This is a genomic window from Nocardioides sp. AE5, from assembly GCF_031844485.1.
In the GTDB taxonomy this organism is placed as follows: domain Bacteria; phylum Actinomycetota; class Actinomycetes; order Propionibacteriales; family Nocardioidaceae; genus Nocardioides.
This window is the reverse complement of sequence record NZ_JAUZVI010000003.1, coordinates 55,781-111,619: the sequence shown is the minus strand read 5'-3', so window position 1 is coordinate 111,619 and position 55,839 is coordinate 55,781. Positions and strand designations below refer to the sequence as shown.

At 69.4% G+C, this 55,839-nt stretch carries 54 protein-coding genes, 3 rRNA genes and 1 riboswitch (2 of these 58 only partly in view); of the genes, 5 read left to right on the top strand and 52 right to left on the bottom strand.

Annotated features, from left to right (window positions below):
• The 16 genes from Q9R27_RS06325 to Q9R27_RS06250 form a co-directional block, all read right to left on the bottom strand.
• A protein-coding gene (locus tag Q9R27_RS06325; protein WP_311251500.1) for a pseudouridine synthase crosses the window boundary here: on the bottom strand, positions 1 to 723 show its 5' portion. 36 nt of this gene lie to the left of the window's left edge; 723 of the gene's 759 nt are visible here — the first part of the coding sequence; it begins with the start codon at positions 721 to 723; its stop codon lies off the left edge, out of view.
• Entirely contained in the window at positions 720 to 1,355 is a 636-nt protein-coding gene (gene scpB, locus Q9R27_RS06320) for an SMC-Scp complex subunit ScpB (protein ID WP_311251499.1), read from the bottom strand. Before scpB ends, Q9R27_RS06325 begins: the two co-directional genes overlap by 4 nt.
• Complete coding sequence (locus tag Q9R27_RS06315) at positions 1,348 to 2,250, bottom strand: segregation and condensation protein A (protein ID WP_397219652.1); 903 nt, start codon at positions 2,248 to 2,250, stop codon at positions 1,348 to 1,350. Before Q9R27_RS06315 ends, scpB begins: the two co-directional genes overlap by 8 nt.
• Positions 2,247 to 2,615: a hypothetical protein gene (locus Q9R27_RS06310; RefSeq protein ID WP_311251498.1), complete on the bottom strand. Its 369-nt coding sequence runs from the start codon at positions 2,613 to 2,615 to the stop codon at positions 2,247 to 2,249. The genes Q9R27_RS06315 and Q9R27_RS06310 overlap by 4 nt, the downstream gene beginning before the upstream one ends.
• Positions 2,584 to 3,414, bottom strand: a complete 831-nt coding sequence (locus Q9R27_RS06305) for a ParA family protein (protein WP_311251741.1) — start codon at positions 3,412 to 3,414, stop codon at positions 2,584 to 2,586. The genes Q9R27_RS06310 and Q9R27_RS06305 overlap by 32 nt, the downstream gene beginning before the upstream one ends.
• 409 nt (positions 3,415 to 3,823) lie before the next feature.
• Entirely contained in the window at positions 3,824 to 6,403 is a 2,580-nt protein-coding gene (locus Q9R27_RS06300) for a DUF3516 domain-containing protein (RefSeq protein WP_311251497.1), read from the bottom strand.
• Complete coding sequence (gene xerD, locus Q9R27_RS06295) at positions 6,400 to 7,302, bottom strand: site-specific tyrosine recombinase XerD (RefSeq protein ID WP_311251740.1); 903 nt, start codon at positions 7,300 to 7,302, stop codon at positions 6,400 to 6,402. The genes Q9R27_RS06300 and xerD overlap by 4 nt, the downstream gene beginning before the upstream one ends.
• Positions 7,303 to 7,318: 16 nt before the next feature.
• Entirely contained in the window at positions 7,319 to 7,927 is a 609-nt protein-coding gene (locus tag Q9R27_RS06290) for an NUDIX hydrolase (RefSeq protein WP_311251496.1), read from the bottom strand.
• A 54-nt stretch (positions 7,928 to 7,981) separates the two neighbouring features.
• Positions 7,982 to 9,652: a CTP synthase gene (locus Q9R27_RS06285; protein WP_311251495.1), complete on the bottom strand. Its 1,671-nt coding sequence runs from the start codon at positions 9,650 to 9,652 to the stop codon at positions 7,982 to 7,984.
• An 83-nt stretch (positions 9,653 to 9,735) separates the two neighbouring features.
• Entirely contained in the window at positions 9,736 to 10,653 is a 918-nt protein-coding gene (locus Q9R27_RS06280) for a copper transporter (protein WP_311251494.1), read from the bottom strand.
• Entirely contained in the window at positions 10,650 to 11,852 is a 1,203-nt protein-coding gene (steA, locus tag Q9R27_RS06275; protein ID WP_311251493.1) for a putative cytokinetic ring protein SteA, read from the bottom strand. The genes Q9R27_RS06280 and steA overlap by 4 nt, the downstream gene beginning before the upstream one ends.
• Positions 11,853 to 11,928: 76 nt before the next feature.
• Positions 11,929 to 13,689: a DNA repair protein RecN gene (gene recN, locus Q9R27_RS06270; protein ID WP_311251492.1), complete on the bottom strand. Its 1,761-nt coding sequence runs from the start codon at positions 13,687 to 13,689 to the stop codon at positions 11,929 to 11,931.
• A complete protein-coding gene (locus Q9R27_RS06265) occupies positions 13,686 to 14,633 on the bottom strand; it encodes an NAD kinase (protein WP_311251491.1) in 948 nt (315 codons plus the stop codon). Before Q9R27_RS06265 ends, recN begins: the two co-directional genes overlap by 4 nt.
• Positions 14,630 to 15,487, bottom strand: coding sequence for a TlyA family RNA methyltransferase (locus Q9R27_RS06260; protein ID WP_311251490.1), 858 nt, complete (start codon positions 15,485 to 15,487; stop codon positions 14,630 to 14,632). The genes Q9R27_RS06265 and Q9R27_RS06260 overlap by 4 nt, the downstream gene beginning before the upstream one ends.
• An 11-nt stretch (positions 15,488 to 15,498) precedes the next feature.
• Positions 15,499 to 15,678 carry a hypothetical protein gene (locus Q9R27_RS06255; protein ID WP_311251489.1) on the bottom strand — a complete coding sequence of 60 codons (180 nt, stop codon included), beginning with the start codon at positions 15,676 to 15,678 and terminating at the stop codon, positions 15,499 to 15,501.
• Positions 15,675 to 16,547: an HAD-IIA family hydrolase gene (locus tag Q9R27_RS06250; RefSeq protein WP_311251488.1), complete on the bottom strand. Its 873-nt coding sequence runs from the start codon at positions 16,545 to 16,547 to the stop codon at positions 15,675 to 15,677. Before Q9R27_RS06250 ends, Q9R27_RS06255 begins: the two co-directional genes overlap by 4 nt.
• Positions 16,548 to 16,610: 63 nt before the next feature.
• Between Q9R27_RS06250 and Q9R27_RS06245 the strand changes: the two genes are divergently transcribed.
• Positions 16,611 to 17,711 (top strand): DUF1015 family protein, encoded by a 1,101-nt coding sequence (locus tag Q9R27_RS06245; protein ID WP_311251487.1) that lies wholly within the window; start codon positions 16,611 to 16,613, stop codon positions 17,709 to 17,711.
• Between the two features lie 4 nt (positions 17,712 to 17,715).
• On the opposite strand, the gene Q9R27_RS06240 is transcribed toward Q9R27_RS06245, so the two are convergent.
• From Q9R27_RS06240 to argC, 14 genes are all read right to left on the bottom strand, one after another.
• Positions 17,716 to 18,612 carry a tetratricopeptide repeat protein gene (locus tag Q9R27_RS06240; protein ID WP_311251486.1) on the bottom strand — a complete coding sequence of 299 codons (897 nt, stop codon included), beginning with the start codon at positions 18,610 to 18,612 and terminating at the stop codon, positions 17,716 to 17,718.
• 100 nt (positions 18,613 to 18,712) lie between these two features.
• Positions 18,713 to 18,829: ribosomal RNA gene (gene rrf / locus Q9R27_RS06235) — 5S ribosomal RNA — on the bottom strand.
• 100 nt (positions 18,830 to 18,929) lie between these two features.
• Positions 18,930 to 22,027, bottom strand: a 23S ribosomal RNA gene (locus Q9R27_RS06230).
• A gap of 333 nt (positions 22,028 to 22,360) precedes the next feature.
• A 16S ribosomal RNA gene (locus Q9R27_RS06225) occupies positions 22,361 to 23,878 on the bottom strand.
• Together the 16S, 23S and 5S rRNA genes form the textbook arrangement of a ribosomal RNA operon.
• 627 nt (positions 23,879 to 24,505) lie before the next feature.
• Positions 24,506 to 25,780 (bottom strand): tyrosine--tRNA ligase, encoded by a 1,275-nt coding sequence (gene tyrS, locus Q9R27_RS06220; RefSeq protein ID WP_311251485.1) that lies wholly within the window; start codon positions 25,778 to 25,780, stop codon positions 24,506 to 24,508.
• 42 nt (positions 25,781 to 25,822) lie between these two features.
• Entirely contained in the window at positions 25,823 to 26,419 is a 597-nt protein-coding gene (locus Q9R27_RS06215; protein ID WP_311251484.1) for a DNA-3-methyladenine glycosylase, read from the bottom strand.
• Positions 26,406 to 27,827 (bottom strand): argininosuccinate lyase, encoded by a 1,422-nt coding sequence (argH, locus tag Q9R27_RS06210; protein WP_311251483.1) that lies wholly within the window; start codon positions 27,825 to 27,827, stop codon positions 26,406 to 26,408. The genes Q9R27_RS06215 and argH overlap by 14 nt, the downstream gene beginning before the upstream one ends.
• 56 nt (positions 27,828 to 27,883) lie before the next feature.
• A complete protein-coding gene (locus tag Q9R27_RS06205; RefSeq protein WP_311251482.1) occupies positions 27,884 to 28,405 on the bottom strand; it encodes an arginine repressor in 522 nt (173 codons plus the stop codon).
• Positions 28,402 to 29,334: an ornithine carbamoyltransferase gene (gene argF / locus Q9R27_RS06200; RefSeq protein ID WP_311251481.1), complete on the bottom strand. Its 933-nt coding sequence runs from the start codon at positions 29,332 to 29,334 to the stop codon at positions 28,402 to 28,404. The genes Q9R27_RS06205 and argF overlap by 4 nt, the downstream gene beginning before the upstream one ends.
• Complete coding sequence (locus tag Q9R27_RS06195; RefSeq protein WP_311251480.1) at positions 29,331 to 30,539, bottom strand: acetylornithine transaminase; 1,209 nt, start codon at positions 30,537 to 30,539, stop codon at positions 29,331 to 29,333. The genes argF and Q9R27_RS06195 overlap by 4 nt, the downstream gene beginning before the upstream one ends.
• Positions 30,536 to 31,480 (bottom strand): acetylglutamate kinase, encoded by a 945-nt coding sequence (argB, locus tag Q9R27_RS06190; protein WP_311251479.1) that lies wholly within the window; start codon positions 31,478 to 31,480, stop codon positions 30,536 to 30,538. The genes Q9R27_RS06195 and argB overlap by 4 nt, the downstream gene beginning before the upstream one ends.
• Entirely contained in the window at positions 31,477 to 32,628 is a 1,152-nt protein-coding gene (gene argJ, locus Q9R27_RS06185) for a bifunctional glutamate N-acetyltransferase/amino-acid acetyltransferase ArgJ (RefSeq protein WP_311251478.1), read from the bottom strand. Before argJ ends, argB begins: the two co-directional genes overlap by 4 nt.
• Positions 32,625 to 33,083 (bottom strand): ACT domain-containing protein, encoded by a 459-nt coding sequence (locus Q9R27_RS06180; protein WP_311251477.1) that lies wholly within the window; start codon positions 33,081 to 33,083, stop codon positions 32,625 to 32,627. Before Q9R27_RS06180 ends, argJ begins: the two co-directional genes overlap by 4 nt.
• Complete coding sequence (gene argC / locus Q9R27_RS06175; RefSeq protein WP_311251476.1) at positions 33,080 to 34,117, bottom strand: N-acetyl-gamma-glutamyl-phosphate reductase; 1,038 nt, start codon at positions 34,115 to 34,117, stop codon at positions 33,080 to 33,082. Before argC ends, Q9R27_RS06180 begins: the two co-directional genes overlap by 4 nt.
• 73 nt (positions 34,118 to 34,190) lie before the next feature.
• Between argC and Q9R27_RS06170 the strand changes: the two genes are divergently transcribed.
• Complete coding sequence (locus Q9R27_RS06170) at positions 34,191 to 34,982, top strand: maleylpyruvate isomerase family mycothiol-dependent enzyme (protein WP_311251475.1); 792 nt, start codon at positions 34,191 to 34,193, stop codon at positions 34,980 to 34,982.
• 80 nt (positions 34,983 to 35,062) lie between these two features.
• Here Q9R27_RS06170 and Q9R27_RS06165 read toward each other — a convergent pair whose 3' ends face one another.
• From Q9R27_RS06165 to Q9R27_RS06120, 10 genes are all read right to left on the bottom strand, one after another.
• Complete coding sequence (locus tag Q9R27_RS06165) at positions 35,063 to 35,596, bottom strand: gamma carbonic anhydrase family protein (protein WP_311251474.1); 534 nt, start codon at positions 35,594 to 35,596, stop codon at positions 35,063 to 35,065.
• A gap of 10 nt (positions 35,597 to 35,606) precedes the next feature.
• Complete coding sequence (gene pheT, locus Q9R27_RS06160; protein ID WP_311251473.1) at positions 35,607 to 38,087, bottom strand: phenylalanine--tRNA ligase subunit beta; 2,481 nt, start codon at positions 38,085 to 38,087, stop codon at positions 35,607 to 35,609.
• Positions 38,088 to 38,100: 13 nt separating this feature from the next.
• Positions 38,101 to 39,207 carry a phenylalanine--tRNA ligase subunit alpha gene (gene pheS, locus Q9R27_RS06155; RefSeq protein ID WP_311251472.1) on the bottom strand — a complete coding sequence of 369 codons (1,107 nt, stop codon included), beginning with the start codon at positions 39,205 to 39,207 and terminating at the stop codon, positions 38,101 to 38,103.
• A gap of 62 nt (positions 39,208 to 39,269) precedes the next feature.
• A complete protein-coding gene (locus tag Q9R27_RS06150; protein WP_311251471.1) occupies positions 39,270 to 40,310 on the bottom strand; it encodes a PAS domain-containing sensor histidine kinase in 1,041 nt (346 codons plus the stop codon).
• A 1-nt stretch (position 40,311) separates the two neighbouring features.
• On the bottom strand, positions 40,312 to 40,842 hold the full coding sequence (locus Q9R27_RS06145) for a DoxX family membrane protein (protein ID WP_311251470.1): 531 nt from the start codon (positions 40,840 to 40,842) through the stop codon (positions 40,312 to 40,314).
• 28 nt (positions 40,843 to 40,870) lie between these two features.
• The gene (locus tag Q9R27_RS06140; protein ID WP_311251469.1) at positions 40,871 to 41,692 is read right to left on the bottom strand and encodes an RNA methyltransferase; all 822 of its coding nucleotides are present in this window, start codon (positions 41,690 to 41,692) and stop codon (positions 40,871 to 40,873) included.
• Between the two features lie 35 nt (positions 41,693 to 41,727).
• Positions 41,728 to 42,120 carry a 50S ribosomal protein L20 gene (rplT, locus tag Q9R27_RS06135; protein ID WP_311251468.1) on the bottom strand — a complete coding sequence of 131 codons (393 nt, stop codon included), beginning with the start codon at positions 42,118 to 42,120 and terminating at the stop codon, positions 41,728 to 41,730.
• Between the two features lie 83 nt (positions 42,121 to 42,203).
• Positions 42,204 to 42,398, bottom strand: a complete 195-nt coding sequence (gene rpmI / locus Q9R27_RS06130; RefSeq protein WP_311251467.1) for a 50S ribosomal protein L35 — start codon at positions 42,396 to 42,398, stop codon at positions 42,204 to 42,206.
• Positions 42,399 to 42,445: 47 nt separating this feature from the next.
• On the bottom strand, positions 42,446 to 43,099 hold the full coding sequence (gene infC / locus Q9R27_RS06125; RefSeq protein ID WP_397219656.1) for a translation initiation factor IF-3: 654 nt from the start codon (positions 43,097 to 43,099) through the stop codon (positions 42,446 to 42,448).
• 294 nt (positions 43,100 to 43,393) lie between these two features.
• On the bottom strand, positions 43,394 to 43,912 hold the full coding sequence (locus tag Q9R27_RS06120; RefSeq protein WP_311251466.1) for an SseB family protein: 519 nt from the start codon (positions 43,910 to 43,912) through the stop codon (positions 43,394 to 43,396).
• A gap of 25 nt (positions 43,913 to 43,937) precedes the next feature.
• Here Q9R27_RS06120 and Q9R27_RS06115 point away from each other — a divergent pair, with 25 nt between their 5' ends.
• The 3 genes from Q9R27_RS06115 to Q9R27_RS06105 are packed head-to-tail and all read left to right on the top strand — an operon-like array spanning position 43,938 to position 46,197.
• Positions 43,938 to 44,369 carry a hypothetical protein gene (locus tag Q9R27_RS06115; protein WP_311251465.1) on the top strand — a complete coding sequence of 144 codons (432 nt, stop codon included), beginning with the start codon at positions 43,938 to 43,940 and terminating at the stop codon, positions 44,367 to 44,369.
• Positions 44,366 to 45,583: an amino acid deaminase/aldolase gene (locus Q9R27_RS06110; protein ID WP_311251464.1), complete on the top strand. Its 1,218-nt coding sequence runs from the start codon at positions 44,366 to 44,368 to the stop codon at positions 45,581 to 45,583. The genes Q9R27_RS06115 and Q9R27_RS06110 overlap by 4 nt, the downstream gene beginning before the upstream one ends.
• The gene (locus Q9R27_RS06105) at positions 45,583 to 46,197 is read left to right on the top strand and encodes a 4-amino-4-deoxy-L-arabinose transferase (protein WP_311251463.1); all 615 of its coding nucleotides are present in this window, start codon (positions 45,583 to 45,585) and stop codon (positions 46,195 to 46,197) included. Before Q9R27_RS06110 ends, Q9R27_RS06105 begins: the two co-directional genes overlap by 1 nt.
• Here Q9R27_RS06105 and Q9R27_RS06100 read toward each other — a convergent pair.
• The 12 genes from Q9R27_RS06100 to fmt all read right to left on the bottom strand — a co-directional run.
• Positions 46,178 to 46,624 carry a PH domain-containing protein gene (locus Q9R27_RS06100; protein WP_311251462.1) on the bottom strand — a complete coding sequence of 149 codons (447 nt, stop codon included), beginning with the start codon at positions 46,622 to 46,624 and terminating at the stop codon, positions 46,178 to 46,180. The genes Q9R27_RS06105 and Q9R27_RS06100 overlap by 20 nt on opposite strands.
• Positions 46,608 to 47,477, bottom strand: a complete 870-nt coding sequence (hisG, locus tag Q9R27_RS06095) for an ATP phosphoribosyltransferase (protein ID WP_311251461.1) — start codon at positions 47,475 to 47,477, stop codon at positions 46,608 to 46,610. The genes Q9R27_RS06100 and hisG overlap by 17 nt, the downstream gene beginning before the upstream one ends.
• Positions 47,478 to 47,487: 10 nt before the next feature.
• The gene (locus tag Q9R27_RS06090) at positions 47,488 to 47,751 is read right to left on the bottom strand and encodes a phosphoribosyl-ATP diphosphatase (protein WP_311251460.1); all 264 of its coding nucleotides are present in this window, start codon (positions 47,749 to 47,751) and stop codon (positions 47,488 to 47,490) included.
• 10 nt (positions 47,752 to 47,761) lie between these two features.
• A complete protein-coding gene (gene ribH, locus Q9R27_RS06085; protein ID WP_311251459.1) occupies positions 47,762 to 48,277 on the bottom strand; it encodes a 6,7-dimethyl-8-ribityllumazine synthase in 516 nt (171 codons plus the stop codon).
• Between the two features lie 26 nt (positions 48,278 to 48,303).
• On the bottom strand, positions 48,304 to 49,560 hold the full coding sequence (locus Q9R27_RS06080) for a bifunctional 3,4-dihydroxy-2-butanone-4-phosphate synthase/GTP cyclohydrolase II (protein WP_311251458.1): 1,257 nt from the start codon (positions 49,558 to 49,560) through the stop codon (positions 48,304 to 48,306).
• A complete protein-coding gene (locus Q9R27_RS06075; RefSeq protein WP_311251457.1) occupies positions 49,553 to 50,170 on the bottom strand; it encodes a riboflavin synthase in 618 nt (205 codons plus the stop codon). Before Q9R27_RS06075 ends, Q9R27_RS06080 begins: the two co-directional genes overlap by 8 nt.
• Positions 50,170 to 51,234, bottom strand: coding sequence for a bifunctional diaminohydroxyphosphoribosylaminopyrimidine deaminase/5-amino-6-(5-phosphoribosylamino)uracil reductase RibD (gene ribD, locus Q9R27_RS06070; RefSeq protein WP_311251456.1), 1,065 nt, complete (start codon positions 51,232 to 51,234; stop codon positions 50,170 to 50,172). Before ribD ends, Q9R27_RS06075 begins: the two co-directional genes overlap by 1 nt.
• Positions 51,235 to 51,338: 104 nt before the next feature.
• A riboswitch (FMN riboswitch) is annotated at positions 51,339 to 51,490 on the bottom strand.
• Between the two features lie 20 nt (positions 51,491 to 51,510).
• Positions 51,511 to 52,209 (bottom strand): ribulose-phosphate 3-epimerase, encoded by a 699-nt coding sequence (gene rpe, locus Q9R27_RS06065; protein ID WP_311251455.1) that lies wholly within the window; start codon positions 52,207 to 52,209, stop codon positions 51,511 to 51,513.
• A 10-nt stretch (positions 52,210 to 52,219) separates the two neighbouring features.
• Entirely contained in the window at positions 52,220 to 52,558 is a 339-nt protein-coding gene (locus Q9R27_RS06060) for a cupin domain-containing protein (protein ID WP_311251454.1), read from the bottom strand.
• Positions 52,555 to 53,523 carry a non-homologous end-joining DNA ligase gene (ligD, locus tag Q9R27_RS06055; protein WP_311251453.1) on the bottom strand — a complete coding sequence of 323 codons (969 nt, stop codon included), beginning with the start codon at positions 53,521 to 53,523 and terminating at the stop codon, positions 52,555 to 52,557. The genes Q9R27_RS06060 and ligD overlap by 4 nt, the downstream gene beginning before the upstream one ends.
• A gap of 18 nt (positions 53,524 to 53,541) precedes the next feature.
• Positions 53,542 to 54,921, bottom strand: coding sequence for a transcription antitermination factor NusB (locus Q9R27_RS06050; RefSeq protein WP_311251452.1), 1,380 nt, complete (start codon positions 54,919 to 54,921; stop codon positions 53,542 to 53,544).
• Positions 54,918 to 55,839, bottom strand: the 3' portion of a protein-coding gene (fmt, locus tag Q9R27_RS06045; protein ID WP_311251451.1) for a methionyl-tRNA formyltransferase. The gene runs 11 nt beyond the window's last position; the window shows 922 of its 933 coding nt (coding positions 12-933); its start codon lies off the right edge, out of view; the stop codon is at positions 54,918 to 54,920. The genes Q9R27_RS06050 and fmt overlap by 4 nt, the downstream gene beginning before the upstream one ends.

The window sequence follows — 55,839 nt, the reverse complement described above, 5'->3', positions numbered from 1 at the left end:
GTCGCTGGTGAGTTCACGCAGCGCACCGGGCTTGAGGCCGGCCAGCGGGATCGGCCCGATCGCGGTCCGGGTGAGGCGGCGTACCGGGTGCCCGACCTGGTCGAGGAGTCGGCGCACGATCCGGTTGCGTCCCTCGTGGATCACCAGTTCGACGATGCTGCGCCCACGGGCCCCGCCCTGGCCCTCGGAGACCAGGCGGGACGAGGTCACCTCGACCGGGCCGTCCTCGAGCACCACGCCGTCGCGCAGCGCCTGCAGGGTCTCCCGGGTGACGGCACCGTCCACCTCGGCGACGTAGGTCTTGGTCAGTTCGTACGACGGGTGGGCCACCTTCTGGGCGAAGTCGCCGTCGTTGGTGAGCAGGATCAGCCCGGAGGTGTCGGTGTCGAGGCGCCCCACGTGGAAGAGTCGCTCGGGGCGATCGGCGACGTGGTCGGCCAGCGTCGCGCGTCCTTCGGGGTCGGACATCGTGGAGACCACGCCGCGGGGCTTGTTCAGGACCAGGTAGACGTGCGGGCTGATCGGCGGCAACCGCTTGCCGTCCACCCTGACCACGGCGGTGCGCGGATCGATCTTGGTGCCCAGGCGGGTGACGACCTCACCGTCGACACTGACCAGCCCGTCGAGCATGAGTTCCTCGCACTTGCGCCGCGAGGCCACCCCGGACTGGGCCAGGTGCTTCTGCAGGCGGACCAGCCCCTCCTCCGCCGGTACGTCGTTCACTCGGCCGCTCCGGCAACGGGAGCTTCCACCTGCCCCGACAGCGCGGCCAGGTCCTCCTCCATGTCCTCCATCTCGGGCAGGAACGGTGCCAGTTCGGGCAGTTCGTCCAGGTCGGTGATGCCGATCCGCTCCAGGAAGTAGGACGTGGTCCGGTAGAGGTTGGCGCCCGTCTCGGCGTCCTGTCCGGCCTCCTCGACCAGGCCGCGGGTGAGCAGCGTCCGCATCACTCCGTCGACGTTGACCCCGCGGATGGCCGAGACCCGGGCCCGGGAGACGGGCTGCCGGTAGGCGACCACGGCCAGCGTCTCCAGGGCTGCCTGGGTGAGCCGCGCCTGTTGTCCTTCGAGGACGAACCCTTCCACCACGGGCGCATACGCCTCGCGGGTGTAGTAGCGCCAGCCACCGGCGACGTTGCGCAACTCGAAGCCGCGCCCCTGCTCGTCGTACTCGGTGGCCAGGGCGGCCAGCGCCGCCGCGACCTCGTCGACCCGGTGGCCGACAGCAGAGGCCAGGGTGACCTGGTCCAGCGGCTGGTCGGCGACCATCAGCACGGCCTCCAGCGCAGGGCGCAACTCGGCGACGGGTACGTCGAGGGTCTCGCTCGCTTCCTCGACGTCCTGGTGCTCACTCATCGCTCTCCTCCTCGTCGGCCTGCCCGGTGGGCTGCGGTTCCGTCCCGGCCTGCTCGGGTGGGGCACCGTCGAACTCGTCGCTGATCTCGAACTCGCTGTCCTCGGCGCCGGTCCAGCGCACCGACAACTCCCCCAGCGGGGTGGCCTGGTCGAAGGCCACCGCCCCCTCGCGGAAGAGTTCGAGCAGCGAGAGGAACCGGGCCACCGTGGTCAGCGTGTCCGGTGAGTCGCCGCACAGTGCACGGAAGGTCATCGTGCCGTGGCTGCGCAGGCGGTCGACCACGATCGCTGCCTGCTCCTTGACCGAGACCTTGGCGGCGTGGGGGTGTTGCAGGGAGAGTTCCAGGACCGGCTTGGGCGCCATCGCCTTCGCTGCCATCCGGGCGAACTGCTCCAGGCCGATCCCGATCAGCACCTCCGGCAGCAGCGTGGCGAAGCGTTCCTCCATGCCGACCGCACGCGGGAAGCGGCGGGTCTCATCCGCCAACCGCTGCTCGAGCACGCTGGCCACCTGCTTGAAGGCCTTGTACTGCATCAGCCGGGCGAAGAGCAGGTCGCGCGCCTCGAGCAGGGCCAGGTCCTCCTCGTCCTCGACGTCGCCCTGGGGCAGCAGCCGGGCCGCCTTCAGGTCCAGCAGGGTGGCGGCAACGAGCAGGAACGACGAGGTCTGCTCCAGGTCCCAGACCTTGCCGCCCGCCTTGACGTGGGCGATGAACTCGTCGGTGACCACCGAGAGGGCGACCTCGGTGATGTCGAGCTTGTGCTTGGCGATCAGGTTGAGCAGCAGGTCGAAGGGGCCCTCGAAGTTGTCCAGGTGGACGGCGAACCCGCCCGCTGCCTCCGCGGCCTCCCCGGACTGCGCCTCGGCCTCCGGTACGACGGGGGCCTGGCTCACGTTTCCCTCAGCCGGGCCACCACTTCGGAGGCGTCGCCGTTCTCCTCGAAGTCGGCCAGCGCCATCGCGATGGCGGCCCGCACGAGGCGACCCCGGTCGACGGCCTTGCCCGTGGAGCGGCGCATCGAGAGCCGGGCGTGCTCGAGCTCGAGCAACTCCTCGGAGGTGATGTAGACGGTCATCTTCTCGTCGTGGCGCACGCGCCCGCTCGCCTTGCGCCGGGACGGGCCGCTCGCCCGCTCACTCGTGGCATCCGTCGGGTCCGGTGCCGCGGCGAGCTTCGGTGCTGCAGGCTCGGCATCGGTGGTGTCCGAGGTCGGTCGGAAGAGGTCGTCAGCCGCGGGCAGACTCACTCGACGGGACACGCGCGAGCACCTCCTTGGCGAGTTGTCGATAGGACTCCGCCCCGGCCGAGGAGGAGGCATAGCTGGTGATCGGCTCGCCGGCGACGGTGGAGTCGGAGAACTTGACCGTCCTGCGGATGACGGTGTGGAAGACCTTGTCCCCCCATGCCTGGACGAGGCGTTCCATCACCTCACGGCTGTGCAGGGTGCGCCCGTCGAACATGGTGCCCAGGACGCCGTCGATCTCCAGGCGCGGGTTGAGCCGCTCCTTGACCTTGTCGATGGTGGTCTTGAGCAGGGCCACCCCGCGCAGCGCGAAGTATTCGCACTCCAGCGGCACGATGACGCCGTCGGAGGCCGTCAGTGCGTTGACGGTGAGCAGGCCCAGGGAGGGCTGGCAGTCGATCAGGATCACGTCGTAGGAGTCGACCGCCGGGGCGAGCACCCGCTGCAGGGTCTGCTCACGGGCCACCTCGTGCACCAGTTGCACCTCGGCAGCAGACAGGTCGATGTTCGACGGCAACAGGTCCATCCCCGGCACGCCGGACTCCACGACGACCTCGTCGAAGGTGGTCTCGCGGTCCATCAGCAGGTTGTAGACGCTGAGTTCCATCTCGTGCGGGTTGAGGCCCAGGCCGACCGAGAGCGATCCCTGCGGGTCGAAGTCGACCAGCAGCACCTTGCGGCCGAGTTCGGCCAGTGCTGCACCCAGGTTGATCGTGGTGGTGGTCTTGCCGACCCCACCCTTCTGGTTGCACATCGAGATAACCCGGGCCTTGGCGCCGGTCACGACCGGCCCCGGTTCGGGAAGGTCGGGCATCGGGCGGCCGGTCGGGCCGAGGACCACCTCGGGCGTCGGCTCGGGCTCCGGGCGGGGCCGGAACTGCACGGGATCGCTCACGTTCGTCTCTCCTGGGGAAGTAGGAGGGTGGACCTTGGGCGGCATCTGCGGAGCGCTGGTGCCGACCGGGCCTGGCATTCCCGAGAATCCTCCGCCACCGTTCACACGTGCTCCCTTGGCTCCACTTGTCTTTGTCGACTCGGCGACAAGTGTCCGGGCCGTGGTGGCGACTCTAGGGCCGCAGGTCACGCGGGAACAAGGCGGGGTGGCAGATCATCGGCGCCGCGACGAAATCTGTGCATGGGGTGTGCACAGGGGCGCGCTCAACTGCACAACGCAACCATAATCTGTGCACAAACCTGTGGATGAACGGCCCGCTCCCGGGGGCTCACAACCGGCGCATCCCGACGGAGGTGACCACGGCGCGACCCACCTCGTCGGAGGCGTCCAGGTCGACGCTCGCCTCGATCACCCAGTCGTGGTGTCCCTCGGGGTCGTCGATCACCTGGCGCACCTGCCAGGTGCGTCCCTCGACGCTGACCTGCAGCAGCGACGGGCCACGCGCGTCCCCGGCGGTGCCGATCGAGTCGTGCTCGGCGTAGTACTCCTCCAGCGCGTCGTCCCACGCGCTGCGGGTCATCCCCACCTCGCGTGGCGGATCGAAGAGGTCGGCTGTCTCCCGCTCGGCGCGCATCAGCCCGTCCAGGTCGTCGCGTGCCGCGAGCAGCACCCGGTTGAACATCGCGTTGCGCACCATCACCCGGAACGGTCGTTCCTGGGAGGTCAGCGGTCGCGGGGGCGCCGGCTCCCGGTCGGCCTCGACCACCCGGTCCGGGTCGGTGAGCGCCTCCCACTCGTCCAGCAGTGAGGAGTCGGTCTGGCGCACGGTCTCGCCGAGCCATTCGACGAGGTCCTCCAGTTCGGGCGTGCGGTGTGCCTGGGGCACCGTGTGGCGCAGGGTGCGGTAGGCGTCGGTGAGATAGCGCAGCACCAGCCCCTCGGAGCGACCGAGCTGATAGCGGCCGACGAAGTCGGTGAACCCCATCGCCTGCTGGTACATCTCGCGCACGATCGACTTCGGCTCGAGCCCGTCCTCGGGCAGCCACGGGTGGGCGCCGCGATAGATCTCGTACGTCGCCCCAAGCAGTTCCGCCAGCGGTTGCGGCCAGGTGATCTCCTCCAGCAGCGCCATCCGTTCGTCGTACTCGATGCCGTCGGCCTTCATCTCGGCCACCGCCTCGCCGCGGGCAGCGTTCTGCTGGGCGAAGAGGATCTGGCGCGGCGCCTCGAGCACGGCCTCGATGACCGAGACGATGTCGAGGGTGTGGTCCGCCTCCTCCGGGTCCAGCACGTCGAGCGCCTCGAGGGCGAAGTGGGCCAGCGGTTGGTTGAGCGCGAAGTCGTCGGCGAGCGCCTCGGTGAGCACGTAGCGGCGGCCGAACCCGTCCGGCTCGTCCAGCCGGGCCAGCACGCCCGAGGCCACCAGGGACCGGGCCAGGCGCAGCGCCCGCCGGATCAGGCGGACCCGGTTGCGGGGCTCCTCGTGGTTGTCGCGCAGCAGGTCACGCATCACCGCGAAGGCGTCGGCCTCACGGGCCACCACGTTGAGCAGCATCGCGTTGTCCACCCGCATCCGCGACACCAGCGGTTCCGGGGTCCCCTCGACCAGGCGGGTGAACGTCTCCTCGCTCCACACCACGGTGCCCTCGGGCGGCTTGCGCAACTGCGCCTTGGACTTCTTCTTCGGATTCGCCGCGTTCTTCGCTGCCGCCTTCGCCTTGGCCCGCTCGTTCTCGATGACGTGCTCGGGCGCCTGGACCACGACGTATCCGGCCGTGTCGAAGCCGGCCCGCCCGGCCCGTCCGGCGATCTGCTGGAACTCGCGCACCCGCAGGATCCGCTGCCGGCTGCCGTCGAACTTGGCCAGTCCGGTGAAGAGCACCGTCCGGATCGGCACGTTGATGCCGACGCCCAGGGTGTCGGTGCCGCAGATCACCTTGAGCAGTCCGTCCTGGGCCAGTTGCTCCACCAGGCGTCGATACTTCGGCAGCATCCCGGCATGGTGGACGCCGATCCCGTTGCGGACCAGCCGCGAGAGGACCCGCCCGAACCCGGCCCCGAAGCGGAAGGCGCCGATCCGTGCGGCGATCGCCGCCTTCTCCTCCGCATCGACCAGCTTGCCGACCAGGCCCGAGGAGGGCAGCACCAGGGTGTTGGCGTGGGCGACGGCGTCCTTCTGGGTGAAGTGGACGACGTACGCCGGCACCTGGCGGGTCTCGACCAGCTCGGACAGGGTCTCGGCCAGCGGCGTCAGCGCCCAGGTGAAGGTGAGTGGCACCGGCCGTTCGGCGTCGTCGACCAGCGCCGTCTCCCGCCCGGTGCGGCGGGTGAGGTCGTCGACGAACGCCGAGACGTCGCCCAGGGTGGCCGACATCAACAGGAACTGGGCCTGCGGCAGCGCCAGCAGCGGCACCTGCCAGGCCCAGCCCCGGTCCGGCTCGGAGTAGAAGTGGAACTCGTCCATGATCACCGTGCCGACGTCGGCCTGCTCGCCCTCGCGCAGGGCGATGTTGGCCAGCACTTCGGCCGTGCAGGCGATGATCGGGGCGTCGGGGTTCACCGCGGCGTCGCCGGTGAGCATGCCGACGTTCTCCGCACCGAAGATGGCACACAGGTCGAAGAACTTCTCGCTGACCAGTGCCTTGATCGGTGCGGTGTAGAAGCTGATCCGGTCGGTGCACAGCGCCGCGAAGTGGGCGCCCAGGGCCACCATCGACTTCCCGGAACCGGTCGGCGTGGCCAGGATGACGTTGTTGCCGGAGAAGAGCTCGATCACCGCCTCGTCCTGGTGCGGGTAGAGCTCGGTGCCCCGGCTGCCCGCCCACGCGGTGAACCCGTCGTAGAGGGAGTCCGGGTCGGTGGCGCCCGCGTAGTTGCCAAGCCGGTCCGCCGGCTGCGCGCCGCTCATCCGCGTGCCCGGGGATGCGCCGTCGCGAACACCTCGCGCAGGTTGTCGACGGTGACCAGGGTGTAGACCTGCGTCGTGGTCACCGACGCGTGCCCCAGCAGTTCCTGGACCACGCGGACGTCGGCGCCGCCGTCGAGCAGGTGGGTGGCGAACGAGTGGCGCAGCGTGTGCGGCGAGACGTCCCGGGTGATCCCGGCGCGCTCGGCCGTCTTGACCAGCACCGTCCACGCACTCTGGCGGGAGAGCCGGCCGCCGCGGGAGTTGAGGAAGAGTGCGGGCCCTCCCCGGCCGTCACCGACCAGGCTGGTCCGGGCCCCTTCGACGTACGTCGTCACTGCCTCGCGGGCATAGGAGCCGACCGGGACGATCCGTTCCTTGCCGCCCTTGCCGCGCAACCGGACCACGCCCTCGACCAGGTCCAGGTCGTCGATGTCGAGCCCGATCGCCTCGGAGATCCGGGCCCCGGTCCCGTAGAGCACCTCGAGCAGGGCACGGTCCCGGTGGGCCAGCGCGGTCCCCGGCGCACCGGCAGCATCCAGGAGCGCCTCGACGTCCGAGAGCGGCAACGCCTTCGGCAGGCGCTTCGCCGGTGCCGGTGGCTTGACCGCTGCGGCCGGGTCGGACTCGGCCAGTCCGTCCATCACGGCGAACTTGTGGAAGCCGCGTGCCGCGACCACGGCCCGCGCGGCGGAGGTGGATCCCAGCGGTGGGTGGTCGGCGTCGCCCTCGCGCAGCCGGACCAGGAAGTCGGAGACCACCTGTTCGGTGACGGAGTCGAGGTCCTCGATGCCGCGCTCGCGGAGGTGGGAGCGGTAGCGCTTGAGGTCACGGCGGTAGGACAGCAGCGTGTTCTCGGCCAGTCCCCGTTCCACCGCCAGGTGGTCCAGGTAGGTCCGCATCGCGAGGTCGATCGGATCAGCGCCCACCTGTGCTCCTCGCCGGGCCGCTCCCGAAGCGGGCATCATGGGCGAGCACTGCGAGCGCCACCGGACCGTCGGCAACGCGACCGTCGAGGATCGCCTCGCGCAGTTCGGCCAGCGGCACCCACAGCGGTTCCATGTCGGCCTCCTCGTGCTCGAGGACGAAGTCACCGCGATCGGCGTGGGAGAGCCCGCGGGCCAGGTAGAAGTGGTGGCGCTCGGCCGACACACCGGGCGATGCCCACACCGAGAGCAGGTGGTGCCACTCGCTGGCCTCGAGTTCCCCCTCTTCCCGCAGTTCGCGCACCGCCACGTCGAGGGGGTCCTCGCCGTCGTGGTCACAGACGCCGGCGGGCAACTCCACGAACCGCCGCTGGGCGGGGTGGCGGTATTGCCGGATGCAGAAGACCCGTTCCTCGTCGTCGATGGCCAGCACCATCACCGCACCGGGATGCTCGACGACCAGGCGCCGGAACGACGGCCCGTCGGGATCGTCCGGGGCCTGCACCTGGTCGGTGCGGAAGGCGACCACCCAGTCGTCGCGGTGCAGGTCCGTCGAGGAGACGACGGGCCAGGACTCGGGCTGGTCAGCAAGCTTCGACATGACCGCAGGCTATCGCCGTACGCCGCGAGGCTCCGGCACGCCTCGTCCCTCCGATCAGTCCTCGATCGGGATGAGCAGCTCGCGCTGGCGCTCGATGGCCGCACCGATCAAGCCGGCAAAGAGCGGGTGCGCCTTCGTCGGGCGCGACTTGAGCTCCGGGTGGGCCTGGGTCGAGACGTAGTAGGGGTGCACCTCGCGGGGCAGCTCCACGAACTCGACCAGGTTGTTGTCCGGCGACGTCCCGGAGAAGACCAGTCCGGCGGCCTCCAGCCGGTCACGGTAGGAGTTGTTCACCTCGTACCGGTGGCGGTGGCGCTCCTCGACCTTGGTCTCGCCGTACGCCGCGTGGACCACCGAGCCTTCCTTGAGCACGGCCGGGTAGAGGCCCAGGCGCATGGTGCCGCCCAGGTCGCCGGCGCCCTCGACGAAGGACTTCTGCTCCTCCATCGTTGCGATCACCGGTTCGGTGGTCTCCGGGTCGAACTCGGTCGAGGCCGCATCGGCCAGGCCCAGTTCGGTGCGGGCGTACTCGATGACCATGCACTGCAGCCCCAGACAGATGCCCAGGGTCGGGATCTGGTGGTTGCGCGCGTACGTCAGCGCACCCAGCTTCCCCTCGAGCCCGCGGATGCCGAACCCGCCGGGGACCAGGATGGCGTCCATCTCGGAGAGGTGGCGTGCCGCGCCCTGCTCGGTGGCGCACTCGTCGGAGGCGATCCACTCGATGTTGACCTTCGCCTCGTGCGCGAAGCCACCGGCCCGCAGCGCCTCCGCGATGGAGAGGTAGGCGTCGGGCAGGTCGATGTACTTGCCGACCAGGCCGACGGTGACCTCCTCGGCCGGGTGGTGCACCCGACGGAGCAGGTCGTCCCAGACCGTCCAGTCGACGTCACGGAAGGGAAGGTTGAGGCGGCGGACCAGGTAGGCGTCGAGGCCCTCGGCGTGGATCACCTTCGGGATGTCATAGATCGACGGGGCGTCCGCGCAGTTGATCACTGCCTCGGTCTCCACGTCGCACATCAGCGAGATCTTGTTCTTGATCGACTGCGGCACCTCGCGGTCAGAGCGGAGCACGATCGCGTCGGGCTGGATGCCGATCGAGCGCAGCGCGGCGACGGAGTGCTGGGTCGGCTTGGTCTTCAACTCCCCCGACGGCCCGAGGTACGGCACCAGGGAGACGTGGAGGAAGAAGCAGTTGTCGCGCCCGATGTCGTGGCGCACCTGGCGGGCAGCCTCCAGGAACGGCAGCGACTCGATGTCGCCGACGGTGCCACCGATCTCGGTGATCACGACGTCGACGTGGCCGCCGTCGTCCTCGCCGCCCATCGCCCGGATCCGGTCCTTGATCTCGTTGGTGATGTGCGGGATCACCTGGACCGTGTCGCCCAGGTAGTCACCGCGGCGCTCCTTGGCGATCACCGACGAATAGACCTGGCCGGTGGTCACGTTCGCGATCGCATTCAGGTCGGTGTCGAGGAAGCGCTCGTAGTGCCCGATGTCGAGGTCGGTCTCGGCGCCGTCGTTGGTGACGAAGACCTCTCCGTGCTGGAACGGGTTCATCGTGCCCGGGTCCACGTTGAGGTAGGGATCGAGCTTCTGCATGGTGACCCGCAGCCCTCGGGACTTCAGCAGGTTTCCCAGGCTCGAGGCCGTGAGCCCCTTGCCGAGGGAGGACGCGACGCCTCCGGTGACGAAGACGTGCTTGGTCGGCGCCGATGAGGCCAAGGAGAACTCCCGCTGTCAGACTGGATGAATGGATCCTCTGCTACGGGGTTCCAGTCTACCAACGCGGAACCCCCTGCTGGCAATCAGCCGCGCGGAAGTGGACCGTCCTCGCCGTTGGCGCCGAACTGCCCAGTGTTGCCGTCCTGCATCCTGCCCAGGGCATAGGCCGCGACGACCTGGCCGGTCCGTGACTGGACGGAGTCGACGGAGGAGGCCGCCTCGGTGAACTCCGCGTTCTCCCGCAGCACCTTGAGGATGCCGGTGCTGCCGGTGTCGGTGGTGCCGGCGACGACGACGGCCTTGCTGGTGGTGGCCATGCCGGCGAAGAGCGAGGCGAGGAGCTTGTCGCTGCCGTCGTCGCTGGGCGGCTCCGAGCCGAGGACCACCACGATCACGTCGGCCCGTGCGTCTCCGCCCGAGGTGACGGTGAACATCTCGGCGCCGGTGAGGCTGCTGCGCACGCTGGTGGCGTCCTCGTCGACCCCACGCTCGTCGTCCCCGGTGGCGATCGCGCGGCTGATCAGGCCGCCCATGCGGACATAGGTGGTTGCCCCGTCTGCGACACCCGGCGAGGCCAGCGTCTCGAGCAACTGGGAGCCGAGCGTGTCCACCAGGGGCTTGTTGTCGGCGCCGATCAGGGCTGGCTGGATCGCATAGGTGCCGGCGACGACGCCCTCGGCGCGGTTGATCTGCTCGGTGAGGCCCTCCACCACGGCGGAACTGGCGCCCGGCATGGTCACGATGGCGACGCGGGTGTCGGCCAGCACCCCGCTGAGGTCGGCCGGGACCACGGCGTTGCCGAACGCCTCCTGGAACTCGGTCACCTGCTGGATGCGGTCCAGGTCCTTGGTGAGCTTTTCGTTCTCGGCGCTGACCCGCTCATTGGCCTCGTCGGAACTGCGTCCGAACTCGGAGAGCGGGCCGCCCCCGAGGGCGACCCCGACGGCCAGGGCGAGGAAGACCGCCACGATGGTGACGACGTGGTAGCGGAACGAGATCACGTTACGAGTCCTTTGATGCGTTCGTAGAGGTCGATGAAGAGCCCGTCCAGGTCATCGAGCCACTCCTGGCCCACGGGCGTCACCGCGATGGCGGCGGCCAGGGCGATGACCCCGACCAGCAACACCAGGAAGACATGGATCGGCTGGACCCGTCCGGAGTAGACCTCCGGCAGGGCCCGGGCGTCGACCAGCCGCGGACCGACCTTGAGCCGGGCCAGGAAGGTCGAGGCGAGTCCGCCGCGCTGGCGGTCCAGGAAGTCCTCGAGCGTGGCGTGCACGCCGACGCCGACGATCAGGGCAGCGTGCCCGCCGGCTGCCAGCAGGAGGGCGGCGTCCTCGGCGCTGGCACTGGTCTCGAAGAGCAACGGACGTACGCCGAGCCGCTCCAGGGAGTCGGTCGGGGTCTTCCCGGCACCGCGATCGACCAGGACCACGACGTCACCAGCGGCCTTCAGCGCCTTCGCCGAGAGGCGGGTCTCCACGCTCTGCGAGCTCTGCGGCGAGCTGAGCACGATCACGTCCGGCTTGTGGCCGTGCGAGCGCAGCACGTCGGCAGCCGAGTCCACGGCCACCAGGATCGGCCGCTGCTCGCGCAGGTAGCGCTTGATGCCGCGCAACTCCTCCTCCAGGTCCGGGCCGGAGACGACCACGGCGACGGCCTTGTCGCCCAGGTCGACGTTGAGGTCCGGCATGCCCTTGCCGTGCAGGAGGAGTTCCTCTTCGCGGCGCAGGAACTCGGTGGAGTTGTGGTTGAAGTTCTCCAGCTGCGTGGTCATCCCGCCGCGGGCTGCACCGAGCTCGCGGGCCAGGCGCCGCTGGTCGAGCAGGTCGCCGGCGGCGACCTCCTCCCCCGCGACGAAGAGCTTTCCCTCATGCAGGCGCACTTCGCGGCCGTCACGGACCAGCCCGAGGGTGTCGGCGCCGACGTTGTCGACCAGGGTGATCCCGGCCGCGAGCAGCACTTCAGGCCCCTGGGCGGGATAGCGCCCGGAGACGAAGCTGGTGACGTTCACCACCGCCGCCACCTCGGCGTCGACGAGTTGCCGTGCCGTGGCGCGGTCCATGTCGAGGTGGTCGAGGACGACGATGTCGCCCGGCTGGAGCCGGGCGAGGAGGGTGCGGGTCTGGCGATCCACCCGGGCCGTGGCGACGATCCCGGGGGGCGCCTGGTCTGGGGCGCGACGCGTAGGCAACTTCATGACCGCTCGATGGTCGCACGTCGCACCACGCCATCCGGGGATCCACCCGTGCGGCGTGGCGCACGTCCCGACGGGCTCAGCGGGCGGCGCGGGCTGCCTCGAGGAGCTCCTGGGCGTGGGCCAGCGCGGTGTCGGAGTCCTCCATGCCGGCGAGCATCCGCGACAGTTCGCGCACCCGGTCGTCCTCGGCCAGCCGGGTCAGGCCCGAGGTGGTCACCGTCCCGTCCTGGGCCTTGGCCACCACGACGTGGTGATCGGCGTACGCCGCGACCTGGGGCAGGTGGGTCACCACCAGCACCTGCGAAGTGCGCGCCAACCGTGCCAGGCGGCGTCCGATCTCCACCGCTGCCTTGCCACCGACGCCGGAATCGACCTCGTCGAAGACGAACGTGGGCACCGGGTTGGTCTCGGCCAGGGAGACCTCGATCGCCAGCATCACCCGGGAGAGCTCACCCCCGGACGCGCCTTTGTCCAGCGGGCGTGGATCGGCGCCGGCGTTGGCGGCGAGGAGGATCTCGACCTCGTCGATCCCGGATGCGGTGTGGCGCACCCACTCCTTGCCGATGCGCAGTGGCGCCCCGGGCGCATCGGAGTGCTCCGGGTCCTCCTCGGGGGCGTCGGCCACCATCCGCCGCACCTCGATGGTGACGCGTGCGTGCGGCATGGCCAGACCGGTGAGTTCATCGCTGACCAGCTCGGCCAGTTGCTGGGCGGCCTCGGCACGGGCGTCGCTGAGCGCGGCACCGGCCTCACTGAGTCGTGCCCGCAACCCGGTACGCCGCGAGCGCAGTTCGCTGACCCGGTCGTCGGTGCCGTCCAGGTCGAGCAACTTGCGGCTGGCCTCCTGTGACCAGGCGAGTACGTCGTCGATCGTCTCGCCGTACTTGCGCTGCAGCCCGGTCAGGGCGGCCCGGCGCTCGGAGACGGCGGCGAGGCGGCCCGGGTCGGTCTCCAGGCCCGAGGCATAGGAGGCGACGTCGGCCGCGACGTCGGAGAGCAGGTAGCTGACCTCGGCCAGCCGGTCGGCCAGTTCTGCGGCGGCCGGGTCGTGGTCACGGACGCCTTCGAGCAGTTGCCGGGCAGTCCCGGTGGCGCCGAGGGCGTCCGGTGCACCCTGGTCGGAGGAGAGTGCTTCGCGCGCCTGCTCGGCCGCGGTGCGCAGGGTGTCGGCGAATCCCAGCCGGCTCTCCTCGGCCGCGAGGGCGGCGTCCTCACCGGGCTCCGGTTCCACTGCCGCGATCTCCTCGAGGCCGAAGCGGAGCAGGTCGGCTTCCCGGGCCCGCTCCCGGGCCGAGGCAAGGACCTCGGTGAGTTCGGACTCGGTGGCGACCAGATCGGCATGGAGGGTGCTCCACTCCTCGATGAGCCCGGCGACCCGGTCGCCGCCGAAGAGGTCGAGGGCGCGTCGTTGGGCACTGGCCCGGAGCAGGCGGTGCTGGTCGGACTGGCCGTGGACGGCGACCATCCCGTCGGTGACGGCGCCGAGCTGGGTGACCGGCACCGAGGCACCGCCGACGAAGGCACGGGAGCGTCCCTCGGCGGAGATGTTGCGGGCCAGCAGGACGCGTCCGTCCTCCACCTCGCCGCCGCGGTCCTCGACCTGGTCGGCAAGGCCGGGCAGCCGCGCGGTGTCGACGACTCCCTCGACCCGCGCCGTACGCGCACCCTTGCGGACCGCGCCGGTGTCGGCTCGCCCGCCGAGCAGCAGGCCCAGTGCGGTGACGACCATCGTCTTGCCTGCGCCGGTCTCGCCGGTGACCACGGTCAGGCCGGGGCCGAGTTCGAGGGTGGATGACTCGATCACGCCCAGGGACTGGATCCGGATCTCCTCGATCATGCTCCGTCCTCCCCCGGGGCGGCGAGCCCGAGGCGGCGCTCCCCGGCGCCGCGCCATCCCTCGACGGAGAGGCCGAACTTGGCGACCAGGCGGTCGGTGAACGGCGCCTGGTGCAGGCGCACCAGGTGGACCGGGAACTCGCCGCGGCGGACCTCGATCCGGGCCCCGGGCGGGAGGTCGACCGTACGGCGCCCGTCGCACCAGAGCACTCCTGAGCCCTCGGTGCGGGCCAGGACCTCAACGGCCAGGACGGAGGTCGGTGCCACCACGAGCGGGCGCGCGAAGAGGGCATGGGCGGAGATCGGCACCATCAGCAGGGCCTCCACGCTGGGCCAGACCACCGGGCCTCCGGCGGAGAAGTTGTACGCCGTGGAGCCGGTGGGGGTGGCGCACACGACGCCGTCGCAGCCCCACCGCGACAGCGGGCGCCCGTCGACCTCGACGACCACCTCGAGCATCCGTTCGCGGGCCGCCTTCTCCACGCTCGCCTCGTTGAGGGCGAAGGTGGAGGTGACGACCTCCTTGCCCTGGAAGACAGTCACGTCGACGGTGAGCCGCTCCTCGGTCGTGTAGTCACGGTCGATGATGGCCTGGATCGTGGTCCCGACGTGCTCGTACTCGGCCTCGGCCAGGAACCCGACGTGTCCGAGGTTGACCCCGAGCAGCGGAGTGGGGTGGCCGTGGGTGATCTCGGCAGCACGCAGGATGGTGCCGTCACCGCCGATGACCACGGCGATCTCACATCCTGCGGCGGCTTGCTCGTCGTTGGGGACGGCCTCGATCCCCCCGTTGCCGGGGACGACACCGAGATCGGCTGCCTCGCTCTCCAGCACCCGGACCAGGATCTGGTGGGCGGTCAACTTCTCCGCGAACGAACGGGCGACCGCGCAGGCATCTTCGCGTCCGGTGTGGGCGAGCAGGAGCACGCGTCGGGGGTCACTCACGGGTCCACCTTCTCACCCGGCGCCGCTGTTCCGGTCGATGCGCCCAGGGCGGCCGTCCGCTCGACCTCGGCGATGATCTCCGCCTCGCCGATGGCCGACGGTCCGCGGCGCAGCCACAGGAAGAACTCGACGTTGCCCGAGGGGCCGGGCAGCGGGCTCGTGGTGACCGCGCGCGCTCCCCAGCCGCGCTGCGCGGAGGCCGCGGCGACGTCGTTGACTGCTTCGGCACGCAGGGCGGTGGAGCGGACCACCCCTCCCTTGCCGACGCGGTCCTTGCCGACTTCGAACTGTGGCTTCACCATCAGCACCAGGTCGCCGTCGGGATGGATCACGGTGAGCAGCGCGTCGAGGACCAGGTGCAAGGAGATGAAGGAGAGGTCCCCGGTCACCAGGTCGACCGGTTCGGGGACCAGCTCCGGGGAGAGGTCGCGGATGTTGGTCCGGTCGTGCACCTGGACCCGCTCGTCGTTCTGCAGGCGCCAGGCAAGTTGCCCATAGCCGACGTCGACCGCCACGACGGCGCTCACGCCATGGCGCAGCAGGACGTCGGTGAAGCCTCCGGTGGAAGCCCCGGCGTCGAGCGCGCGGCGTCCCTTGACGGCCAGGCCCAGCGGGACGAAGGCGGCCAGCGCTCCGGCCAGCTTGTGGCCACCGCGCGAGACGTAGTCGGGGCGGTCCGGGTCCTCGATGACGACGATGGCCACATCGGTGGTCACGCCGGTGGCGGGCTTGGCGGCGAGGACGCCGTTGACCTTGACCCGGCGGGCAGCGACCAGTTCGCTCGCGTGTTCACGGGAGCGGGCCAGCTTGCGCCGGACGAGCTCGGCGTCGAGCCGGAGGCGACGAGGGGGCATCGGGGCGTGCCCTACAGGACGGCGCGCAGCTGCTCGTGGGCACGCTCGAAGACCGCGACGTGCTCGGCAACCGGCTTGTCGGCCAGCCCGTCGAGGGAGGCGAGCACGGCATCGACCGTCGCGTCGCCCGTGCCCTGGCGCGCTGGGCCGTCCGCGGACTCCGATGCGGGATGCACTGGCTGTTCGGTCATGGCTCCACCGTATCGCGATCGGCGCCTCCGGGCGTGGCGCCCGGGGGTGCCTGTGGATGAAGGCCACGCGACAGGAGTGCGGACAGGTCGTCCGCGACGTACGTCGGCCACTCGTCCGGGCCGGCCGCTGCAGCCACTGCGCGATCGGTGACGCCGGTCAGCACCAGCAGCGAGGGCAGGTTGGCTGCGTGCGCGCCGGCGATGTCGGTGTCGAGCCGGTCGCCGACCACCAGCGGGGCGACCGCCCCCATGCGGCGTACGGCCTCGTCGAAGAGCCGGGGGCCGGGCTTGCCGGCGACCAGCGGCGTGGCACCGGAGAAGCGGCTGATCATGTCGACCAGTGCACCGTGCCCGGGCGCGAGGCCGGTGGGCAGCGGAAAGGTGAGGTCGGCGTTGCAGGCCACCCACGGCGTGCCCTGGGCAACCAGGGACGCCCCGGCCAGGATGGTCCGCCAGGCAACATCCGGGCCATAGCCCGAAGCCACCGCCTGCGGGTCGTCCTCGATCGCGTCGACCGGGACCAGCCCTTCTTCGGTGAGTGCCCGGGCAAGGGCGGGGCTGCCGAGCAGGAAGACCCGGGCGCCGGGCCCCAGTCGTTCGGCGAGGATCCGGGCGGCGGCCTGGGCCGAGGTGACCACGTCACCCGGATCGGCTGCAACGCCCAGGGACGTGAGGTGGGCCGCGACCTCCTCGGGCGTCCGGCCGGCGTTGTTGGTGACGAAGGCGAGGCGCACACCGGCCTCGCGTGCGGCGCTGAGATGGTCCGGCGCACCGGGCACCGCCTCGGGTCCTACATAGACGACGCCGTCCAGGTCGAGCAGCAGCAGGTCGTGCCGGTCGACCAGGCGATCTGTGCGGTCACTTCCCATGTTTCAGCTCCTTCCCTGGCGTGCGGCGGGCAAATGTTGCGTCGTCCGCCTACGATCGGTCGAATGGAGACAGCATCAGCCCTGACCACGGAGCAGTCCGCTCCGGTCCTTGCGCTGTCCCCGTTCCGTGCCTTGCGGCTGGCGAACAGTTACGTCGGCGATCCGGTCGCGAACCGGATCTTCGCCCGACCCTATCGATCGGTGCCCGACCGGCTGCGCGAGTCGCGGCGCAAGCGCCACCTGGTCCGTGACCCGGACCCGGCCTTCTACATCCACGAATACACCTCTTCCGGCGTGACGGTGCGGGGCTTGGTCGCGAACCTGGAGCTCGGTCCGAGCGAGGCGCGGGTGCTCCCCCACGAGGACGTCCAGCCCGCCCAGGTGGACCAGCTCGCCGACCGGATGGTGGAGATGTCCCTGAACCCGGCGCCGATCCTGCTGGTGCACCGTGGTCCGGCGCAGGTGCGCAGCGTCATTGCCGAGCAGGTACGCCGCGAACCGGACCTGGTCTACACCGACCGGGCCGACCAGTTGCAGCGCATCTGGCGGCTCACTGACCCGTCCGTCCTGGACGTACTCGCCACCAGCATGGCCGCCAGCACGACCTTCATCGCCGATGGGCACCACCGGTACGCCGCAGCGCAGCGGCTGCGGGAGCGAGCTCCGGGCACGGGGTGGGAGCGGACGCTGGCCATGGTCATCGACCACGACGACACTCCCCTGCAGTTGTGCGCCATCCACCGGACGGTGCCGCGGGTCTCCCTCGACCTGGTGGCCAGCACTGCCGATACGGTGGGTGGCGTCTTCCGTCGCCACGACACCTCGCACAGCGCCCTGGCGAAGCTTGGCCGTTCCCTGGTCCTCCACGACGGGCGGGACTGGGCGACGCTCACCCCTGCTGACGCGGATCGCCTGCTGGTCTGCTGGTTGCACGAGGACGTCCTGGACGCCTGGCAGGTGCCGTCGTCACGGGTTGCCTTCCATCATTCCGCAACCGCCGCACTCGAACGCGCTGGCAGTGATGTGGCCGTGCTGCTGCCGGCGCCCTCCTTCGACAAGGTGAGTGCCTCGGCGATGTCGGGCCACCTGCTGCCGGAGAAGGCCACGTCCTTCCAGCCAAAACCGCACCTGGGCGTGATCATGCGCGAGGTACGCCAGGGCTGACGGCTCAGCCGATGAGTCGTTCGACCTCGGCTGCGCGCGCACCGGCATCGGTGATCTCGTCGCCGTCGATCGCCTCGGTGCGGTGGAACCACTCGAGCGCGTCGGCCGGCCGGTCCGCTGCGAGCAGGGTGTCGGCATACGCATAGCGCAGCCGGACCACCCAGGCGGCGCGGCTCTTGGAGTTGAGTGGCGCGTGCTCGAGGGTGCGCAGGGCAGCGTCGAACTCGCCCATGTCGCGGCGGGCACCAGCCTCGACGATCGTCATCTCCGCCTTGGCCTCGGCGGAGAAGTTCTGCACGGCGGGGCTCTTGGCCAGGGTGAGGGCACGCTCGGGGCGCCCCAGGGCGCGTTCGCAGTCGGCCATGATCGGCAGGTACGCCGTGACACCGTTCATCCGCTTCGCGGCCCGGAGTTCGGAGAGCGCCTCGGCGTACTCCCCCGCTGCGTACGCCGCCTCACCGCACGCTTCACGTACGACGGCCAACCGGGATGCACGGGATCGGGCTGCCAGCGTGTGCTCATAGGCAGTCTTGGGATCGGAGTCGATCACCTCTCCGGCCGCGGCAAGGTGACGCGCCACCCTCGCCGCCAGCTTCTCCGGGAGCCCCTTCAACTGGGCGATGACGGAGCGGTCGAGTTCCTTGCCGGTGATGTGCTCGGGGATCTCCGGGCCGTCATAGCGGCGCTGTTCCTCGGTGCGCGGACCACGCTCCGGGCGCCGCGACGGATCCCGGCTCCACGCGCGGGCGCCGCCCTGGCCGCGCCCACTGGACGACGTGCCCTTGCGGTTGCGATCGCCACGGCCCGAACCATCGCGGCCGCCGCCGTTACGACCAGCACCCCCGCGGCCCGACTCGCCTCGTCCCGAAGATCCTGGACGACGGCGTGAACTCTCGGACATGTGGTGCTTCCTTTCGGCGGGTGCGTGCCAAGTCTGGCAGATGCATGGGGACAAATGCGTAAAGGCCACCTCGAGACGAGGTGGCCTTTACGAAAGTAATGTCCGGCGACGTCCTACTCTCCCACAACCTCCCGGTTGCAGTACCATCGGCGCTGAGAGGCTTAACTTCCGGGTTCGGAATGGAGCCGGGTGTTTCCCTCTCGCTATGGCCGCCGAAACTCTATGGAGTTAGATCAACCAACTCTCAAGTCTCGTGACTTTCGAATCGGTTCCCGACCGTAACTCGGGAACCACACAGTGGACGCGCAACATCTTTGAGGGACAAGCCCTCGGTCTATTAGTACCGGTCAGCTAGGCATTACTGCTGTACACTTCCGGCCTATCAACCCAGTAGTCTACTGGGGACCTTACCCGGTTAACCCGGTGGGAAACCTCATCTTGAAACGTGCTTCCCGCTTAGATGCATTCAGCGGTTATCACTTCCGAACGTAGCTAACCAGCCGTGCTCCTGGCGGAACAACTGGCACACCAGAGGTTCGTCCACCCCGGTCCTCTCGTACTAGGGGCAGCCTTTCTCAAGTTTCCTGCGCGCGCGGCGGATAGGGACCGAACTGTCTCACGACGTTCTAAACCCAGCTCGCGTGCCGCTTTAATGGGCGAACAGCCCAACCCTTGGGACCTACTCCGGCCCCAGGATGCGACGAGCCGACATCGAGGTGCCAAACCATCCCGTCGATATGGACTCTTGGGGAAGATCAGCCTGTTATCCCCGGGGTACCTTTTATCCGTTGAGCGACGCCGCTTCCACATGCCAGCGCCGGATCACTAGTTCCGACTTTCGTCCCTGCTCGAGTTGTCACTCTCACAGTCAAGCTCCCTTGTGCACTTACACTCGAAACCTGATTGCCAACCAGGCTGAGGGAACCTTTGAGCGCCTCCGTTACATTTTAGGAGGCAACCGCCCCAGTTAAACTACCCATCAGGCACTGTCCCTGATCCGGATAACGGACCTAGGTTAGACATCTAGTACGACCAGAGTGGTATTTCAACGTTGACTCCACCTGAACTGGCGTCCAAGCTTCACAGTCTCCCACCTATCCTACACAAGCCGAACCAAACACCAATACCAAACTATAGTAAAGGTCCCGGGGTCTTTCCGTCCTGCCGCGCGTAACGAGCATCTTTACTCGTACTGCAATTTCGCCGAGTCCATGGTTGAGACAGCGCCCAAGTCGTTACTCCATTCGTGCAGGTCGGAACTTACCCGACAAGGAATTTCGCTACCTTAGGATGGTTATAGTTACCACCGCCGTTTACTGGGGCTTAAGTTCTCCGCTTCGATCCGAAGATCTAACAGGTCCCCTTAACCTTCCAGCACCGGGCAGGAGTCAGTCCGTATACATCGTCTTACAACTTCGCACGGACCTGTGTTTTTAGTAAACAGTCGCTTGGGCCTGGTCTCTGCGGCCATCATCGCTTCCAGGAGCAAGTCCCTTCACGAATCCGGCCCCCCTTCTCCCGAAGTTACGGGGGTATTTTGCCGAGTTCCTTAACCATGGTTCACTCGATCGCCTTGGTATTCTCTACCTGATCACCTGAGTCGGTTTGGGGTACGGGCGGCGCATAGCTCGCTAGAGGTTTTTCTCGACAGCATAGGATCATCCACTTCGTCTAGACGACTCCCCGTCAGGTCTCAGGCATGTGAATGGCGGATTTGCCTACCATTCGCCCTACACCCTTGGCCGTGGTCTACCATCGCCACGGTTGGACTGCCTTCCTGCGTCACCCCATCGCTTGACTACTACTAGTTCGGGTCGTGCGCTCTGCCACCATCGTCCCGAAGGATCCCGGTGGTTTCGGGCACTTAGCATCACTAGGTTCGTCATGGGCGCTATTTTGCCGGTACGGGAATATCAACCCGTTGTCCATCGACTACGCCTGTCGGCCTCGCCTTAGGTCCCGACTTACCCAGGGCAGATTAGCTTGACCCTGGAACCCTTGATCATTCGGCGGACTGGTTTCTCGCCAGTCATTCGCTACTCATGCCTGCATTCTCACTCGTGTGGCCTCCACGGCTGGATCACTCCGCCGCTTCACTGCCCACACGACGCTCCCCTACCCATCCATGCTCCTGGATCCGAAGACCGGGATGTTGCATGAATGCCATAGCTTCGGTGGATAACTTGAGCCCCGCTACATTGTCGGCGCGGAATCACTTGACCAGTGAGCTATTACGCACTCTTTCAAGGGTGGCTGCTTCCAAGCCAACCTCCTGGTTGTCTGTGCGACTCCACATCCTTTTCCACTTAGTTATCGCTTAGGGACCTTAGCTGATGGTCTGGGCTGTTTCCCTTTCGACTACGGAGCTTATCCCCCGCAGTCTCACTGCCGCGCTCTCACTTACTGGCATTCGGAGTTTGGTTAACGTCAGTAACCTTGTCGGGCCCATCGGCTATCCAGTGCTCTACCTCCAGCAAGAAACACGCGACGCTGCACCTAAATGCATTTCGGGGAGAACCAGCTATCACGAAGTTTGATTGGCCTTTCACCCCTATCCACAGGTCATCCCCTCAGTTTTCAACCTAAGTGGGTTCGGTCCTCCACGCGGTCTTACCCGCGCTTCAACCTGCCCATGGATAGATCACTTCGCTTCGGGTCTTGAGCGTGCTACTCAGTCGCCCTGTTCGGACTCGCTTTCGCTACGGCTTCCCCACACGGGTTAACCTTGCAACACACCGCAAACTCGCAGGCTCATTCTTCAAAAGGCACGCTGTCACAAGACCGAAGTCTCGCTCCAACGGTTTGTAGGCACATGGTTTCAGGTACTATTTCACTCCCCGCCAGGGGTACTTTTCACCTTTCCCTCACGGTACTTGTCCGCTATCGGTCACCAAGGAGTATTTAGGCTTAACGGGTGGTCCCGCCAGATTCACACGGAATTTCAGGGGTTCCGTGTTACTTGGGGTGACGTCTCAGAGTCATCGATTTACGTGTACGGGGGTATCACCCTCTACGCCAGGACTTTCCAGTCCGTTTCTACTTCATCGATGATTTCTTACTCTGTGTTGGAGCGGCAGCTCCAACGTGACGGCCCCACAACCCTCGAGCAGCAACGCCTGCCGGCTATCACACTGCTTGAGTTTGGCCTCTTCCGGTTTCGCTCGCCACTACTCCCGGAATCACTTTTGTTTTCTCTTCCTGTGGGTACTGAGATGTTTCACTTCCCCACGTTCCCTCCAGACACCCTATGTGTTCAGGTGCAGGTAACTGGACATGACTCCAGCTGGGTTTCCCCATTCGGAAATCCACGGATCAACGCTTGGTTGCCAACTTCCCGTGGCTTATCGCAGGCTCCTACGTCCTTCATCGGCTCTTGGTGCCAAGGCATCCACCATGTGCCCTTAGTAGCTTGTCTTGCTACAAAGATGCTCGCGTCCACTGTGTAGTTCTCAAGATACGGGCGGTTCCATCCGGTGATCCGTGCCTGCCAGGAAGACCTGGCGGTTCAGCGGGCTAGATGGTCCGCGAGAGATGAGCTGAAGCTCGATCCCTCAGGACCCAACAGTGTGCCAGGAGATCCCAATCCGTTTCCCTCGAGGTTCCACGCCACTTGCGTGGCAGTACTGACGAGGTGCTGTGACCGGTCAAACCAACTAATCGACGTTCCACTAGTGAGCGTTGTCTGCCGCAACACATTCGGTTACGAAACAGACGACTTGGACGGCATAGCCGCCAAACTGCTCCTTAGAAAGGAGGTGATCCAGCCGCACCTTCCGGTACGGCTACCTTGTTACGACTTCGTCCCAATCGCCAGCCCCACCTTCGACGGCTCCCTCCACAAGGGTTGGGCCACCGGCTTCGGGTGTTGCCGACTTTCGTGACGTGACGGGCGGTGTGTACAAGGCCCGGGAACGTATTCACCGCAGCGTTGCTGATCTGCGATTACTAGCGACTCCGACTTCATGGGGTCGAGTTGCAGACCCCAATCCGAACTGAGACCGGCTTTTTGGGATTCGCTCCACCTTGCGGTATCGCTGCCCTTTGTACCGGCCATTGTAGCATGCGTGAAGCCCTGGACATAAGGGGCATGATGACTTGACGTCATCCCCACCTTCCTCCGAGTTGACCCCGGCAGTCTCTTATGAGTCCCCACCATTACGTGCTGGCAACATAAGACGAGGGTTGCGCTCGTTGCGGGACTTAACCCAACATCTCACGACACGAGCTGACGACAGCCATGCACCACCTGTATACCGACTAAAAGGGGCTCTATCTCTAGAGCTTTCCGGCATATGTCAAACCCAGGTAAGGTTCTTCGCGTTGCATCGAATTAATCCGCATGCTCCGCCGCTTGTGCGGGCCCCCGTCAATTCCTTTGAGTTTTAGCCTTGCGGCCGTACTCCCCAGGCGGGGCGCTTAATGCGTTAGCTGCGGCACGGAACTCGTGGAATGAGTCCCACACCTAGCGCCCAACGTTTACGGTGTGGACTACCAGGGTATCTAATCCTGTTCGCTCCCCACACTTTCGCTCCTCAGCGTCAGGTAATGCCCAGAGAACCGCCTTCGCCACCGGTGTTCCTCCTGATATCTGCGCATTTCACCGCTACACCAGGAATTCCGTTCTCCCCTGCATACCTCTAGTCTGCCCGTATCGGAAGCAGGCTCGGGGTTAAGCCCCGAGTTTTCACTCCCGACGTGACAAACCGCCTACGAGCCCTTTACGCCCAATAATTCCGGACAACGCTCGCACCCTACGTATTACCGCGGCTGCTGGCACGTAGTTGGCCGGTGCTTCTTCTGCAGGTACCGTCACTTTCGCTTCGTCCCTGCTGAAAGAGGTTTACAACCCGAAGGCAGTCATCCCTCACGCGGCGTTGCTGGATCAGGCTTTCGCCCATTGTCCAATATTCCCCACTGCTGCCTCCCGTAGGAGTCTGGGCCGTGTCTCAGTCCCAGTGTGGCCGGTCACCCTCTCAGGCCGGCTACCCGTCGAAGCCTTGGTGAGCCATTACCTCACCAACAAGCTGATAGGCCGCGAGCTCATCCTTCACCGCCGGAACTTTCCACCACCATCCGATGCCGGAGGTGGTCGCATTCGGTATTAGCCACCGTTTCCGGTGGTTATCCCAAAGTGAAGGGCAGATTGCTCACGTGTTACTCACCCGTTCGCCGCTCGTGTACTCCCGAAGGAGCCTTACCGCTCGACTTGCATGTGTTAAGCACGCCGCCAGCGTTCGTCCTGAGCCAGGATCAAACTCTCCGTTGAAGTTGTGCGATGCCTCCCCGAGGGGCGACACCAATTCAATGAGATATCCCGGCAAGAGACCGAATCACTGACATAGTTGTCAGAATCATCGTTTTCCTACCAAAGGAACCGTTCGTCTGTTGATCAGGAGCTCATCGCTCCTGGTCGCCAGTCGGACGGGCATATCAAACTAATTCGTCGACTTTTGGCACACTGTTGAGTTCTCAAGGATCAAGCGCGCACCGTGCTCAGCCTCTCGGCTTCACTGCGGGGCAACCTGCAGAAACTTACCGGAGCGATCCGCGCCTGTCAAACTGGCGTTTCTTGCTCCATTCCCGTTGCATGGGACACTGCCGGGCTTCCAGGAGGCCGCATCGTGGCGCGCACTCGTTCTGCCTCGGTTGAGGTGTCTTGCTTGGGTTGGTCACCTGGGGCCGGAGGACCAGCCTTCTGGCCTTTCCTCCCGCCGCTCCCCGGCGACGAAGAGAACATTATGCGAACCCGTCTGGACCGTCAAATCGAGATGACGTGACGCCGACCACAAGTACTGTTTCCGCAGGTCAGGTGGCATTTTCGGGTTTCGGGAGGGCTCGCGGCCTGCGTCCTGGCCGCCCCGGCAGCACCGCAACCCAGCGGCGCCCCAAGCGCTCAATCGACCGCCTGGACCCCGGCCATCGTCTTCTTCCCGCGGCGCAGGACGAGCCAGGAACCGGGCAGGAAGTCGGAATCGGCCGGCACGAACTCGGGATCCTCGATCCGGACGTTGTTCAGGTAGGCGCCACCCTCGGCAATCGTCCGGCGGGCCTCGCCGTTGCTCTTCGCCAGGCCGGCCCGGACCAGGAGGGTCACGATGTCCGGCGTACCGGCAGAGCGGTCGAAGCTGGTCGCCCCGGCCTCACCCAGGGCAGCGGTCAGGGTGGAGGCGCTGAGGGCGGCCAGTTCTCCCCTGCCGAAGAGGGCAGCCGCAGCCGCCTTCGCCTGTTCGGTCTCCGCTGCGCCATGGACCAGCGTGGTCACCTCGTCGGCGAGTGCCTTCTGCCCGGCACGCAGGAACGGCTTCTCCCGGGTCTGCTCCTCCAGTTCCTCGATCTCGGCACGGGTGAGGAACGTGAAGACCCGGAGCAGTTCGCCGACCTTCTCGTCCTCGACGTTCAACCAGAACTGGTGGAAGGCGTACGGCGACATCATCTGCGGATCCAGCCACAGCGCACCCCCCTCGGTCTTGCCGTACTTGGTGCCGTCGGCCTTGGTCATCAACGGCGTCGCGATGGCATGCGCCCGCTCCCCCGTCGTACGGCGGATCAGTTCCACGCCCGCGGTGAGGTTCCCCCACTGGTCGGAGCCACCGAACTGCAGCGTCACCCCGTGGTCACGGAAGAGGTTGAGGAAGTCCATCGACTGCAGCAGGACGTAGGAGAACTCCGTGTAGCTGATCCCCGACTCGAGCCGGGACCGCACCACGTCGCGGGCGAGCATCCGGTTGACCGGGAAGTGCTTGCCGATGTCGCGCAGGAAGTCGATGACCGACATCGAGGCGGTCCAGTCGTAGTTGTTCACCATCGTTGCCGCGTTCTCACCAGAGAAGTCCAGGAACGGCTCGATCTGGGAGCGCACCCGCTCCACCCACTCCTTGACGGTGTCGAGGGAGTTCATCACCCGCTCCCCCGTCTCCTTCGGGTCGCCGATGGTGCCGGTCGCCCCACCCACCAGTGCGTACGGCGTGTGGCCCGCGGCCTGCAGGCGCCGGGCAGTGAGGATCTGGACCAGGTGTCCCATGTGCAGGCTCGGCGCGGTCGGGTCGAAGCCGACGTAGAACCTGACGCTCCCCGCAGCGAAGGCCTCCCGCAGGGCTTCGGTGTCGGTCGAGTTCGCGATCAGGCCGCGCCACTCGAGCTCGTCGAGGATGTTCTCTTCGCCTGGCAAGGTCTTCCCTTTCGACAGTTCGGCTGCTGGTCCTAGCCTGCCCTATCGAGCACGGCGCGGCGCGGCTGGTCGGTACGTCGAGACCGTCGGGTCACCGGCCAGCCAGAAGCGCCACGGCACCTCAGCCGCACTGCGCAGGCCGACCCGCGGGCCGGTGGCCACCTCGCCAGCCCCGCTGCCGTGGGGCGCCGGCTCCAGGGTGACCGGACCCGTGGCCAGGTCGCACCCGTAGTCGTCCAGGGTGATCCCGAGCGCGCTGCACAACCGCCCCGGCCCCTGGGCGAGGCGGTGTGCCGGCCCGGACGGGCGGCGCGAGCGGGCATCCTCGATGCCCTCGATCACTTCTCCGGCCCGCACCAGCACGGCACCGGCCGTCCCCTCGCCGCGGCAGACCACGTTGGCGCAGGTGTGCATGCCGTAGATGAAGTAGGTGTACAGGTGGCCCGGGGGTCCGAACATCACCGCATTGCGCGGCGTACGTCCACGGTAGGCGTGGGAGCCGGGGTCGTTCGCGCCGTCGTACGCCTCGACCTCGGTGATCCGCACCGCGACCGGGCCGCGGCGCAGGACGGCACCGAGCAGGTGCGGGGCCACCGCCTGGGGTGGTCCCGCGAGGAAGTCCAGGTCAGATGCGCCCACGCAGGGCGTCCACGGCGCCGGTGAGTTCACGGAGTTGCTCGGCGACCCGGTCCGGGGCGGTGCCACCACGTCCGTTGCGCGAGGAGACCGACCCCTCGGCGCTCAACACCTCACGTACGCCGGGAGTCAGGGCCGGGTGGATCGCCGCGAACTCGGCGTCGGTGAGGTCATGCAGTTCGATGCCGCGACCCTCGCATGCACGCACGCATGCGCCGGCGACCTCGTGGGCGACCCGGAACGGCGTACCCTCGCGGACCAGCCACTCGGCGATGTCCGTGGCCAGGGAGAATCCCTGCGGTGCCAGCTCTGCCATCCGGGCGGTGTTGAACTCCAGGGTGGCGACCATCCCGGTGAACGCCGGCAGCAGCACTTCCAGGGTGTCGACGCTGTCGAAGACCGGCTCCTTGTCCTCCTGCAGGTCGCGGTTGTAGGCCAGCGGCAGTGCCTTGAGGGTGGCCAGCAGGCCCGACAGGTTGCCGATCAGGCGCCCGGCCTTGCCGCGGGCCAGTTCGGCGATGTCGGGGTTCTTCTTCTGCGGCATGATGCTCGAGCCGGTCGACCACGAGTCGTGCAGCGTGACGAACTCGAACTCACGCGTCGACCAGAGGATGACCTCCTCGGCGAGGCGGCTCACGTCGACCCCGATCATCGCGGTGACGAAGGCGAACTCGGCCACGAAGTCACGCGCGGCGGTGCCGTCGATGGAGTTGGCCGACGAACCGGTGAACCCGAGTTCCGCGGCGACCTGCTCGGGGTCCAGGCCCAGGCTCTGCCCGGCCAGGGCGCCGGAGCCGTACGGCGAATCCGCGGCCACCCGGGCGTCCCAGTCCAGGAGCCTCCCGACGTCGCGCACCAGTGGCCAGGCATGGGCGAGCAGGTGGTGCGAGAGGAGCACCGGCTGGGCGTGCTGCAGGTGGGTGCGGCCCGGCATGATCGCGCCGTGGTGCGTGGTGGCCTGGTCGGCCAGGGCGGCAACCAGGTCGAGGACCTGGCCCGCGATCACCGTGGCGTGGTCGCGCAGGAAGACCTTGAACAGGGTCGCGATCTGGTCGTTGCGGGAGCGCCCTGCGCGCAGCCGGCCGCCCACCTCGGGGCCGACCTCCTCCAGCAGCAGGCGCTCCAGCGCACCGTGCACGTCCTCGTCACCGGCGCCCGGGACGAGTTCGCCGGCGGCGTACCGCTCGCCGAGCACATCCAGTCCGCGGAGCAGTTCACCGTGGTCGGCGTCGGTCAGCAGCCCGGCCGCGTGCAGCACGTTGGCATGCGCCCGCGAGCCGGCCAGGTCATAGGGGGTCAGTCGCCAGTCGAAGTGGGTGGAGCGCGACAGTGCGTCCAGTTCGGGGCTCGGGCCACCGGCGAAGCGACCGCCCCACAACTTGCCCTCGTTGGTGCTGCCGGTGCTGGTCACGTGCTCGTCTCCTGCGGGTGGGTGCGTCACTGGTCGGGTGGGTCGGCTGGGTGGGGTCAGGAACTGCGGCCGTCGCTGGCCATGGCCAGGAAGCGGCGGGCCAGGTCGGCGCCGCCGTCGGGTGCCCGGCTGATCACCAGCAGCGTGTCGTCGCCGGCGATGGTGCCGAGTACGTCGCCGATCTCGGCCTTGTCGAATGCGCTGGCCAGGAACTGCGCCGCGCCGGGCGGGGTCCGGAGCACCACCATGTTGGCACTGGCGTCGGCGCTGACCAGGAGTTCGGTGCACAGGCGCGCCAGGCGGGCGTTGGCCGCCACGCTCTCCCGGGCAGCGGCCGGCGTACGGTCCCCGCCCTCGGCCGGGACCGCATAGACCAGTCCCCCGTCGCGGGCGCGCACCTTGACCGCATCCAGTTCGACCAGGTCGCGCGAGAGGGTTGCCTGGGTGGCATGGACCCCGCGTTCCCGGAGCAACTCACCGAGTTCGACCTGCGAGCGCACCTCATGGGTGCTGAGCAGGTCGATGATCAGCTGCTGGCGCGCGTTCTTGGTCAGCGGGGTGGTCGCGGCGTCGTTCATCGCGCCGCCCCCGCCTGCTCCTGGAGCCAGGCCATCACGGCCTTCTGGGCGTGGCGCCGGTTCTCCGCCTCGTCCCACACCACGCTGTCGGGTCCGTCGATCAACTCGGCGGTGATCTCCTTGCCGCGATAGGCAGGCAGGCAGTGCATGGCGATCGCGTCCGGGGCTGCCATGGCCATCACCTCACCGGTGAGGGCATAGGGCTGGAGCGCCTCCAGGCGCGCACTGGACTCGGCTTCCTTGCCCATCGAGATCCAGGTGTCGGTGATGACCACGTCGGCCCCGGCCACGGCCCGGGCCAGGTCGGCCTCGACCCGCGCCGTGCCGCCGGTGGACTGGCCGATGGTGGCGGCGCGCTCGACGATCCCTGCCGCCGGCTGGTAGCCCTCGGGGGAGCTGACCACGACGTGCATCCCTGCGGTGGCACCGGCCAGGAGCCACGAGTTGCCCATGTTGCAGGCGCCGTCGCCGATGAAGACCGCGGTGAGCCCGGCCAGGTGCCCCTTCCGCTCGGTGACGGTGAGCAGGTCGGCGAGCAACTGGCACGGGTGGAAGTCGTCGCTGAGTGCGTTGATCACCGGTACGCCGGCCCATTGCGCCATCGTGTCCAGGCGGGCCTGGTCGTTGGTGCGCCAGACGATCTGGGCCGCCTGGCGTCCCAGCACCCGGGCCACGTCCTCGATGGATTCGCGGACCCCGATCTGGGCCAGGTCACCGTTGACGTGCAGCGGGTTGCCGCCGAGCTCGGCGATGCCGGCGGCGAACGACGCCTGGGTGCGCAGGGTCGGCTTGTCGAAGATCATCGCGACCGTGCGTGGTCCGGCCAGCGGCTTGTGCCCGAACGGGTCGGCCTTGAGCCGTGCAGCGAGGGCCAGCAGTTCGGCCTGCTCGGCAGGGCTCAGGTCGTCGTCGCGCAGCAGGTGCCTCACGGCTGGCTCCCGGTGTCGTCGGGTCCGTGGTCCAGCCCGGCCTCGTCCAGCAGGCGCGGCCACGCGTCGAGGAAGGACTGTGCCTGCTCCCGGGTGAGCACCAGGGGTGGGGCGAGCCGGATCCGCTCCGGGGTGGGGTTGTTGATGATGAAGCCGGCGGCCAGGGCTGCCGCGGTCACTTCTGCGGACTTCGCCTCGACCAGGTCCAGGCCGATCAGCAGGCCGCTCCCCCGCACCTCGGTGACCCGGGGGTCGGCGGCCAGCCCATCGCGCAGCAGCGCGCCGACGCTGCGCACGTGGGCGAGCAGGTCGTCCGCCTCGATCACGTCGAGGACGGCCAGGGCTGCCGCGGTGGCCACCGGGTTGCCGCCGAAGGTGGTGCCGTGGTTGCCCGGCTCGAGCAGGTCGCCGGCAGCCCCGAGCGCGATGGTGGCGCCGATCGGGATGCCGCCGCCCAGGCCCTTGGCCAGGGTGACCAGGTCCGGGACCACGCCGGAGGCGGTGTGGGCGAACCATTCGCCGGTGCGTCCCATGCCGGTCTGGATCTCGTCGAACCAGAGCAGTGCTCCTGCCTCGCTGGTGATCCGGCGGGCGTCGGCCAGGTAGCCCTCGGGAGCCGGGTTGACGCCGGCTTCGCCCTGCAGTGGCTCCAGGACCACGGCTGCGGTCTGCTCGGTGACCGCAGCAGCGAGTGCGTCGGTGTCGCCGTACGGGACGAAGGTGATCTCGCCGGGCAACGGCTCGAACGGGGTCCGGTAGGCCTCCTTGTGGGTGATCGCGAGCGCCCCCATGGTGCGGCCGTGGAACCCCTTCTCCATCGCCACCACGTGGGTGCGTCCGGTGCGCCGGGTCAGCTTGAGTGCGGCTTCGTTGGCCTCGGTGCCCGAGTTGGAGAAGAAGACCTTTCCCTCGCCGTGGCCGAGCAGGCCCAGCAGGCGCTCGGCCAGTTCGACCTGGGGCAGGCTGGTGAAGAAGTTGGAGATGTGGCCCAGCGTGGCGAGCTGGTCCGAGACGGCCTTGACCAGCGCCGGGTGGGCGTGGCCCAGTGCGTTGACCGCGATCCCGCCGAGCAGGTCGAGGTACTCCTTGCCGTCGGCGTCGGTGACCACCGATCCCTGCCCGCCGGTGAGCACCAGCTTGGGCGGACCGAAGGTGTTCATCAGCGAGGCGGCGTACCGCTGCTGGAGCTGCTGCTGCCCGCTCACGACGCCTCCTCCGCCCCGGTTGCCTTGCGGATCTTGGTCTCCACCCCGGGCAGCACCTGGGTGCCGACGCCCTCGTCGGTGAAGACCTCCAGGAGCACGGCGTGCTCGGCGCGGCCGTCGACCACGGTGGCGCGCGGCACGCCCTCCTGGACCGCCTTGAGGCAGGCGCCCATCTTCGGCACCATCCCCGAGGCCAGTGACGGCATCAGTTCGGCCAGCGCCTCGGGGCTGATCTCCTTGATCACGTCGTCGCTGTCGGGCCAGTCGCGGTAGAGGCCCTCGACGTCGGTGAGGACCAGCAGCTTCTCGGCACCGAGCGCGACGGCCAGTGCCGCCGCGGCGGTGTCCGCGTTGACGTTGTGCACCTGCCCGTCGACGTCGGGTGCGACCGAGGAGATCACCGGGATCCGACCGGCCTCGACCAGGTCGAGCACGGCTTCGGGACGGACCCTGGTCACCTCGCCGACCAGGCCCAGGTCGACCTCCTCGCCGTCGACCACGGTGTTGGTGGCCTCGGCGGTGAAGAGGCCCGCGTCCTCGCCGGAGAGCCCGACCGCGATGTGGCCGTGCGCGTTGATCAGGCCGACCAGTTCACGCTGGACCTTGCCGACCAGCACCATCCGTACGACGTCCATCGCCTCGGGGGTGGTGACCCGCAGGCCGCCCTTGAACTCGGACTCGATGCCGAGCCGGTCGAGCATCGTCGAGATCTGGGGGCCGCCGCCGTGGACCACGACGGGCTTGAACCCGGCGTAGCGCAGGAAGGCGATGTCCTCGGCGAAGGCCTGCTTGAGCCGGTCGTCGGTCATCGCGTTGCCGCCGTACTTCACCACGATCACCTTGCCGTGGTACTTCATCAGCCAGGGCAGGGCGCGGGCCAGGACGTCGGCCTTGACGGGGTCGGGCTTGGTCGAATCAGACTTCACTGTCTTCTCACTCATGAGGAATAGGCGCTGTTCTCGTGGACGTAGGCGTGGGTGAGGTCGTTGGTCCACACGCAGGCCCGCTCGGAGCCGGCCTTGAGGTCGACGGTGACGCTGACCTCGCGGCCGCTCAGGTCGACTCCTGCCGGGTCCTCGGCGGGGGTGGAGTTGCGGCAGACCCAGACGCCGTTCATCGCCACGTCGAGGTCGGCCGGGTCGAAGGCGGCCGAGGTGGTGCCGATGCTGGCCAGCACCCGGCCCCAGTTGGGGTCCTTGCCGAAGACCGCGGCCTTGAACAGGTTGCTGCGGGCGATGCTGCGACCCACCTCGACCGCCTCGTCCTCGCTCGCGGCATTGAGTACGGTGATCGCGATCTCGTGGTCTGCCCCTTCGGCGTCCTTGAGCAACTGCATGGCCAGGTCGGTGCAGGCCTGGGTGAGCGCCTCGGTGAAGTCGGCCAGGGTCGGGGTGATCCCGCTGGCTCCGCTGGCCATCACCGTGACGGTGTCGTTGGTGCTCATGCAGCCGTCGGAGTCCAGGCGGTCGAAGCTGACCCGGGTGGCTGCACGCAGTGCGGTGTCCAGGTCACCGGCCTCGACGATCGCGTCGGTGGTCAGCACGACCAGCATCGTGGCCAGTTGCGGCGCCAGCATGCCGGCACCCTTGGCCATCCCGCCGATCTTCCAGCCGGCGCCCTCGATCACGACGTTCTTGCTGACCGAGTCGGTGGTCATGATCGCTTCGGCGGCATCGCTGCCGCCGTCGGCGGAGAGGGCTGCGTGGGCGGCGTCGACGCCGGCCAGCAGGTCCTGGCGCGAGTTGGCCAGGCCGATCAGCCCGGTGGAGCAGACCACCACGTCGATGGCGCCGATGCCGAGGTGGCCGGCCACCTGCTCGGCGACCGCATGGGTGGTCTGGAACCCGTCGGCGCCGGTGTAGCAGTTGGCGCCACCGGAGTTGAGTACGACGGCGCGGACCACGCCGTCCTTGACGACTTCCTGGCTCCACAGCACGGGGTTGGCCTTGCACCGGTTGGCGGTGAAGACGGTGGCCGAGTCGTGGTTGGGGCCCTGGTTGACGACCAGGGCGAGGTCCTTGGCCCCGGTGGACTTGAGGCCGGCGGGGACACCGGAGGCGAGGAAGCCCCGGGGGGTGGTGACGGTCATTTCTTCGGATCCTTCTTAGGCTTGCTGCCTTGCCTGGCAGGGGTGACGGGGACGGCTGCGGCGACGGTGTGTCCTCGTCGTCGCCATGCCTGGATCGCGTCGTCCACGCGCCCGGTCGGCACCAGGATCCAGTCGGTGTCGAAGGTGGAGAGGGAGAAGATGCTGATGCCCTCCTCGGCGAGCGGCGCCAGCAGCGCAGCGAGGACGCCGTACTGTTCCTCGTCGATCGGGCCCTGCACGGCGAACGCCGTCAGCGGGCGCCGGCTCGGCACCTTGGTCGGCACCGACCGGGTGGCGCAGACCAGGGAGGTCTCGGTGGCCGTCGCGGTGATGGAGAAGACCGACGACGACTCCGCCCAGGCCGGCACTTCGGCGCCCGGCGCCAGCCGGACCACGGCCAGCTTCTCGGGGAACTGCTGCAGCGTGTACGCCGGCGACCCGTTCGTCTCGCTCATGGGGCCAGTCCGACCGTGGTCAGGCCTGCCGCCTCGTCGAGGCCGAGGGCCAGGTTCATGCACTGCACGGCCGCGCCAGCGGTGCCCTTGGCCAGGTTGTCGACCGCGCCGACGGCGACCAGGTGGCCGGCCTCGGCGTCCACGGTGACCTGGACGTGGACCGAGTTCGAGCCGACGACGGCCTTGGTCTGGGGCCACATGCCCTGCGGCAGCACGGTCACGAACGGCTCGTCGGCGTACGCCTTGGCATAGATCTCGTAGGCCTCGTCCGCGGAGAGGTCCCGGGCCAGGGGCGCGGTGACGGTGGCCAGGATGCCGCGCGGCATCGGCACCAGCAGCGGCGTGAAGCTGACCCGCACGGTTGCCTCGGTGAGCAGGTTGAGGTTCTGGATGATCTCCGGGGTGTGCCGGTGCACGCCGCCGACGCCGTAGGCGCTGGCGTTGCCCATCACTTCGCTGCCGAGCAGGTGCGGCTTGGCGGCCTTGCCAGCCCCGCTGGTGCCGCTGGCGGCGACCACGACGATGTCGGGCTCGACCACACCGGCAGCCACCGCGGGCGCCGCGGTGAGGGTGGAGACCGTGGGATAGCACCCCGGTACGGCGATCCGCCGGGCACCGCGCAACCGGTCGCGCTGGGCGGCAAGTTCCGGCATCCCGTAGGGCCAGGACCCGGCATGCGGTGAGCCGTAGAACTTCTCCCACATGGCTGCGTCGGTGAGCCGGAAGTCGGCACCGCAGTCGATCACCACCACGTCCTCCCCCAGCGCGTTGGCCACTTCGGCGGAGGCGCCGTGGGGCAGGCCGAGGAAGACCACGTCATGACCGGCGAGCACCTCGGGGGTGGTTTCGGCCAGGGTGCGGTCGGCGAGTGGGACCAGGTGTGGCTGGAGTTGTCCGAAGTTGGTGCCGGCATTCGAACCACCACTCAACGCTCCGATCTCGACGTCGGGGTGGTTGAGCAGCAGCCTGAGCACTTCACCCCCGGCGTATCCACTCGCACCGGCAACAGCGACGGAGATCTTTGACATGTGCATGACTATACATGGTTATGCATGAACCTGCATATTGGGTTCCGGTGGCGAACCATTGGCACCTACGGTGGAGACCATGACGAGACTGCCGTTCGACGCCTATCTCGACCACATCCGCACCGAGTCTGACAGGTTCCACGCCGCCTTGGCCACAACCTCTCCCTCGGCCAGGGTGCCGAGCTGCCCCGACTGGAACGCCGCCGATCTCCTCTGGCACCTGACCGAGGTGCAGGACTTCTGGACCCACGTGATCGCCCACCGACCGGCCGCTCCCGAGGACCACCTGGCACCCGTGCGCCCCGAGCAGTACGACGACCTGCTCGCCGCCTTCTCCGAGACCAGCGCACGGTTCCAGCGGGTCCTGGGCGGCGCCGACCCGGCCGAGGCGGCATGGTCGTGGGCGCCGGAGCAGACAGTCGGCTTCACCCATCGCCGTCAGGCCCATGAGGCGTTGATCCACCGCCTGGACGCCGAACTCACTGCCGGCTCGGTGACCCCGCTCGACCCACGCCTGGCCGCCGACGGAGTCCAGGAGGCGTTGTCCGTGATGTTCGCTGGTACTCCGGAGTGGGGCACCTTCACCGGGTCGGGGGTGCTCGTACGCGTCGACACCCTGGACACCGACCACCACATCTGGACCGAACTCGGGAGGTTCACCGGAACCGATCCCGGGGGCCGCGATCACAACGAGGACGACATCGCCGTGGTCACCGACCCCGGGACCGAGCCGGACGTGGTCGTCTCCGCTGCGGCCAGCGACCTGGATGCCTGGTTGTGGCGCCGCCGCGACGACGCCGGGATCACGGTCGCGGGTGACCCCGCGGCGTACGAGCGGTTCCGTCGCGTCGTCGACCAACCGATCACCTGACGAACCGGAGCATCATGGACGTCGTGAGCACCGGGCCCGAGCGAGCCATACCGGGCGCGCGGACATCCTGGCCGAGCAGCTCACTGCTCGTCGAGCGCGGTGATGCCCTTCCGGTGGCGCTGCGCCAGTTCGGCGTAGTAGGGCGGGTTCGCCTCGACCCAGAAGGCCGCGGAGGTGCCGGCCAGTTCCTTCTTGACCTGGGCCGGCGAGCCCGCAGCGAGCACGCCGGACGGGATCTCGGTGCCCGGCGTGACCAGGGATCCGGCGGCGACCATCGATCCGGCACCGAGACTGGTCCCGTCGAGCATGGTGCTCGCGTTCCCGAGCAGCGCCTTCTCCCCGATCGTCGCGCCGTGCACCACGCAGCTGTGGCCGACCGTGGCACCGGGACCGATCTCGACCACGGAGTCCGGGGTGCCGTGCACGACGGAGTTGTCCTGCACGTTGGCGCCCTCACGGACCACGATCCGGCAGTCGTCGGCGCGCAGCACGGCCCCGTACCAGACGCTGGCCCCCTTCTCGACGACGACGTCACCGACCAGGGTCGCGGTCGGCGCGACGAACGCCTCGGGGTGGACCTGGGGACGCTTTCCCTCGAACTCGAAACTCGGCATGGCCCGAACCCTAACGCTGCACTGCGCCCAGGCGCTCCGAGGCCAGCGCCACCGCGGCCTCTCGCGCCGCGGTGGCCTCCCCTTCGGCCAGGGTCCGGTCGGCGGCCCGGAAACGGAGCGCGAAGGCAAGCGACTTCTTGCCCCCACCGACCTGCTCCCCGGTGAAGACGTCGAAGAGCCGCACGCTCTCCAGCAACTCACCGGCACCCTCGCGCAGGGCCGCCGCCACGTCGGCCGCAGGGACAGCCGTGTCCACGACCAGGGAAACGTCCTCCTTGGCCACCGGGAACGACGCGAACCTCGGGGCCGGGGTGATCGCGACCGCCTCGGCGAGCAGGGCGTCCAGGTCGATCTCGGCCGCTGCCGCGCGCTCCGGCAGGCCGAACGCCTTGCACGCCTTGGGGTGCAGTTCTCCGGCATGGCCGATCACGGCGCCGGCAACCCGGATCTCGGCACACCGCCCGGGGTGCCAGGGCGCCCGGGTCGCGTTGGCGACCTCGATCTCGACACCGATCACGGCGGCGACCCGGCGTACGGCGTCGATCGCATCCGCCCAACTCGCCCCACGGCCATCGCCCCACCAGCCGGAGCGCTCCCGCTGCCCGGCCAGCGCCACGGCCAGGTGGGTCGGCTGCGCGGGCACGGCGTCCTCGATCTGGGCCCATTCGGTCTCGGTCGGCCGGCGGTCGACCCCGAGGATAGGCGCCTGCGCACCGTCGGTGGGACGGAAGACCAGGCCGGTCTCGAAGAGCGCCACGTCGGCGTTGGCGCGGCCCACGTTGACCGCCAGCGAGCGGAGCACGCCCGGCAACAAGGTGGTGGCCAGTTCCGGCTCGTTGCTGTTGAGCGGGTTGGCGATCCGCAGCGTACGCCGCCGCTCGTCGCCCGCATCCAGCTGCAGGGCATCCCAGTCGCCCTCGCCGACGAACGGATAGCTGATCGTCTCGGTGTAGCCGGCGCCGGCAAGCGCCAGGCCGACGCGACGGCGCAGCTTCTGCACCGCGGTCAGTCCCCGTCCCGCCGGAGCGGGCGGCAGCACCGAGGGCACCTTGTCGTAGCCGACGATGCGGGCGATCTCCTCGACCAGGTCGAACGGATCGTTCATGTCCGGGCGCCATGACGGGACCGTGGCGGTCAGTTCGTCGCCGGAGACCTCGACCGTGCAACCGACGAGTTCCAGGTTGCGCACGGCGGTCTCGGCACTGATCTCCATCCCCGTCACCCGGGCGGCCAGGTCGACGGCTGCGGTGATCGTGCGCAGCTGTGGGGCCCGCCCGACCACGGTGACGCCGGCATCGGCCGTGGCGCCACCGAGCTGGACCATCAGTTCCACCACCCGGTCGGCCGCCGCGGCGGGCAGCCGCGGGTCGACGCCCCGCTCGAAGCGCTTGGACGCCTCGGAGGGGAGCTTGTGGCGACGCTCGGTGCGATAGATGGAGACCGCGTCGAAGTGGGCGGCCTCGATCACCACGTCGGTGGTGGTCGAGGAGAGCTCGGTGCTCTCCCCGCCCATGGTGCCGGCGATGCCGATCGGTCCGGAGTCGTCGGTGATCAGCAGGTCCTGGGCGTCCAGGGTGCGGCGCACCCCGTCCAGGGTGGTGAGCTGCTCGCCCGGGTTGGCGCGGCGCACCCGGATGACGCCGCTGAGCTTCGCCCGGTCGTAGCCGTGGATCGGCTGGCCGAGCTCGAGCATCACGTAGTTGGTGATGTCGACGCCGAGCGAGATCGGGCGCATCCCGGCCTGGGTGAGGCGACGCGCCATCCAGTCCGGGGTGGGCGCGGCAGGGTCGAAACCGCTCACCGAGCGGGCCACGAAGACCGGGCAACCGTCGGTGTCGTCGACCACGACCGGGTAGCCCTGGTCGTCGGTGGCGGGTACGTCGCGCTGCGCCGGGTCCGTGAAGGGTGCGTCGAAGCCGATGCCGGCCTCGCGGGCGATGCCGCGCAGGGAGAGGGCGTAGGCCCGGTCCGGGTTGATCTCGAACTCGATGACCGCGTCGTGCAGGTCGAGCACGGCGAAGGCGTCGTCCCCGGGCTGGCCGGCGTCGGCCGGGAGCACGATGATGCCGTCGTGGTCCTCGCCGAGGCCGAGTTCGCGCGCGGAGCAGATCATCCCGGCCGAGAGGTGGCCGTAGGTCTTGCGGGCGGAGATCTCGAAGTTGCCGGGTAGGACGGCGCCCGGCAGCACCACGACGACCAGGTCGCCGACGGCGAAGTTGTGCGCGCCGCAGACGATGCCCTGGGGTTCACCGGTGCCGTTCGCGGATCCCACGTCGACCGTGCACCAGTTGATCACCTTGCCGTTCTTCTGCGGCTCGGCCTCCATGGTGAGCACCTTGCCCACCACCAACGGCCCGGTGATCGCGTCGGCAGGCGTCTCGAGCGCTTCGAGCTTGAGCCCGAGCATGGTCAGCCGGGCAGCCAGGTCATCGACCGGGAGGTCGTCGGGCAGGTCGACGTACTCACGGATCCAGGAAACAGGGGCCTTCATCTCGTCGTGCCTCTCAGATCTCGATGCCGAACGGCTGGGTGAAGCGGACGTCGCCCTCGAAGATGTCGCGCATGTCCTCGACCCCGTGGCGGAACATCAGGGTGCGGTCGATGCCCATCCCGAACGCGAATCCGGTGTAGGCCTCCGGGTCGACCCCGCAGGCGACGAGCACGCGCGGGTTGACCACGCCACAGCCACCCCACTCGATCCACCCCTCGCCGCGACAGGTGCGGCAGGTGTGGCCGTCCTCCGCGCCGGCACCGCGGCAGAGGAAGCAGATCAGGTCGACCTCGGCCGACGGCTCAGTGAACGGGAAGTAGGAGGGACGGAACCGGGTCACGATCCCCTCCCCGAACATGGCCGAGGCGAAGTGGTCCAGGGAACCCTTCAGGTGGGCCATGGTGATGCCCTCGTCGATGACCAGGCCCTCGACCTGGTGGAAGACCGGCGAGTGGGTCGCGTCGATCTCGTCGGTGCGGTAGACCCGCCCCGGGCAGACCACGTAGATCGGGGGCTTGCGGGTCAGCATGGTCCGCGCCTGGACCGGCGAGGTGTGGGTGCGCAGCACCAGCGCCGCCTCGGCCGGCTCGAGCCAGAACGTGTCCTGCATGGTGCGGGCCGGGTGGTCGGCACCGAGGTTGAGCGCGTCGAAGTTGAGCCACTCGGCCTCCACCTGGGGACCGTCGGCGACCTCCCACCCCATCGCCACGAAGACGTCGGCGATCCGCTCGGACATCATCGTGATCGGGTGCCGCGCCCCGGTGGGCAGGCGGTCGGTGGGCAGCGTCACGTCGACCGTCTCGGTGGCGAGCATCCGCTCCTCGTGCTCGGCCTCCAGGACCTTGCCCCGCTCGGCCAGCGCCTTGTTGACCGCGCCCCGGGCCTTGCCCACGCGAGCGCCCGCATCCTTGCGGGCCTGGGGTGGCAGCGCGCCGATCTCACGGTTGGCCAGGGCCAGCGGCGACCGGTCACCGGCGTGGTCCAGGCGCACCTGCTTCAGCTCGGCCAGGTCACGGGCGCCTGCGATCGCCTCGATCGCTGCAGTGCACATGGCCTCGACCTCGTCGGCACGCAGGGGCGTGACCTCGACGGGGTCGTACTCGGTGTTGGGTCCCGACATGACTGCCTTCCGGGCGGGGGTGGGGCGACGGCACGAGTCTAGGGCCGTCACCCGTCGCGCCCTCAGCCGGGACGCCGGTCCTCGGCGGGCCAGCAGAGCGAGACCCGGGCTCCCCCGTCCGGTGCGTCACTGATCGTCAGCGTGCCGCCGTGGGCACGGACCAGCCCGTTGACCAGGTACATCCCCAATCCGGATCCCCCGCGCTCCCCGTGGGTCCAGAACTTGGTGAAGACCCGGCGCCTGATTTCCTCGCTGATCCCCTCGCCCTGGTCATCGACGTGCATCAACACCCCGGGGAACTCCGCGTCTCCAGGCAGCGGTGCCATGGTGACCCGGACCAGGCCCTCGCCGTGGCGGATCCCGTTCTCGACAAGGTTGGTGACCACCTGGGTGAACTTGTCCGGGTCGACGTGCGCCTCGGGGAGGTCCCCGGTGACGACGAGTTCGATCGGGCGCGATGTCCCTGCCCGCACCGAGTCCACCACCCGGCCGACCAGGACCGCGCTGTCGGAGGGACGCGGGAACATCGAGAGCCGTCCCGTGTCCAGCCGGGCGACGTCGAGCAGCTCGGCGATCAACCGGGAGAGCCGCTCGGAGTCGGAGCCGACCGTGGTCAGCATCAGCTTCTTCTGCTCGTCGCTGAGGTCGTCCCACCGGTTGAGGAGCACCTGGACGAACCCCTTGACGCCGGTGAGCGGCGAGCGGAGTTCGTGGGCCACCGTGGCCACCAGGTCGGAGCGCTCCCGGTCCAGCCGGGCCCGTCCCCGACCGGGGCGCAGCGAGACGGCGACCCTGTCGATGGCGTGCTCCGCTCCACTGCGGGCGATGCCGCAGGTGACCAGGACCTCGTTGCCGTCCGGCAGGGACCAGGACTGCTCGGGGATCCCGGAGCGGATGTTGGGACCGTCGTACGGGCGGTTGACGGCGTACCAGTCGCGGCCCCCGCTGTCCTGGAGCCGCATCGCGGCAGCCAGCGGCATGCCCGGCCCGGTGCCGAGCATCTGCCGGGCCCGGGCGTTCATCTGGGTGACCGTGCCGTGGGCGTCGGCCAGCACCACCCCGTCGGGCAGGGCGTCGAGGTCGGCCTGGGCGGGGCCGTCCATCTCAGGTGAGTTGTGCCTTGGCGAGCTTCGCCTCACGGCGTACGTCGCGGGCCAGGCGGCGGGCGTCCTTGCGTGCGGTGCGGGCCGCGTGGCCGGCGCGCCAGGCCAGGCCGGGGCGCCCGTCGGTGTCCACGCTGGCCAGCAGCAGGCCACCCAGGACGCTGAGGTTCTTGGCGAACTGGAGCCGCTGGCGCCGCTTCTCCCCCGGGTCGCTTTCCGCCCAGAAGGCGTGACCGGCGACGGTGGTCGGGACCAGGCTGGCGGCAAGCACTGTCGCGGAGATCCGCGGTGCGCGGCCGGTGGCCAGCGCTGCGGCCGCGGCGATCTGGACCCCGGCGTTGATCCGGACCAGCGTCCTGGCATCGCTCGGCACCGGAGCGCCCGGGGCGGCGCGCTGCACCAGGGGAACCACCCGGTCGGTGACCCGGGTGGCCTTCTCGGCCAGCACGTCGGAGTGCTTCAGCGCGTGGGTGGCACCGAGGATGAAGCCGGAGGCGATCAGGGGGCGGGCGATCAGGCGCACGAGAGTCATGTGCCATTCATACCCGATCCGGGCACGCTCAAGCGCGTCGACGTGCCCGGGCAGATGCGTAGAGGCAGACCGCCGCGGCGGTGGCGAGGTTGAGGCTCTCCGCCTTGCCATGGATCGGGATCCGGACCCGGTGGTCGGCCAGCGCGGCAAGCTCCTCGGGAAGGCCCCATGCCTCGTTGCCGAAGAGCCATGCCGTGGGCCGGGCGAGGAGGCCCTGGTCCTCGGCCGCGTCCAGGTCCAGTTCGCCGGAGCCGTCCGCGGCGAGGACGACGAGCCCCGCCTCCCGGGCCTGGTGCACGGCCCGGGCGGGGTCCGGTTCGAGGGCCAGGGGCAGGTGGAAGAGGCTGCCGACGGTGGCCCGGACCGTCTTGGGGTTGTAGGCATCCACGGAGTTGCCGGCCAGGAGTACGGCGTCGGCGCCGGCCGCGTCCGCGGTGCGGATCACGGTGCCGGCGTTGCCCGGGTCGCGTACGTCGGCACAGATGGCGACCAGGTGTGGATCACCGGCCAGGACGTGCCCGGCGGGCCGGTCGATGAACCGGCAGCGGGCCACCACGCCTTGCGGGTTGACTGCATCCGAGAGGGTCGCCATTGCCCGGTCCTCGACCAGCCTCCACCCGATGCCGGCGGAGGCGGCGGCTGCCTGCAGTCCGTGATGGTGTCCGGTCGCTTCGGTGGTGGCGAAGACCTCGATCACGCAGCCGTCCACGCCCAGCGCTGCCTCGACGGCCTTGGGCCCGTCGGCGAGGAACTCGCGCTGCTCGGTCCGGAAAGCACGACGGGCGAGCTTCCTCATGGTCTTGACCCGGTTGTTGTTGCTCGACAACGGGACCATCGGGAAGCTCGCCACGTCAGGGCTGCTCTTGGCTGCTGATCCGGCAGGGATCAGGCAGTGGCCTCTTCGCGAGGAGCGTTGACGTCCTCGGGAAGGTTGGCCTTGGCCAGCTCGACCAGTGCGGTGAAGGCCGGGGCGTCGTTGACGGCCAGGTCGGCGAGGATCTTGCGGTCCACCTCGACCTCGGCGGCCTTCAGGCCCTGGATGAAGCGGTTGTAGGTGATCCCGTTGGCGCGGGCCGCAGCGTTGATCCGCTGGATCCACAGCTTGCGGAAGTCGCCCTTCTTCTTGCGGCGGTCGCCGTAGCTGTAGACCAGCGAGTGGGTGACCTGCTCCTTGGCCTTGCGGTAGAGGCGCGAGCGCTGGCCGCGGTAGCCGGCGGCGCGCTCGAGGGTTGTCCGGCGCTTCTTCTGGGCGTTCACTGCCCGCTTGACGCGTGCCACGTTATGACTCCTTGGTGCTGGTTCCCGGGTGGTGGCCCGGGGAAGATCGATTCAGGGGAAGGTTCGGTTTCGGGAAGTGCGCCTCAGCGACCCAGGAGCTTGGCGGCCCGGGCCTGGTCGGCCTTGGCCAGCTCGACGGTGCCGGTCATCCGACGGGTCACCTTGGAGGCCTTCTTCTCGAGGTTGTGGCGCTTGCCGGCCTTCTCGCGAAGGATCTTGCCGGAGCCGGTCACGCGGAAGCGCTTCTTGGCACCGGAGTGCGTCTTGTTCTTCGGCATCTCTCTGCTCTCTGTCTCTGCTTGTCGGTCTGGGTGGTCTGGGTGTCTCAGACGTCGATGTCCGGGTCGAGGTTCTCCGAGCGCTTGCGCTGCTTCTTCTGGGCGACCGGGCCGTTGGCGGCCGATGCCTTGCGGAAGCTTGCGTCCTCGGCCTCGGCCGCGTCGCGCCGGGCGATCTTGTCGTCCTTCTCGGCCTGGAGTTCGATCTTGGCGTCGGCCTTCTTGCGGTGCGGCCCGAGCACCATGATCATGTTGCGGCCGTCCTGCTTGGGCGCGCTCTCCACGAACCCGAGCTCCTGGACATCCTCGGCCAGGCGCTGCAGCAGCCGGAAGCCGAGCTCGGGCCGGTGCTGCTCGCGACCACGGAACATGATGGTGATCTTGACCTTGTCGCCCGCCTTGAGGAAGCGGACCACGTGGCCCTTCTTCGTCTCGTAGTCGTGCGCGTCGATCTTCGGACGAAGCTTCATCTCCTTGATGATCACGTTCGTCTGGTTGCGGCGGGCTTCACGGGCCTTCTGGGCGTTCTCGTACTTGAACTTGCCGTAGTCCATGAGCTTGCAGACGGGTGGCTTGCCCTGGGGAGCGATCTCGACCAGGTCGAGGTCGGCCTCCTGGGCAAGGCGCAGCGCGTCAGCCGTCGGCACGATGCCGACGGTCTCACCGTTGGGGCCAACGAGGCGGACCTCGGAAACCCGGATCCGGTCATTGATGCGCAGCTCTGTGCTGATGGGTCCTCCTGGGGACGATGGGGTGGTGGTGGGCGGAACGAAAAAGGCTTCCGCCCGTGCAAGCGGAAGCCAGTCTCCAGATGTTCCCGTGGCGGACCACGAACCCATCGACCGGACCCGACGACCTGTGGCGGTCGGTGCGGGTGGGAAGCAGTGCCTCCGCTTGTGGATCCCCTCGTCAGGTCACCGAGGTGGCCGGGCATGGGAATCGGTCAGTGGGCAAGACTACCCCGTCGGACCGGGGCACCAAAATCGACTCGTGCTTCACCCTTCCGGGCGCAACCAGCCGAACTCGCCGTCGACCTCGACCAGGTTCCATCCCGCCGCGACGGCGGTCAGGTCCTGTCCCTCGAGCACGAAGGTGGTCGGTCCGGCGATGTCGATGACCAGGGCTGCTGCCTGCTCCTGGATCGCCGAGAGCGCGGCTGCCCCGGTCGGCACGGCCACCGGCCGGGCCTCGGGGTTCCACGCCGTCAGTTGGTCGGTGCCGGTGAAGGCCAGCAGGGCCATCCGCCCGTCCGCGCCCGTCATCAGCACCGCGGCCATGTCGCTGGACTTGTCGTGGGCCAGGCCCTGGTCGTCGTACTCGACCTCGCCCAGGACCGCGACCACCGGCACCAGCAGGCGGGAACCCTGCAACGCCTGCACCACCCGCGGGTAGCTGCCCGGGTCGGCGGCATAGGCAGCCAGCGCCGATGCGACGGCGGGCTGCTGGCCACCGTCGTCATCGGGGAACGACGACTCGAGGATCCGGGCGCCGGCGAAGCGGTCTGGGTTGCTCATGGTGGCCCCACCCTATGCTGGCTCCATGTCCGATGTGAGCTGGATGGCCCTGGCCCTCGCGCTGACCGCCTGCGGCGGGATGTGGACCTGGTATGCGTATCGCAACCGCGGGATCGCCGCAACGGTGCGCGGCGTGGCGCTGACCTTGCTGCCCGGCGCGGCCTGGCTGACCGGGACCCTGGAGTTGTTCGGCGAGGTGGCTGGTTCGGTGGCGGACTGGGCGGTCGGGTTCGCCTTCAGCCCGCTGGTGTGGGTGGGCATCGCCATGTTCGTCCTTTCCGTCCTGCTCTTCGGCGTCTCCACCCGGATCAGTGCCCCGCCAGGCGGCGCCAAGGGACGCAAGGCGGGCACGCCGGACGCCGTGGGCCCGGCTGCGCCCCCGAAGAAGGGTGCGCCCGCGCTCGATGACGACCTGGCTGACATCGAGGCGATCCTGCGGAAGCGGGGCATCTCATGAGCTCCGACCTGATCGCGCGCAACCGGTTGCGCAGCCGCCTCGACGCCGCCGTGCGGGCACACCCCGATCCCCTGCAGGCGCCGCTGATGGTCGTCGACCTGGACGCCTTCGACGCGAACGCCGCCGACCTGGTCCGTCGGGCGGGCGGCACCCCGATCCGGGTGGCCTCCAAGTCGTTGCGGGTGCCGGCCCTGCTCGAGCGGGCGCTGGCCCGGGACGGGTTCAGCGGCGTGCTGTCCTACTCCCTGCGCGAGGCCCTGTGGCTGGTCGAACACGGCGTCAGCGATGACGTGGTGATGGGCTATCCGAGCGTCGACGCTGGCGCCCTGGCCCGGTTGACCGGCTCCCCCAGCGCTGCCGGGGCGATCACCTTGATGGTGGACTCCACCGACCACCTGGACGCCATCGACGCCGCCCGCAGTTCTCGCGTGGTGCCGGTCCGGATCGCGATCGACATCGACGCCGGCCTGAAGCTCGCCGGTGCCCATGTCGGCCCGAAGCGGTCACCGCTGCATGCCACCGACGCCGTCCTCTCCCTGGCCCGCGCCGTGGTCGAGCGCGACGGCTTCAACCTGGTCGGCGTGATGACCTATGAGGGCCAGGTCGCCGGGGTCCCGGATGCGGTGCCCACCCAGCGCGCGAAGTCCGCCGTGGTCCGTCGCCTCAAGTCCGCCTCGATCGAGCAACTGCTGCAGCGGCGCCACGAGATCGCCCGCGGGCTGGCCTCCCTGGCCGAGCTGGAGTTCTGGAACGCGGGCGGGTCCGGATCGGTCGAGTCGTCGGCCGCCGACCCGGAGGTCACCGAGGTCGCGGCCGGATCCGGCCTCCTGGTGCCCGGGCTCTTCGACCACTACCGCTCCTTCACCCCACGGCCAGCTGCCTTCTTCGGCGTGCCCGTGGTCCGTCGCCCCGGCGCCGGGATGGTCACTGTCGCCGGCGGTGGCTTCATTGCCTCGGGTCCCGCTGGCGCCGACCGGGTGCCGATCCCGTGGGCTCCCCCGGGCCTGGCGCTGACCGGGCTGGAGGGCGCCGGCGAGGTCCAGACGCCGTTGACCGGACACCCGGCCGACACGCTCGCGATCGGCGACCTGGTCTGGTTCCGCCATGCCAAGTCCGGTGAACTCTTCGAGCACACCAACACCGCACACCTGCTCGAGGGCTCCGCCATCATCGCCTCGGTGCCGACCTACCGCGGCACCGGCAACAGCTTCTGATGCCCGGACCCGTCGCCGGCCTGCTGGCGGCACTCGACGGTGGGCCGCCCCTGCCCGGCGGCGGTCGCCTGCTCTGCATCGACGGTCCGCCCGGCGCAGGGAAGACGTCCCTGGCCCGCGAGCTGGCCGACGTGTGGACGCAGGAGTCGCGCACGGTCGCGGTGGTGCACATGGACGCGCTGTACGACGGGTGGGACGGACTGCGCGACCCGGGCCTCGGCGCCCGGATCCGGAACGGGCTGGTCGTCCCCTGGGCATCCGGCACCACCGGCAGGTGCCCGGCGTACGACTGGGCGCTGGGGCGCTTCGAGGGCGAGGTGGAGGTGGCACCGGCCGACCTGATGGTCCTCGAGGGCGTCGGATCGGGGATGCGTGGCCTGGCTGACCTGCGCACCGTGCTGGCCTGGGTCCAGGCGCCCCGCCAGGTGGCCACGGCCCGCGGCCTGGCCCGCGACCGGGCACTCCACGACCGGATGGGGCTGGCCTGGGACGAGGACGGTTACCGCCAGCGGTGGGAGCGGTTCTCCCGTGACGCGGATGAGTTCTTCGACCGGCACGGGCTGCCCGCCACGGCCGACCTGGTGGTCGACGGGCTCAGGGCGTCCGGTCGATGAGGCGGCGCAACTCGCGCACCCCTGCCTTGGCCCTGTCGCCGTCGCTGGCCTGGAGCGCCATCACGGCGCAGGTCTCACCATCGGCGAGGTCCAGGGTGGCCCACGGGGCACCGGGCGGCAGGTGGATGGCGATGACCTGTGCCCAGGCGAACTCGCGCGTCCGGTAGCCGTTGACGACCGTCAGGCCGGCCTCCGTCGCCGTGGCCCGGGCCCGGGCCAGTGCCCAGATGGCGACCCAGATGCCCACCCCCATCAGGACCAGGGTGATCCGCTGGAGCAGCGTGAACTGGTCGCGGATGTCCGCCGAGAGCAGGAACCACAAGGCGCCGCAGAACACCATCAACAAGACGCCGCCACCGATACCGGCGATGCGGGTGCCCAGCGGGCGCCAGGTGCGGGGCAGGGACGGGTCAGAGGCGGCAGGCATTGATCTCCGTCAGCAGGATGCCACGGGCACCGATGTCATAGAGCTCGTCCATCAGGCGCTGGCTGCCGCGGCTGGGCACCATGGCACGCACGGCCACCCATCCCTCACGGTGCAGCGGCGAGACGGTCGGCCCCTCGATGCCAGGCGTCAGGGCCACCGCACGATCGACATCCTGGCTGCGGATGTCGTAATCCATCATCACGTAGGAGCGGGCCACCAGGACCCCCTGGAGGCGGCGCAGGAAGACGTCGAACCCGGCGGGGTCCGGCGTACCGTCCCGGGCGATCAGCACGCCCTCCGACTCCAGGACCACCTCGCCGAAGGTGGCCAGGCCGGCGGCGCGCAGGGTGCTGCCGGTCTCCACCACGTCGGCGATCACGTCGGCGACGCCGAGCTTGATGCTGGTCTCGACCGCTCCGTCGAGGCGGGTCACCGTTGCGGTGATCCCCTGCTCGGCCAGGTAGCGCTCGACCACCCCGACGTACGACGTGGCGATCCGCTTGCCCTCCAACTGGGAGACGTCATCGAACTCGCCGGCCGGGCCGGCGAAGAAGAAGCGGGAGCGGCCGAAGCCGAGCTGGACCACCTCGCGGGCAGTGGCACCCGAGTCGAGCAGCAGGTCGCGGCCGGTGATGCCGATGTCGAGGGTGCCCTCCCCCACGTAGAGCGCGATGTCGCGCGGGCGCAGGTAGAAGAACTCGACACCGTTCTCGGCGTCGATCAGGGCAAGTTCCTTGGAGTCGCTGCGCTGCCGGTAGCCGGCTTCGCGCAGGATGTCGGAGGCGGACTGGGCGAGCGATCCCTTGTTGGGGACCGCGATGCGGAGCAGCCGCTCCCCATTGGTGACGGTCATGGTGTGGTCCTCAGAGGTGGGTGTAGACGTCTTCGAGGCTGAGTCCGGTCGCGATCATCAGCACCTGGGCGTGGTAGAGCAACTGGCTGATCTCCTCGGCCGCTGCGTCACGGCCCTCGTGCTCGGCAGCCATCCATGCCTCGGCGGCCTCCTCGACCAGCTTCTTGCCGATCGCATGGACGCCGGCGTCGAGTTCCTTGACGGTGCCGGAGCCCTCAGGGCGGGTCCGGGCCTTCTCGTTGAGCTCAGTCCAGAGTTCCTCGAACGTCTTCACGACGGCAAGCCTACGGCGTACGGCGCGGGGTCCCGGCGTCGGTCCGGCCCCCGGCACCGGGCAGGTCGCGCAGCACCCGGGCCGTGGCCAGTGCCGCCGCGGTGGCCTCCCATCCCTTGTCCTCGCTCGATCCCTCGAGGCCGGCCCGATCCAGGGCCTGCTGCTCGTCGTCGGTGGTGAGCAGGCCGAAGCCGACCGGCGTACCGGAGTCGAGTGCGACCCGGGTCAGGCCGTCGGTGGCGGCGTTGCACACGTAGTCGAAGTGCGGGGTGCCGCCGCGGATCACCACGCCCAGTGCGACCACGGCGTCGTGGTCACGGGCCAGCGCAGCGGCAACCACCGGGAGTTCGAAGGCTCCGGGCGCCCGGACCACGGTGGCATGGGTGACCCGGTGGGCGGCGAGCGCCCGCTCGGCACCGGCCAGCAGGCCGTCCATCACTTCCTGGTGCCAGCTCGCGGCAACGACGGCCACCGCGAGGTCGCTGCAGTCGACGGGCTCCTGTACGGGTGCTCCGGCTCCACTCATCGCAGGTCTCCTTCTTCGTTCCGGGTTCAGTCGAGGGTGCGGTCCAGGTCGGGCAGGTCGTGGCCCATCCGGTCCCGCTTGGTCATCAGGTAGGCGAGGTTGTGGTCATTGGGGTGGACGGTGAGGCCGACCCGCTCGGTGACCTCGATGCCGAAGTCACGCAGGCCGTGCTCCTTGTCCGGGTTGTTGGTCATCAACCGCACCCGCTCGATGCCCAGATCGCGCAGGATCTGGGTCGCGGTCCCGTAGTGGCGTGCGTCGGCCGGCAGGCCCAGGTCGAGGTTGGCGTCGATGGTGTCGCGTCCACCGTCCTGCAGGGCATAGGCCTGCAGCTTGGCGACCAGGCCGATGCCGCGACCCTCGTGGCCGCGCAGGTAGACCACCACGCCCCGGCCCTCGGCCACGATCCGCTCCAGTGCCTCGTCGAGCTGGGGACCGCAGTCGCAGCGCTGGGAGCCGAAGACGTCCCCGGTCAGGCACTCGGAGTGGACCCGGGTCAGCACCGGCTCGCCGGCAGCGATCGCGGCGTCGATGTCACCGTGGACCAGCGCGATGTGCTCGCTGTCGTCGACCGCGACCCGGTAGCCGAAGGCGGTGAAGTCGCCGAACCGGGTGGGCAGCTTCGTCTCCGCGACCCGGTCGGCGAGCACCTCGACGCGGCGGCGGTGGCGGACCAGTTCCTCGATCGAGATCATCTTCAGTCCGTGCTCGTCGGCGAACGCGCGCAACTCGGGGCCGCGCTTCATGGTCCCGTCGTCGTTGACCACCTCGACCAGGACGCCGGCCGGGGTGAGCCCGGCGAGGCGGGCCAGGTCGACCGCGGCCTCGGTGTGGCCCCGGCGGACCAGGACGCCTCCCTCGCGGTAGCGCAGCGGGAAGACGTGTCCGGGGCGGGTGATCTCCCACGGTTCGGTGGCCGAGTCGGCCAGCACCCGTGCGGTGTGTGCCCGGTCCGCGGCGGAGATGCCGGTGCTGACGCCGTCGCGGGCGTCGACGGAGATCGTGTAGGCCGTGCGCAGCTTGTCCTTGTTGTGCGGGGTCATCAGCGGGATCTCGAGCCGGTCCAGCATCGCGGCCGGCATCGGCACGCAGATCACTCCGCTGGAGTGGCGGATGGTGAAGGCCATCAGCTCCGGTGTCGCCTTGGAGGCGGCGAAGATGATGTCGCCCTCGTTCTCCCGGTCCTCGTCGTCCACGACGACGACCGCCTTGCCCGCGGCGATGTCCGCAATGGCGTCCTCGACGGAGTCGAGGCGGACGCGGGCGCCGGTGGGGTCACTCATTGTTCTCTCCTTGTTGGACATATCCGCTGACCAGCAGCTTCTCCACGTGCTTGGCGATCACGTCGGCCTCCAGGTTGACCCGCTCCCCCACGCCGCGGAAGCCGAGCGTGGTGCGGGCCAGGGTCTCGGGGATGAGGCTGATCGTGAACGATTCGGGGCGTGCCTCGACGACGGTCAGCGAGATGCCGTCGACGGTGATCGATCCCTTGTCGACCAGGTAGCGCCCCAGTCCGTCGGGCAGGGAGACCTCGACGACCTCCCAGTGCTCGCTGCGGCTGCGCGCCAGGACGGTGCCGACCCCGTCGACGTGGCCCTGGACGATGTGTCCGCCGAGCCGCTTCTCGACGGTGACGGCGCGCTCCAGGTTGACCCGGTGGCCCGGCGCGAGGTCGCCCAGTGACGTCTTGTCGAGCGTCTCCTGCATGACGTCGGCGGTCCAGCACCCCTCGCCGAGCTCGGCAACGGTGAGGCAGCAGCCGTTGACCGCGATCGAGTCGCCCAGCCCGGTGCCGGCCAGGACGACCTCGGCGGCCACGGTGATCCGGATGGCATCGCCCTGTTGCGCGATCTGCTCGACGGTGCCGAGCTCCTCGATGATTCCGGTGAACATCAGCTCTTCTCCTCCGGGGTGGGTCGGTTCGGGACCAGGGTGAGGCGGACGCCGGCCTCGGCACCCGTGCCGAGCACGGCGGCGTCGATGAGCTCCCACCGCATCGCGTCGGCGATGGTGGTGATGCCCAGGTCCGCGACGGCGCTGGGTCCGGCGCCGAGCAGCACCGGCGCGACGTAGGTGACCACCTCGTCGACCAGGCCGGCGGCGAGGAAGGCAGCGGCCAGGGTGGGGCCGCCCTCGAGGAACACGTGGCGTCGTCCCAGATCGAACAGTTCGCCCAGTGCGGTCCGTGGGTCGCGGGTGTGCAGGTGGAGTGTTTCGGCGCGGTCGTTGAAGGCCCGCAGGCCGGTGGGCAGGTCACGCTCCCCCATCACCACGCGCAGCGGCTGGTGTGCCACCGGGTGGTCGGCGTCGTCGCGCACGGTGAGCTCCGGGTCGTCCACGGCCACCGTGTTGGTGCCCACCAGCATCACGTCGCACTCGCCGCGGAGCCGGTGGGTGTCGCGGCGCGAGGGAAGCGCAGTGATCCAGCGGCTGGTGCCGTCGGCGGCGGCGCTGCGCCCGTCCAGCGTGGTGGCGAACTTCCAGGTCACCAGGGGGCGCTGGTGGGCCAGGCCGAAGGTCCATGCCCGGTTGAGCCGCCGTGCCTCGTCGTGCCGGTGCCCGGCGATGACCTCGATGCCCGCAGCACGCAGGGTGTCGCTGCCCCCGGTCGCGACCGGGTTCGGGTCGCCCTGGGCGAAGACGACGCGGCGTACCCCCGCCTCGACCAGTGCCCCGGAACACGGTGGGGTGCGGCCGGTGTGGTTGCACGGCTCGAGGGTGACCACGGCCGTGGCGCCCCGGGCGCGGTCACCGGCCTCGGCCAGGGCGGCCGCCTCGGCATGCGGCGTGCCGGCGCCCCGGTGGAAGCCTTCGGCGATGACGCTGCCGGTCTCGTCGAGCAGGACGCAGCCGACGCGCGGGTTGGGGCCGAGCGGTACGCCGGGAGTCGAGGCGATCTCGAGAGCGCGCGCCATCGCGCGGTCCTCGACCGCTGCGACTGCCCGTGCCTGCACCATCGTGGTCCCTCATGTCCGTTCGCGGACTCCGGGGCGGAAGGTGGATGGTCTGCGGGCCCGGGTCCCGTCCGGGTGCTCGACCATGGCCGATCCGGGCAGGACCACTGCGTGCGCTTCCCATCCGGACTATGACCGTCGGTCCAGGAATCACACCTGGTCAACCGGTCACTGGCTGTGACCGGGTCGCGGACTCCCACGCAGGTTTCCCCGTGTGGTCACCGCCGGTTCGGAATTGCACCGATCCCAGAGCACGCGAGTTGTTCACTCGTCTTCGGCTCATCCTGCCACAGCGTCGGATCCCTCCTGGCCCAGGGCCCGCTGGGCGGACTCGGCGCGGGCCCGCAACGCGGCGACCATCGCGTCGGGGTCCTCGGCGGAATAGACCGCCGAGCCGGCCACGAAGACGTCGGCCCCTGCCTCGGCGCAGCGCTCGATGGTCTCCAGGGAGACTCCCCCGTCGACCTGGAGCCAGGTCTGGACGCCACGGCGCTCCATCATCGCCCGGGCCTTGCGGATCTTGGGCAGGCACAGGTCGAGGAAGCCCTGGCCGCCGAAGCCCGGCTCGACGGTCATCACCAGCACCATGTCGAGCTCGTCGAGGAGGTCCTCGTAGGGCTCGATCGGGGTGGCCGGCTTCAGCGCCATGCTGGCCCGTGCCCCCTGTGCCCGGATCTCGCGGGCCAGCCGGACCGGTGCCGCCGCCGCCTCGACGTGGAAGGTCACCGACCCGCAGCCGGCCTCGGCGTACGCCGGCGCCCAGCGGTCCGGGTCGTCGATCATCAGGTGGGCGTCCATCGGCAGTGGCGTCGACCGGGCCAGGGACTCCACCACTGGGAGGCCCAGGGTCAGGTTCGGCACGAAGTGGTTGTCCATCACGTCGACATGGACCCAGTCCGCGCTGCGGATCCGGTTCACCTCACTGGCGAGGTTGGCGAGGTCGGCGTTCAGGACGGACGGCGTGATCTGGATTCCCACGCCCGCAACCCTATCCGGGCAGGGCGATGGTGAGCAGGAACACCGCGTCGGTGCGGGCCTGGACCGAGTGGCGCACCGGCGGGATCGGCACCAGGTCACCGGCGCCCAGCTCCCAGCGTTGGTCACCGGCGATCAGCACGACCTCGCCCTGGAGGACCTGGAGGCAGGCCGGCCCCGGTGCATCGTGCTCGGCCAGGGCAGCGTCGGCGGCCAGCGCCATCAGCACGGCCCGCTGCCCGTCCCCGTGCAGGACCGACTTGGCGGTGCGGCCCGCGGTGTGGTTGGGCAGGTCGGCGACCAGTTCGGCCGCCAGCGCGGTCAGGTTGACCGGTTCGATGGGCTCGCTCATGGCTCCACCATGCCATCCCCGTCGGCCTCGTCGCGCGCGGCCCACTCCAGCAGCGGCGCCAGGTCGAACGGATGCCCGTCGATGTCGGCGTGCAGGTCGCCGATCCGTGCGAACCGGCCGGGCATCGAGACGATCGTGAAGTCGTCCGGCACCGCGTCGTCGATCTCCGACCAGGCGAGCGGTGCCGAGACGCGGGCCTCGGGCACGCCGCGCACCGAGTACGCCGCGGCGATGGTGTGGTCGCGGGTGTTCTGGTTGTAGTCGACGAAGAGCTGGCCCGGGTCCCGGTCCTTGCGCCACCAGGCGGTGGTCACGTCCTCGGGTGCCCTGCGCTCGACCTCGCGGGCGAAGGCGTGGGCGGCACGGCGTACGTCGGCGAAGCCGTGCACCGGTGGGATCCGGACATAGACGTGCAGCCCCGAGCCACCGCTGGTCTTGGGGAACCCGACCGCACCGATCTCGTCGAGCAGTTCGTGGACCACGCCGGCCACGCGGCGTACCTGCGCCCAGTCCGACTCCGGGCCCGGATCGAGGTCGATGCGCCACTCGTCCGGCTTCTCCGGGTCGGCGCGACGACTGTTCCACGGGTGGAACTCGACCGTCGACATCTGCACGGCCCAGATCACGGAGCCGAGCTCGGTGACGCAGAGTTCGTCGGCGGTCCGGTTCCAGCGCGGGAAGTGGAGGCGGACCGTCTCCACCCAGGCCGGGGCACCGTTGGGGATCCGCTTCTGGTGCACCTTGTCGCCCGAGAGCCCCTTCGGGAAGCGGTGCAGCATGCACGGCCGCTCGAGGAGCGCGTTCACGATGCCCGGGCCGACGGCCAGGTAGTAGTCGACCAGGTCGTGCTTGGTGAGCCCGGTGTCGCTGGTGCTGCTCGGCGGGAAGTAGACGCGATCCGGGTTGCTGATCCGGATCACCCGGTCGTCCACCTCGACCTCGATCGCCGGCGCCTGGGAAGCCATGGCCTCAGGCTAGACCCGTCAGCGGCGCAGCAACGCCAAGAACATGGCGTCGGTGCCGTGGCGGTGCGGCCACAGTTGCACGGTGCCCGGCAGCGGTCCGGCGATGTCGGCCACGGTGACGCCCGGTACGCCGGCCAGCGCGGCCTCGGCGTCGACCAGCACCGCCTCCGGGTGGTCGGCCAGGACGTCCTCGACCACTCCGCGGGTCTCGGCCAGCACCGGGGAGCAGGTCACGTAGGCGACCACGCCGCCGGGACGCACGGAGGCCAGCGCCTGCTTGAGCAACGCGCGTTGCAGCGGCACCAGTTCGGCGACGTCGCCCGGTTGGCGCCGCCACCGCGACTCGGGGCGGCGACGCAGCGCACCGAGCCCGGAGCAGGGTGCATCCACCAGCACCCGGTCGAAGCTCGCCGGGGCCCACGCCGGGCGGGTCCCGTCGGCGACGACCACACCGGCCAGGCCGGCGCCGCTCCGGCGGGTGGCCCGGGCGACCAGTGCGGCGCGGTGGGGTTGGCGCTCGGCGGCGAGCAGGGCGGCGCCCCGCTGCCCGGCCAGTGTCGCCAGCAGTGCGGCCTTGCCGCCCGGCCCGGCGCAGGTGTCGAGCCACTGTTCGTCGCGCCCGGTCAGTGCCGCGCCGGCCAGGGCGAGCGTGACCAGTTGCGATCCCTCGTCCTGGACCGCGGCCCGGCCCTCGGCCACGGCATCGATGGCGCCCGGGTCGCCCGAGGCGAGGACCAGTGCATGGGGTGACTGGCCGGTCGGCTCGGCTCCGGCGCTGCGCAGTTCCGCGGTGGTGGCCAGGCCCGGGCGGGCCACCAGGGTGACCTTCGGGGCCGCATTGTCCGCGGCGAGCAGCGCGTCGAGTTCGGCCTCGGCGCCCACGGCAGCCAGCGCGGCCTGCAGTTCCTCCACCACCCAGACCGGGTGGGCGTGGGCCAGGGTTGCGAGCCCGACCGGGTCGGCAGGGGCCAGGCGGCGTACCCACTGGTCGTGGTCGTGGCCGGAGACCTTGCGCAGCACCGCGTTGGTGAACCCGGCCGGGCCGTGGCCGACCCGGGCACGGACCAGGTCGACGGTGCTGGAGATCGCCGCATGGGCGGGCACCCGCATGGCGAGCAACTGGTGGGCGCCGAGTCGCAATGCATCGAGCACCTTCGCCTCGACCTTGGCCAGCGGCCGGTCGATGCAGGCGGCCAGGATCGCGTCGTACGTGCCCTGCCGGCGCAGGGTGCCGCTGACCAGTTCGGTGGCAAAGGCGGCGTCGCGGCCCGACAGGTTGGCCTCGCGGAGCACGCGCGGCAGCACCAGGTTGGCGTAGGCGTCGTCGACGCGGACCGCCTTGAGCACGTCGTACGCCGCGGCGCGCGGCGCGTCGATCCGGGGCCGCGCTCGCTTCACTGGTCCCCGAAGGTGGTGCCCGGCGCCAGCGTCACGCCGCGGGCCCAGTCGGCCGCAGCCATCTGCTTCTTGCCGAACGCCTTGACCTCGCCCAGGCGGACCGGCACGGTGCCGGTGCCGACGTGGACCGCCTTCTTGGTGACGGCAAGCTGGCCCGGAGGCAGTTGTTCGTGGTCGGCCTCAGGGGTGACGGGACCGATCTTGATCCGCTCGCCCTCATGGGTCGACCACGCGCCCGGCCCGGGGGTGCAGGCGCGGACCTGGCGGTCGATCTGCACCGCGGGGCGGGTCCAGTCGATCCGCGCGTCGTCGACCAGGATCTTCGGCGCCAGGCTGATCCCCTCGGCCGGCTGCTCGCGCGGGACCAGGGAACCGTCGGCGATGCCGTCCAGGGTGCTCACCAGCAGGTGGGCACCGCCCTCGGCCAGGCGGGCGAGCAGGTCCCCGGAGGTGTCGGTGGGGCGGATCGTCTCGGTCATCACCCCGAAGACGGCGCCGGCGTCGAGTTCCTTCACGATCCGGAAGGTGCTGGCCCCGGTGATCTCGTCACCGGCCCAGATGGCGTGCTGCACCGGCGCGGCACCGCGCCAGGCGGGCAGCAGGGAGAAGTGCAGGTTGATCCAGCCATGGACCGGGATGTCCAGCGCGGACTGGGGCAGCAGGGCGCCGTAGGCCACCACGGGGCAGGCGTCGGGGGTCAGGTCGCGCAGCGCGGCCTGGAACTCCTCGTCGCGCGGGTGGGTGGGCTTGAGCACCGGGATGCCCAGTTCCTCGGCGCGCTGGGCGACCGGTGAGGCGACCAGCTTGCGTCCGCGCCCGGACGGGGCGTCGGGGCGGGTGACCACCCCGACCAGGTCGTGGCCGGAGGCGGCGATGGCATCCAGTGCGGGAACGGCCACCTCGGGGGTGCCGGCGAAG

Excerpts from the sequence above, each read along its gene's own strand:
- Q9R27_RS06075 (WP_311251457.1), bottom strand. The coding sequence starts at position 50,170 with ATGTTCACCGGAATCATCGAGGAGCTCGGCACCGTCGAGCAGATCGCG.
- Q9R27_RS06205 (WP_311251482.1), bottom strand. The coding sequence starts at position 28,405 with ATGAACGACGCCGCGACCACCCCGCTGACCAAGAACGCGCGCCAGCAG.
- Q9R27_RS06110 (WP_311251464.1), top strand. The coding sequence starts at position 44,366 with ATGAGCTCCGACCTGATCGCGCGCAACCGGTTGCGCAGCCGCCTCGAC.
- pheT (WP_311251473.1), bottom strand. The coding sequence starts at position 38,087 with ATGAAGGCCCCTGTTTCCTGGATCCGTGAGTACGTCGACCTGCCCGAC.
- Q9R27_RS06170 (WP_311251475.1), top strand. The coding sequence starts at position 34,191 with ATGACGAGACTGCCGTTCGACGCCTATCTCGACCACATCCGCACCGAG.
- Q9R27_RS06100 (WP_311251462.1), bottom strand. The coding sequence starts at position 46,624 with ATGCCTGCCGCCTCTGACCCGTCCCTGCCCCGCACCTGGCGCCCGCTG.
- steA (WP_311251493.1), bottom strand. The coding sequence starts at position 11,852 with ATGAAGTTGCCTACGCGTCGCGCCCCAGACCAGGCGCCCCCCGGGATC.
- Q9R27_RS06300 (WP_311251497.1), bottom strand. The coding sequence starts at position 6,403 with ATGAGCGGCGCGCAGCCGGCGGACCGGCTTGGCAACTACGCGGGCGCC.
- Q9R27_RS06120 (WP_311251466.1), bottom strand. The coding sequence starts at position 43,912 with ATGAGCAACCCAGACCGCTTCGCCGGCGCCCGGATCCTCGAGTCGTCG.
- Q9R27_RS06250 (WP_311251488.1), bottom strand. The coding sequence starts at position 16,547 with ATGGGAAGTGACCGCACAGATCGCCTGGTCGACCGGCACGACCTGCTG.
- rpmI (WP_311251467.1), bottom strand. The coding sequence starts at position 42,398 with ATGCCGAAGAACAAGACGCACTCCGGTGCCAAGAAGCGCTTCCGCGTG.
- xerD (WP_311251740.1), bottom strand. The coding sequence starts at position 7,302 with ATGCGGACCTACCTGGACCACCTGGCGGTGGAACGGGGACTGGCCGAG.
- ribD (WP_311251456.1), bottom strand. The coding sequence starts at position 51,234 with ATGGTGCAGGCACGGGCAGTCGCAGCGGTCGAGGACCGCGCGATGGCG.
- hisG (WP_311251461.1), bottom strand. The coding sequence starts at position 47,477 with ATGACCGTCACCAATGGGGAGCGGCTGCTCCGCATCGCGGTCCCCAAC.
- Q9R27_RS06145 (WP_311251470.1), bottom strand. The coding sequence starts at position 40,842 with ATGACTCTCGTGCGCCTGATCGCCCGCCCCCTGATCGCCTCCGGCTTC.
- argB (WP_311251479.1), bottom strand. The coding sequence starts at position 31,480 with ATGAGTGAGAAGACAGTGAAGTCTGATTCGACCAAGCCCGACCCCGTC.
- Q9R27_RS06255 (WP_311251489.1), bottom strand. The coding sequence starts at position 15,678 with ATGACCGAACAGCCAGTGCATCCCGCATCGGAGTCCGCGGACGGCCCA.
- Q9R27_RS06260 (WP_311251490.1), bottom strand. The coding sequence starts at position 15,487 with ATGCCCCCTCGTCGCCTCCGGCTCGACGCCGAGCTCGTCCGGCGCAAG.
- Q9R27_RS06060 (WP_311251454.1), bottom strand. The coding sequence starts at position 52,558 with ATGAGCGAGCCCATCGAACCGGTCAACCTGACCGCGCTGGCGGCCGAA.
- argC (WP_311251476.1), bottom strand. The coding sequence starts at position 34,117 with ATGCACATGTCAAAGATCTCCGTCGCTGTTGCCGGTGCGAGTGGATAC.
- Q9R27_RS06150 (WP_311251471.1), bottom strand. The coding sequence starts at position 40,310 with ATGGACGGCCCCGCCCAGGCCGACCTCGACGCCCTGCCCGACGGGGTG.
- Q9R27_RS06305 (WP_311251741.1), bottom strand. The coding sequence starts at position 3,414 with ATGCCCGACCTTCCCGAACCGGGGCCGGTCGTGACCGGCGCCAAGGCC.
- Q9R27_RS06165 (WP_311251474.1), bottom strand. The coding sequence starts at position 35,596 with ATGCCGAGTTTCGAGTTCGAGGGAAAGCGTCCCCAGGTCCACCCCGAG.
- ribH (WP_311251459.1), bottom strand. The coding sequence starts at position 48,277 with ATGAGTGGAGCCGGAGCACCCGTACAGGAGCCCGTCGACTGCAGCGAC.
- Q9R27_RS06180 (WP_311251477.1), bottom strand. The coding sequence starts at position 33,083 with ATGAGCGAGACGAACGGGTCGCCGGCGTACACGCTGCAGCAGTTCCCC.
- Q9R27_RS06240 (WP_311251486.1), bottom strand. The coding sequence starts at position 18,612 with ATGTCCGAGAGTTCACGCCGTCGTCCAGGATCTTCGGGACGAGGCGAG.
- scpB (WP_311251499.1), bottom strand. The coding sequence starts at position 1,355 with ATGAGTGAGCACCAGGACGTCGAGGAAGCGAGCGAGACCCTCGACGTA.
- pheS (WP_311251472.1), bottom strand. The coding sequence starts at position 39,207 with ATGTCGGGACCCAACACCGAGTACGACCCCGTCGAGGTCACGCCCCTG.
- Q9R27_RS06105 (WP_311251463.1), top strand. The coding sequence starts at position 45,583 with ATGCCCGGACCCGTCGCCGGCCTGCTGGCGGCACTCGACGGTGGGCCG.
- recN (WP_311251492.1), bottom strand. The coding sequence starts at position 13,689 with ATGATCGAGGAGATCCGGATCCAGTCCCTGGGCGTGATCGAGTCATCC.
- Q9R27_RS06115 (WP_311251465.1), top strand. The coding sequence starts at position 43,938 with ATGTCCGATGTGAGCTGGATGGCCCTGGCCCTCGCGCTGACCGCCTGC.
- argJ (WP_311251478.1), bottom strand. The coding sequence starts at position 32,628 with ATGACCGTCACCACCCCCCGGGGCTTCCTCGCCTCCGGTGTCCCCGCC.
- Q9R27_RS06080 (WP_311251458.1), bottom strand. The coding sequence starts at position 49,560 with ATGAGTGACCCCACCGGCGCCCGCGTCCGCCTCGACTCCGTCGAGGAC.
- ligD (WP_311251453.1), bottom strand. The coding sequence starts at position 53,523 with ATGGCTTCCCAGGCGCCGGCGATCGAGGTCGAGGTGGACGACCGGGTG.
- Q9R27_RS06245 (WP_311251487.1), top strand. The coding sequence starts at position 16,611 with ATGGAGACAGCATCAGCCCTGACCACGGAGCAGTCCGCTCCGGTCCTT.
- Q9R27_RS06290 (WP_311251496.1), bottom strand. The coding sequence starts at position 7,927 with ATGTCGAAGCTTGCTGACCAGCCCGAGTCCTGGCCCGTCGTCTCCTCG.